The 57,102-nt window shown below is 38.2% G+C and carries 56 protein-coding genes; 44 read left to right on the top strand and 12 right to left on the bottom strand.

All coding sequences use genetic code 11. The features are described 5' to 3' along the window. From AC4BHP_RS13575 to fabZ, 21 genes are all read left to right on the top strand, one after another. Positions 1-831, top strand: an 831-nt coding sequence (locus AC4BHP_RS13575; protein WP_490552805.1) for an NADH-quinone oxidoreductase subunit C, incomplete at its 5' end; no start/stop codon positions are given. A gap of 6 nt (positions 832-837) precedes the next feature. Then, positions 838-1,938: an NADH-quinone oxidoreductase subunit D gene (locus tag AC4BHP_RS13570; protein ID WP_066103293.1), complete on the top strand. Its 1,101-nt coding sequence runs from the start codon at positions 838-840 to the stop codon at positions 1,936-1,938. Then, on the top strand, positions 1,938-2,939 hold the full coding sequence (gene nuoH / locus AC4BHP_RS13565; RefSeq protein ID WP_490552804.1) for an NADH-quinone oxidoreductase subunit NuoH: 1,002 nt from the start codon (positions 1,938-1,940) through the stop codon (positions 2,937-2,939). Before AC4BHP_RS13570 ends, nuoH begins: the two co-directional genes overlap by 1 nt. Positions 2,940-2,971: 32 nt before the next feature. After that, a complete protein-coding gene (gene nuoI, locus AC4BHP_RS13560; RefSeq protein WP_490552802.1) occupies positions 2,972-3,388 on the top strand; it encodes an NADH-quinone oxidoreductase subunit NuoI in 417 nt (138 codons plus the stop codon). Further along, complete coding sequence (locus AC4BHP_RS13555; RefSeq protein ID WP_139892085.1) at positions 3,388-3,942, top strand: NADH-quinone oxidoreductase subunit J; 555 nt, start codon at positions 3,388-3,390, stop codon at positions 3,940-3,942. The genes nuoI and AC4BHP_RS13555 overlap by 1 nt, the downstream gene beginning before the upstream one ends. After that, positions 3,939-4,253, top strand: a complete 315-nt coding sequence (gene nuoK, locus AC4BHP_RS13550; RefSeq protein ID WP_066103278.1) for an NADH-quinone oxidoreductase subunit NuoK — start codon at positions 3,939-3,941, stop codon at positions 4,251-4,253. Before AC4BHP_RS13555 ends, nuoK begins: the two co-directional genes overlap by 4 nt. 66 nt (positions 4,254-4,319) lie before the next feature. After that, on the top strand, positions 4,320-6,185 hold the full coding sequence (nuoL, locus tag AC4BHP_RS13545; RefSeq protein WP_490552800.1) for an NADH-quinone oxidoreductase subunit L: 1,866 nt from the start codon (positions 4,320-4,322) through the stop codon (positions 6,183-6,185). Further along, complete coding sequence (locus AC4BHP_RS13540) at positions 6,182-7,702, top strand: NADH-quinone oxidoreductase subunit M (protein WP_139892087.1); 1,521 nt, start codon at positions 6,182-6,184, stop codon at positions 7,700-7,702. The genes nuoL and AC4BHP_RS13540 overlap by 4 nt, the downstream gene beginning before the upstream one ends. Positions 7,703-7,705: 3 nt before the next feature. Further along, positions 7,706-9,226, top strand: coding sequence for an NADH-quinone oxidoreductase subunit NuoN (gene nuoN, locus AC4BHP_RS13535; RefSeq protein WP_139892088.1), 1,521 nt, complete (start codon positions 7,706-7,708; stop codon positions 9,224-9,226). A 307-nt stretch (positions 9,227-9,533) separates the two neighbouring features. Continuing rightward, positions 9,534-9,767, top strand: a complete 234-nt coding sequence (locus AC4BHP_RS13530; RefSeq protein ID WP_066103265.1) for a DUF1146 family protein — start codon at positions 9,534-9,536, stop codon at positions 9,765-9,767. An 87-nt stretch (positions 9,768-9,854) separates the two neighbouring features. Further along, positions 9,855-10,565, top strand: coding sequence for a YwmB family TATA-box binding protein (locus AC4BHP_RS13525; protein ID WP_066103262.1), 711 nt, complete (start codon positions 9,855-9,857; stop codon positions 10,563-10,565). A gap of 32 nt (positions 10,566-10,597) precedes the next feature. Continuing rightward, positions 10,598-11,899: a UDP-N-acetylglucosamine 1-carboxyvinyltransferase gene (gene murA, locus AC4BHP_RS13520; RefSeq protein ID WP_066103259.1), complete on the top strand. Its 1,302-nt coding sequence runs from the start codon at positions 10,598-10,600 to the stop codon at positions 11,897-11,899. 660 nt (positions 11,900-12,559) lie between these two features. After that, complete coding sequence (spoIID, locus tag AC4BHP_RS13515) at positions 12,560-13,579, top strand: stage II sporulation protein D (protein WP_066103256.1); 1,020 nt, start codon at positions 12,560-12,562, stop codon at positions 13,577-13,579. Positions 13,580-13,738: 159 nt separating this feature from the next. Next, positions 13,739-14,575, top strand: a complete 837-nt coding sequence (gene spoIIQ, locus AC4BHP_RS13510; protein ID WP_066103298.1) for a stage II sporulation protein SpoIIQ — start codon at positions 13,739-13,741, stop codon at positions 14,573-14,575. Between the two features lie 339 nt (positions 14,576-14,914). Beyond that, positions 14,915-15,181 (top strand): sporulation transcriptional regulator SpoIIID, encoded by a 267-nt coding sequence (gene spoIIID, locus AC4BHP_RS13505; protein WP_139892089.1) that lies wholly within the window; start codon positions 14,915-14,917, stop codon positions 15,179-15,181. Positions 15,182-15,370: 189 nt separating this feature from the next. Continuing rightward, positions 15,371-16,372 (top strand): rod shape-determining protein, encoded by a 1,002-nt coding sequence (locus AC4BHP_RS13500; RefSeq protein ID WP_066103249.1) that lies wholly within the window; start codon positions 15,371-15,373, stop codon positions 16,370-16,372. A gap of 768 nt (positions 16,373-17,140) precedes the next feature. Next, positions 17,141-17,974: a flagellar hook-basal body protein gene (locus AC4BHP_RS13495; protein WP_490552795.1), complete on the top strand. Its 834-nt coding sequence runs from the start codon at positions 17,141-17,143 to the stop codon at positions 17,972-17,974. Positions 17,975-18,011: 37 nt separating this feature from the next. Then, entirely contained in the window at positions 18,012-18,857 is an 846-nt protein-coding gene (locus tag AC4BHP_RS13490; protein WP_066105706.1) for a flagellar hook-basal body protein, read from the top strand. A 12-nt stretch (positions 18,858-18,869) separates the two neighbouring features. Next, complete coding sequence (locus AC4BHP_RS13485; RefSeq protein WP_066105709.1) at positions 18,870-19,157, top strand: DNA-directed RNA polymerase subunit beta; 288 nt, start codon at positions 18,870-18,872, stop codon at positions 19,155-19,157. A 53-nt stretch (positions 19,158-19,210) separates the two neighbouring features. Further along, complete coding sequence (locus tag AC4BHP_RS13480; protein ID WP_490552793.1) at positions 19,211-19,468, top strand: hypothetical protein; 258 nt, start codon at positions 19,211-19,213, stop codon at positions 19,466-19,468. Continuing rightward, positions 19,462-19,896, top strand: a complete 435-nt coding sequence (gene fabZ / locus AC4BHP_RS13475) for a 3-hydroxyacyl-ACP dehydratase FabZ (RefSeq protein ID WP_066105716.1) — start codon at positions 19,462-19,464, stop codon at positions 19,894-19,896. Before AC4BHP_RS13480 ends, fabZ begins: the two co-directional genes overlap by 7 nt. Positions 19,897-20,018: 122 nt before the next feature. Here the strand turns inward: fabZ and AC4BHP_RS13470 are convergent, their stop codons facing one another. Continuing rightward, positions 20,019-21,092 (bottom strand): SDR family oxidoreductase, encoded by a 1,074-nt coding sequence (locus tag AC4BHP_RS13470; protein WP_490552816.1) that lies wholly within the window; start codon positions 21,090-21,092, stop codon positions 20,019-20,021. A 335-nt stretch (positions 21,093-21,427) separates the two neighbouring features. On the opposite strand from AC4BHP_RS13470, the gene AC4BHP_RS13465 reads away from it, so the two are divergent. Next, positions 21,428-21,844 carry a hypothetical protein gene (locus AC4BHP_RS13465; RefSeq protein WP_148630395.1) on the top strand — a complete coding sequence of 139 codons (417 nt, stop codon included), beginning with the start codon at positions 21,428-21,430 and terminating at the stop codon, positions 21,842-21,844. Between the two features lie 34 nt (positions 21,845-21,878). On the opposite strand, the gene AC4BHP_RS13460 is transcribed toward AC4BHP_RS13465, so the two are convergent. Then, on the bottom strand, positions 21,879-22,292 hold the full coding sequence (locus AC4BHP_RS13460; protein WP_490552790.1) for a YwpF family protein: 414 nt from the start codon (positions 22,290-22,292) through the stop codon (positions 21,879-21,881). 259 nt (positions 22,293-22,551) lie between these two features. Here AC4BHP_RS13460 and AC4BHP_RS13455 point away from each other — a divergent pair, with 259 nt between their 5' ends. The 3 genes from AC4BHP_RS13455 (at position 22,552) to AC4BHP_RS13445 (ending at position 23,764) form a co-directional block, all read left to right on the top strand. Continuing rightward, positions 22,552-22,926: a single-stranded DNA-binding protein gene (locus AC4BHP_RS13455; protein ID WP_066105726.1), complete on the top strand. Its 375-nt coding sequence runs from the start codon at positions 22,552-22,554 to the stop codon at positions 22,924-22,926. Further along, entirely contained in the window at positions 22,923-23,111 is a 189-nt protein-coding gene (locus AC4BHP_RS13450; protein ID WP_066105730.1) for a hypothetical protein, read from the top strand. Before AC4BHP_RS13455 ends, AC4BHP_RS13450 begins: the two co-directional genes overlap by 4 nt. Positions 23,112-23,320: 209 nt before the next feature. Next, positions 23,321-23,764 (top strand): CBS domain-containing protein, encoded by a 444-nt coding sequence (locus tag AC4BHP_RS13445; RefSeq protein WP_490552788.1) that lies wholly within the window; start codon positions 23,321-23,323, stop codon positions 23,762-23,764. Positions 23,765-23,801: 37 nt separating this feature from the next. On the opposite strand, the gene AC4BHP_RS13440 is transcribed toward AC4BHP_RS13445, so the two are convergent. The 4 genes from AC4BHP_RS13440 to AC4BHP_RS13425 form a co-directional block, all read right to left on the bottom strand. Further along, on the bottom strand, positions 23,802-24,407 hold the full coding sequence (locus AC4BHP_RS13440; RefSeq protein ID WP_490552786.1) for a DUF3920 family protein: 606 nt from the start codon (positions 24,405-24,407) through the stop codon (positions 23,802-23,804). Between the two features lie 250 nt (positions 24,408-24,657). Further along, complete coding sequence (locus AC4BHP_RS13435) at positions 24,658-25,257, bottom strand: hypothetical protein (RefSeq protein WP_490552784.1); 600 nt, start codon at positions 25,255-25,257, stop codon at positions 24,658-24,660. Positions 25,258-25,384: 127 nt separating this feature from the next. Then, a complete protein-coding gene (locus tag AC4BHP_RS13430; protein ID WP_490552782.1) occupies positions 25,385-28,201 on the bottom strand; it encodes a DEAD/DEAH box helicase in 2,817 nt (938 codons plus the stop codon). Further along, positions 28,188-29,804: an SWIM zinc finger family protein gene (locus AC4BHP_RS13425; RefSeq protein ID WP_490552780.1), complete on the bottom strand. Its 1,617-nt coding sequence runs from the start codon at positions 29,802-29,804 to the stop codon at positions 28,188-28,190. Before AC4BHP_RS13425 ends, AC4BHP_RS13430 begins: the two co-directional genes overlap by 14 nt. A gap of 129 nt (positions 29,805-29,933) precedes the next feature. Here AC4BHP_RS13425 and AC4BHP_RS13420 point away from each other — a divergent pair, with 129 nt between their 5' ends. The 4 genes from AC4BHP_RS13420 to AC4BHP_RS13405 all read left to right on the top strand — a co-directional run bounded on the left by AC4BHP_RS13420 (position 29,934) and on the right by AC4BHP_RS13405 (position 32,468). Then, positions 29,934-30,842, top strand: a complete 909-nt coding sequence (locus AC4BHP_RS13420; protein WP_490552777.1) for an LCP family glycopolymer transferase — start codon at positions 29,934-29,936, stop codon at positions 30,840-30,842. A 187-nt stretch (positions 30,843-31,029) separates the two neighbouring features. After that, entirely contained in the window at positions 31,030-31,359 is a 330-nt protein-coding gene (locus tag AC4BHP_RS13415) for a hypothetical protein (RefSeq protein WP_066105755.1), read from the top strand. Positions 31,360-31,560: 201 nt separating this feature from the next. Continuing rightward, positions 31,561-31,851, top strand: coding sequence for a hypothetical protein (locus AC4BHP_RS13410; RefSeq protein WP_490552775.1), 291 nt, complete (start codon positions 31,561-31,563; stop codon positions 31,849-31,851). Positions 31,852-31,973: 122 nt separating this feature from the next. Next, a complete protein-coding gene (locus tag AC4BHP_RS13405; RefSeq protein ID WP_140461868.1) occupies positions 31,974-32,468 on the top strand; it encodes a VanZ family protein in 495 nt (164 codons plus the stop codon). Between the two features lie 211 nt (positions 32,469-32,679). Here AC4BHP_RS13405 and AC4BHP_RS13400 read toward each other — a convergent pair whose 3' ends face one another. Next, on the bottom strand, positions 32,680-33,597 hold the full coding sequence (locus tag AC4BHP_RS13400; protein ID WP_066105763.1) for a helix-turn-helix domain-containing protein: 918 nt from the start codon (positions 33,595-33,597) through the stop codon (positions 32,680-32,682). Between the two features lie 199 nt (positions 33,598-33,796). Between AC4BHP_RS13400 and AC4BHP_RS13395 the strand changes: the two genes are divergently transcribed. After that, complete coding sequence (locus AC4BHP_RS13395; protein ID WP_490552774.1) at positions 33,797-34,279, top strand: hypothetical protein; 483 nt, start codon at positions 33,797-33,799, stop codon at positions 34,277-34,279. 367 nt (positions 34,280-34,646) lie between these two features. Here AC4BHP_RS13395 and AC4BHP_RS13390 read toward each other — a convergent pair whose 3' ends face one another. The 5 genes from AC4BHP_RS13390 to AC4BHP_RS13370 form a co-directional block, all read right to left on the bottom strand. Next, positions 34,647-35,318 (bottom strand): TcaA second domain-containing protein, encoded by a 672-nt coding sequence (locus AC4BHP_RS13390; protein WP_066105770.1) that lies wholly within the window; start codon positions 35,316-35,318, stop codon positions 34,647-34,649. A 976-nt stretch (positions 35,319-36,294) separates the two neighbouring features. Continuing rightward, positions 36,295-36,867 carry a DUF6944 family repetitive protein gene (locus tag AC4BHP_RS13385; protein ID WP_490552772.1) on the bottom strand — a complete coding sequence of 191 codons (573 nt, stop codon included), beginning with the start codon at positions 36,865-36,867 and terminating at the stop codon, positions 36,295-36,297. A 116-nt stretch (positions 36,868-36,983) separates the two neighbouring features. Beyond that, positions 36,984-38,408, bottom strand: coding sequence for an N-acetylmuramoyl-L-alanine amidase family protein (locus tag AC4BHP_RS13380; RefSeq protein ID WP_490552770.1), 1,425 nt, complete (start codon positions 38,406-38,408; stop codon positions 36,984-36,986). A 308-nt stretch (positions 38,409-38,716) separates the two neighbouring features. Continuing rightward, the gene (locus AC4BHP_RS13375) at positions 38,717-40,576 is read right to left on the bottom strand and encodes an N-acetylmuramoyl-L-alanine amidase family protein (RefSeq protein ID WP_490552768.1); all 1,860 of its coding nucleotides are present in this window, start codon (positions 40,574-40,576) and stop codon (positions 38,717-38,719) included. A 318-nt stretch (positions 40,577-40,894) separates the two neighbouring features. Then, complete coding sequence (locus AC4BHP_RS13370) at positions 40,895-41,650, bottom strand: SGNH/GDSL hydrolase family protein (protein WP_490552766.1); 756 nt, start codon at positions 41,648-41,650, stop codon at positions 40,895-40,897. Between the two features lie 150 nt (positions 41,651-41,800). Between AC4BHP_RS13370 and AC4BHP_RS13365 the strand changes: the two genes are divergently transcribed. The 14 genes from AC4BHP_RS13365 (at position 41,801) to AC4BHP_RS13300 (ending at position 56,816) form a co-directional block, all read left to right on the top strand. Then, complete coding sequence (locus AC4BHP_RS13365; RefSeq protein ID WP_490552764.1) at positions 41,801-42,544, top strand: YveK family protein; 744 nt, start codon at positions 41,801-41,803, stop codon at positions 42,542-42,544. Next, positions 42,534-43,232 (top strand): CpsD/CapB family tyrosine-protein kinase, encoded by a 699-nt coding sequence (locus tag AC4BHP_RS13360; protein WP_490552762.1) that lies wholly within the window; start codon positions 42,534-42,536, stop codon positions 43,230-43,232. The genes AC4BHP_RS13365 and AC4BHP_RS13360 overlap by 11 nt, the downstream gene beginning before the upstream one ends. An 80-nt stretch (positions 43,233-43,312) precedes the next feature. Beyond that, positions 43,313-44,077: a tyrosine-protein phosphatase gene (locus tag AC4BHP_RS13355; RefSeq protein ID WP_490552760.1), complete on the top strand. Its 765-nt coding sequence runs from the start codon at positions 43,313-43,315 to the stop codon at positions 44,075-44,077. Positions 44,078-44,421: 344 nt separating this feature from the next. Then, complete coding sequence (gene galU / locus AC4BHP_RS13350) at positions 44,422-45,297, top strand: UTP--glucose-1-phosphate uridylyltransferase GalU (RefSeq protein WP_490552758.1); 876 nt, start codon at positions 44,422-44,424, stop codon at positions 45,295-45,297. Positions 45,298-45,353: 56 nt separating this feature from the next. After that, positions 45,354-47,180 (top strand): polysaccharide biosynthesis protein, encoded by a 1,827-nt coding sequence (locus AC4BHP_RS13345; protein WP_490552756.1) that lies wholly within the window; start codon positions 45,354-45,356, stop codon positions 47,178-47,180. A 318-nt stretch (positions 47,181-47,498) separates the two neighbouring features. Next, on the top strand, positions 47,499-48,134 hold the full coding sequence (locus tag AC4BHP_RS13340; RefSeq protein WP_490552814.1) for a sugar transferase: 636 nt from the start codon (positions 47,499-47,501) through the stop codon (positions 48,132-48,134). Continuing rightward, positions 48,131-48,991: an NAD-dependent epimerase/dehydratase family protein gene (locus AC4BHP_RS13335; protein WP_490552754.1), complete on the top strand. Its 861-nt coding sequence runs from the start codon at positions 48,131-48,133 to the stop codon at positions 48,989-48,991. The genes AC4BHP_RS13340 and AC4BHP_RS13335 overlap by 4 nt, the downstream gene beginning before the upstream one ends. A gap of 3 nt (positions 48,992-48,994) precedes the next feature. Next, entirely contained in the window at positions 48,995-50,131 is a 1,137-nt protein-coding gene (locus AC4BHP_RS13330; RefSeq protein ID WP_490552752.1) for a glycosyltransferase family 4 protein, read from the top strand. 258 nt (positions 50,132-50,389) lie between these two features. Then, complete coding sequence (locus AC4BHP_RS13325) at positions 50,390-51,556, top strand: CDP-glycerol glycerophosphotransferase family protein (RefSeq protein WP_490552750.1); 1,167 nt, start codon at positions 50,390-50,392, stop codon at positions 51,554-51,556. 11 nt (positions 51,557-51,567) lie between these two features. Beyond that, on the top strand, positions 51,568-51,966 hold the full coding sequence (tagD, locus tag AC4BHP_RS13320) for a glycerol-3-phosphate cytidylyltransferase (RefSeq protein ID WP_490552748.1): 399 nt from the start codon (positions 51,568-51,570) through the stop codon (positions 51,964-51,966). 4 nt (positions 51,967-51,970) lie between these two features. Beyond that, positions 51,971-53,083: a glycosyltransferase family 1 protein gene (locus AC4BHP_RS13315; protein WP_490552746.1), complete on the top strand. Its 1,113-nt coding sequence runs from the start codon at positions 51,971-51,973 to the stop codon at positions 53,081-53,083. A gap of 81 nt (positions 53,084-53,164) precedes the next feature. Then, positions 53,165-54,280 (top strand): glycosyltransferase, encoded by a 1,116-nt coding sequence (locus tag AC4BHP_RS13310; protein ID WP_490552744.1) that lies wholly within the window; start codon positions 53,165-53,167, stop codon positions 54,278-54,280. Positions 54,281-54,290: 10 nt separating this feature from the next. Further along, positions 54,291-55,499: a hypothetical protein gene (locus AC4BHP_RS13305; RefSeq protein WP_490552742.1), complete on the top strand. Its 1,209-nt coding sequence runs from the start codon at positions 54,291-54,293 to the stop codon at positions 55,497-55,499. Positions 55,500-55,592: 93 nt separating this feature from the next. Further along, a complete protein-coding gene (locus AC4BHP_RS13300; protein ID WP_490552739.1) occupies positions 55,593-56,816 on the top strand; it encodes a polysaccharide pyruvyl transferase family protein in 1,224 nt (407 codons plus the stop codon). Positions 56,817-57,102: the final 286 nt, after the last annotated feature.

The following is a 57,102-nucleotide window of genomic DNA, read 5'->3' as shown; positions in this document are numbered from 1 at the left end:
GCAAAAGCGGCAGCCGCAGCCAAGGCAAAGGCAGCTGCATTGGCGAAGCAAAAACGAACAGAGGGAGAAGCAAACTCTGAATCCACCACATCGCCAGAGGAAACAAAAAAAGAAAAAGAAATCGCTATCGCGAAAGCAAAAGCGGCAGCGGCGACCAAGGCAAAGGCAGCTGCATTAGCGAAGCAAAAACGGACAGAGGGAGACACCGAATCCACCAAACCACTAGAAGAAACAGAAAAAGCCAAAGCCAAAGCAATTGCAGTAGCAAAGGCAAAAGCCGCGGCAGCAGCCAAGACGAAATCAAAACTTGCCGAAAAAACATCCGCACCTGCATCAGAAGAAGCTCCATCTCCAAATCAATCCCTGCTTGATACCTATCGAACGATACTTGAAACCAATATTGGAACTGAAATTTTGGAAGATGCCTATATTAATAGGCTTTCTAAGGATGTACCAACGATTGTTTTAAAAAAGGAAGCATACTATCGAACTCTCGAATTTTTACGAAAAAATGAGCAACTGAAGTTTAATTATTTATCTGAGATTCACGGAACAGACTTTGTCACCCATTTCGAGGTATATTTATATTTGTATTCATTTCCATATCAGCGTGAAATTGTCATTAAGGTCAAGGTGGATCGAGAGCAGCCAGAGCTGGAATCTGTCGTTCCGTTATGGATAGGTGCAAATTGGGCAGAGTCAGAAATATATGATTTGCTGGGCATAACGTTTACAGGCCATCCGAACTTAGAGCGAATACTACTCGGGGAAGACTGGGTTGGTCATCCACTGCGCAAGGATTATGAGCAGTATGATGATGTGGAGGTGTAGGAGGGCATGATTCGGACGGAAGAAATGCTTTTGAATGTAGGACCGCAGCATCCAAGTACGCATGGGGTTTTGCGGATTGTCGTTAAAATTGATGGAGAAATCATTACCGAGGCAAAACCGGTTATTGGCTATTTACATAGAGGAACGGAAAAGCTGGCGGAGAACCTGCAATACACTCAAATTATTCCCTACACCGACCGGCTTGATTATTTATCTGCCATGACCAATAACTATGTGCTCTGCCATGCGGTCGAAACAATGATGAAGATTGAAGTGCCGGACCGGGCTGAGTATTTAAGGGTTATGGCCATGGAACTGGGGCGGATATCGAGCCATCTTGTGGCATGGGGGACATTCGTGCTGGATTTGGGAGCGACCAGTCCATTTATCTATGCATTCAGGGAAAGGGAAATGATTCTTAATTTCCTGAATGAGCTATCTGGTGCCCGACTGACATTTAATTATATGCGTGTTGGTGGTGTGAAATGGGATGCACCGGATGGATGGATTCAAAAGGTGGCTGAATTTATTCCATATATGCGTGAACAGCTGCAGGGCTACCGTCAACTGGTAAGCGGAAATGAGATCTTTTTGACACGGGTGAAGGGTATAGGAATTTACTCCGCTGAAGAAGCGATTGCCTATTCATTAAGCGGTCCAAATTTAAGATGCACAGGTGTGAAACAGGACTTACGAAAAACGGCTCCTTATTCGATTTATGACCGTTTTGATTTTAAAATAGTTACACGTGAAACAGGGGATGTGTTATCCAGATATGAAATTCGTCTGGATGAAATCGAAGAATCCTTAAAGATTCTTGAACAATGTATTGAACAATTTCCTTCTGATGGGCCTGTTATGGCTAAGGTTCCAAAAATAATAAAGCCGCCAAAAGGGGAAGGGTACGTCCGAATTGAATCACCAAGAGGAGAAATCGGTTGTTACATAGCGAGCGAGGGAAAAAAAGAGCCGTACCGTCTTAAATTCAGGCGCCCGTCTTTTTACAACCTGCAAATTTTGCCGAAGTTATTAAAGGGAGAAAATATCGCCAATCTGGTTGCAATATTGGGTGCAATTGATATTGTCCTTGGGGAGGTTGATGGGTAATGATTCAAAATTTACTTACCTCAACTCCGAGCTGGAGTTCATTTGCAGTCTTTGCTGGTTCGGCAATTGTACTCATGTTCGTCATACTGGGATTCGTGACATTTGCCATTTTAGCAGAGCGAAAGGTTATGGGGTATATGCAGCTGCGCCATGGACCCAATCAGCTTGGAGGGAAATGGGGCTTACTCCAGACAGTTGCAGATGTCCTCAAATTGCTACTTAAGGAAGATACGATTCCGGATCAGGCTGATAAACCATTGTTTAAATTGGCTCCCTTTATTGCGTTTGCACCTGCGATGGTTGTTGTAGCTACATTGCCATTCACAGAAGCTCTGCAATTTGCGGATTTGGGTGTAGGGTTGCTCTATTATATTGCAGTATCTGGGGTTAGTACAGTTGGGATATTGGCAGCAGGATGGGCTTCCAATAATAAATATTCCTTAATGGGCGGGATGCGTGCAGGTGCACAAATGATTTCCTATGAGGTTCCGCTCGTCATGTCTGTGATTGGGATTGTTCTCTTAACAGGCGGCTTAAATTTAAATGATATTGTAGAATCCCAGGCAGGTGTTTGGAATATTATCCGCCAGCCAATTGCGTTTGTTGTCTTTCTGATAGCGGCAGTAGCAGAATTAAATCGCGTTCCTTTTGATTTATCCGAGGCAGAATCGGAGCTGGTAGCAGGATTTCATGTTGAATATTCGGGTTTTAGATGGGCATTCTTTATGCTTTCAGAGTATGTGTACATGTTTGCGATGGCCACATTGACTGTAATCCTGTTTTTTGGAGGGTGGCAGCCTCTCCCGTTCCTTGATTGGATTCCAGGTGCCGTTTGGTTCAGCTTGAAATGGTTTGCGGTCACGTTTTTCCTAGTTTGGATTCGTGTGACGTTCCCACGTTTACGAGCAGATCATTTAATGGAGTTTGGCTGGAAGGTGTTATTGCCGGTTGCCTTACTAAATATCTTTGTAACAGCATTAGTCATAAAAATAATAGCCTAAGATAGAGAGAGTAATAGAGGGAGGGAGAAAAAATGTTCGGTTTAGCTAAGGGACTGAAGTACACACTGAAGAATTTATCTCGTGAAAAAGTGACCTACGATTATCCAAATGAGTCGATTATGGTACCCGACCGTTTCCGCGGCATTCAAAAATTTTATCCCGAAAAATGCATTGTATGTAATCAATGTATGAATATTTGTCCAACAGATTGTATTCATCTGACAGGTAAAAAACACCCTGACTCTACTAAAAAAGGTAAAATTATCGACACCTATGATATAAATTTTGAGATTTGTATACTATGTGATTTATGCACAGAGGTTTGTCCAACTGAAGCCATTGTGATGACGAATAATTTTGAACTGGCGGAGTATAGCCGGGATGAGTTATTTAAGAATCTGGAGTGGCTTGATGAAAATGACGGAAATATTCGAAAGGTGAATCAATAATGAGTGGAGAAATGACAGCATTCATTGTGCTGGGATTAATAGCAATCTGCGGCGCTGTGCTGATGATCCATCTAACCAAGGTCATGCATATGATGGTGTCACTTGTGTTTACCTTTATCAGCATTGCCGGAATCTATGTGTTACTGTCAGCAGAGTTTGTGGCGGTAGTCCAAATCATGATTTATTCTGGAGCAATCACAATCATTATGCTTTTTGGAATTATGCTGACCAATCACCGCGATCCAAGTGTAACAAAGGCAGGCATGTGGAGGAAAGCCTTTGTCCTAATAGGAGTTTTGGGCTTTGCAGGTGCAGTCTATGCAGGCATCTACAATTTAAACTTTGCAGAGACTGTCAATACAGCAGGTGGCGAGACAGATCTGGTCAGCCAATCGAGTACTCTGCATTTAAATAATACAGAGAAAATTGGGATTGCTATTTATACGAAATTTGTGATTCCATTTGAGCTTGTATCCGTATTGCTGCTGGTTGCCTTGGTAGGTGCCGTCGTATTGGCGAAAAAAGATGATCAGAAGGAGGGGGAGGAGAAATGACTTCAGTTCCGCTTCCTGCCTATTTAACACTAGCGTTGACACTATTCTGTATTGGGCTTTATGGTGCTCTGACAAAGCGAAATATAATTATTGTCCTCGTATCGATTGAATTAATGCTAAATGCCGTGAATATCAATCTAGTAGCTTTCAGTAAGCTTGGACCGGCCCCTGCCATAACCGGGCAGGTATTTGCTTTGTTTGCGATTGCAGTAGCAGCTGCCGAGGCTGCAGTAGGACTCGCGATTTTATTTTCACTTTATCGGAATCGAAAAACTGTCAATATAGATGAAATGGACACATTGAAAAATTAACGTCAATGGATAACACGAATTGAAGAGGGGAACTGCTGCTCTTCAATCATAAGGGGAAATGTTTATATGATGAAGCTTGTATGGGTCATTCCTCTTTTCCCGCTCCTGTCATTTGTGCTTCTGCTTGTGGTTGGAAAGAGGCTGAAGGCTTCGAGTGCATACATAGGGATTGGCTTCACGTTACTTACTTTCCTTTTCTCCCTCCTGGTTCTCATTGGCCGCCTTCAATCACCAGACTATCGCTCTGTAGTGGATTGGCTAAGAATTGGTGAGAACCAAGTGACAATGGGGGTAGAGGTAAACCAATTAAATGCGTTGATGCTGGTGATTGTTTCACTTGTAAGCTTACTGGTACATATTTATTCAATTGGGTATATGCAAGGCGATGGAAGGGTGCCTGTTTTCTTTGCTTATTTGGGGCTGTTTACATTCGCCATGCTGGGTTTGGTGGTTTCACCGAATCTCCTGCAGCTCTATATCTTTTGGGAATTGGTCGGATTGGGATCATTCCTGTTGATTGGCTTTTATTTTTACAAGGATGCTGCCAGGCGCGCAGCGAAAAAGGCATTTATTATGACCAGAATTGGAGATATCGGACTTTTAATCGGCATTATCCTCTTATTCTGGAAAACAGGCAGCTTTGAGTATGAAGCGATTTTCTCAGCTGTAGAAAATGGAGTCCTGACTTCAGGCTGGATTACAGCCACAGCGCTGTTGATTTTTATTGGTGCTATCGGGAAATCTGGCCAGTTTCCATTACATACATGGCTTCCTGACGCGATGGAAGGCCCGACTCCCGTATCGGCATTAATCCATGCCGCTACCATGGTGGCAGCCGGCGTCTATTTAGTCGCAACGATGTTTCCTCTGTTTGCAGCGAGTGAAACAGCCATGCTGACTGTAGCGATTGTTGGTGCGTTTACAGCCATCTTTGCCGCTGCAATTGCCACAGTCCAAAAGGATATTAAACGGATCTTGGCTTACTCCACGGTCAGCCAGCTCGGCTATATGATGCTCGCACTTGGGACAGCAGGCTATGTGGCCGGTGTATTCCATTTAACGACTCATGCATTTTTTAAAGCACTATTGTTCCTGGCAGCCGGCAGTGTCATCCATGCTGTTCATACTCAAAATATCGACGAGATGGGTGGCTTGTGGAAAAAATTACGGCGAACTGGTCCATTGTTTTTAATCGGGACATTGGCCTTAACCGGATTTCCACTCCTATCAGGATTCTTTAGTAAGGATGAGATTCTTATATCTGTTTGGGAGAGCGGCCATACCGTCCTATTTATAGTTGCATTACTAACATCCATTTTGACGGCTTTTTATATGTTCCGCCTGTTCTTTATCGTATTTTGGGGACCATCATGTAATGAAACAAAGGATGTGCAGGAATCACCTGGTTCCATGACAGCTCCGATGATGATACTTGCTGTACTTTCTATCTTTGCAGGCTATGTTAACACCCCGTGGTTTGGAACTTTTCTTGGGGATTGGCTGGCTGATGGGAACCGATATCTGGACCATGCACATATAGAGGGGCCAATTTGGATACCTATTGTGGCAACTCTTGCCTTTTTAATTGGAAGCGGCACCGCCTGGCTGATTTATGGTAAAAGGAAAAGTGTCGGTGTGGAGAAGGAAGTTCCGGGACCGCTTTATCAAATACTGGAGAACAAATTTTATATCGATGAATTTTACGAGTTTACAATTGTGCGGATGGTGAAGGGCTTCGGAATGATTCTCTCCTGGGTTGAAAAATATATCCTGCAGGGAATTGTGTCATCTGTTTCTTACTTGATCAATTTTGGCGCTACTAAAGGTGCCAATGCGCATAATGGCCAAATGCAGATATATGGGACGATTGCTCTGATTGGCCTGGCTGCCGTACTTGTGATCTTTGCATGGACAGGAGGGTATGTCAGATGAACCCATATATTCTTAGTTTGCTCGTTTTCTCCCCTTTGCTAGGGATAGCTGGATTAATGTTTGTTTCGAAAAACAATGAAAACGCACTGAAACGATTAGGTATATTGGGAACCATTCCACCATTGATTCTTACAATCTACCTATATAGTGAATATCTATCTGGAACGAAATTTACGGTGTTTTCGGTTTTTCATAAGTGGTTTCAATTAGGAGGCGGGGGAGTTAGGCAAAGTCAATTATATGCCATACCCTTTGAACTGAGCCTGAACGGAATCTCCCTTGTGATGGTAATTCTTACAGCGATTTTATCAACATTGGCAGCATTAGCCTCTGTTCTTCAAATAAAAAAAGAATGGAAGGGCTATTTTATTCTTCTTCTCTTATTAGAGGTAGGTATGCTGGGTGTCTTCCTATCTCAGAATCTGATTTTATTCTTCCTCTTCTTTGAGGTTACCTTGGTGGCCATGTTCTTCTTGATTGGGAAATGGGGTTATTTCGACAAAGAAAAAGCAGCATTTAGCTTCTTGATTTATAACGGCTTAGGCTCTTGTATCCTCTTGTTTGTCATCATGGTACTTTTTGCGAGAACCGGCACAGCCAATATTGAGATATTGGGGCAAATCTTATCAGTTGGCGGGCAGACGCTTCTAGCTCCAATCAGTACAGAATTGAAATATATCCTCTTTACGGGGATTGTCATCGCTTTTGGAATCAAGCTGCCGATTTTTCCGTTCCATTCCTGGATGCTGCGAGTCCATGTACAGGCGCCTCCAGCAATTGTTATGCTGCATGCCGGAGTATTACTGAAGATTGGTGCTTATGGGTTAATCAGATTTGGAATGGGATTGTTCCCAGGTGAGTTTAAAGAGATGGCCTTTTGGATTGCTTTGCTTGGCGTCATTAATTTCCTATATGGTGCTTGGCTTGCTTTGCAACAAACGGATTTCAAGCTCGTGCTGGCCTATTCCTCAATCTCTCATATGGGAATTGTCCTTATGGGACTGGGGGCATTAAATACAGCAGGAATTCAGGGTGCTTTATTTCAGGTTGTATCTCATGGCTTGATCGCCGCCTTGCTTTTTTTACTGGTTGGCTTTCTTTATGAAAGAGTCGGAACTACAAATCTGAAAGAACTTGGTGGATTGGCTAAATCTATTCCGGTTTTCTCGGGGATTTTACTGGCAGGAGGGATGGCTTCACTCGGTTTGCCGGGGATGTCCGGTTTTATCAGTGAATTCATGGCGTTCATGGGATTGTTTAAGACCGAACCAATCCTTGCTGCCATTGGTACGTTAGGAATTGTATTGACTGCTGTTTACGTGCTGCGTGCCGTTCTAAATATGACATTTGGAGCGCCCAAGAACGAGTTATCCATCGCCGACTTAAAACCGAACGAAGCGGTACTGGCATTTGTATTACTTGGTTTTATTATTTTGATCGGCGTCTGCCCTGCCATCCTGGAAGGACCGCTTCAGGCTGAAATTGCTGACATGATGACAGGGATAGGGGGTGACTAAGATATGGATATGGAAACATTACTGTCGATGAACTGGAATTTAATGATACCTGAATTTATAATCCTTGGTGCAGCGATCATCCTCTCTATATTGGATTTATGCATGCCTAAACAATTTGGAAGAAAGGTACTTGGCTGGTTTGCTTTTGGTAGTATCGGGCTTGCCATCATTTCTTTAATTGGCTTATTCCCATTGGAGGCTGGCTCGATTTTGTATGATACATTCCGATTGGACGCCTTTGCCAAAGCATTTAAGCTTATACTTTTGATTGGATTAGCCTTTGTCATGGTGCTGGCTGTGGTACATAAACCGAGAGCTGGGATGCAGCCGTATCAGGCAGAATTTTATTATTTACTTCTAACTGCTTTATTAGGTGCCATGATCATGACATCAAGCGGAGATTTGATTACATTGTTTGTGGGGCTAGAGCTTTTGTCCGTTTCATCCTATATTCTGGCTGGAATGCAGAAAAATAACCGAAAATCAGCTGAAGCTTCAATGAAATATGTGGTCAATGGGGGAATCTCGACAGCCATCATCCTGTTTGCACTGAGTTATATGTACGGCGTGAGCGGGACGACGAATATATTCGAAATTGGAACTATATTTGCCACCCAAGAAAACTCGCAGCTTCAATATATTGCTGGACTATCCTTCTTTATTTTCGTAATCGGGATATCCTTCAAGCTGGCAACCGTGCCTTTCCATATGTGGGCACCTGATGTATATGAAGGATCGCCGACGCCGGTGACTGCCTTCTTGAGTATTGTTTCAAAAGCAGCAGGCTTTGCGCTTTTACTTCGTATCGTTGTTACCGTGTTTTTAACAGCAACAATGGATGATATCGGATTCCTATCGATTTTTACGGCCAATCAAAACTATCTGGCTGTCCTGGCTAGTATAACGATGATTGCCGGAAATCTAATTGCATTAAGGCAAAAGAATCTGAAACGAATGCTTGCTTATTCAAGCATTGCCCATGCAGGATATTTGCTTGCTGCGGTTACAGCCTTTGGAGAATATACGATTGAATCGATTTGGTACTATTTTGCTGCATACATCCTAATGATGACCGGGGCCTTTGCCGTCATCCAATTCATAGCAGAAGATAGGAAGATTGGGGACGAGGATCAATATATGATGGCCGGCCTGTATAAAAAATCACCATTTTTGGCGGTTTCCATGTGTATTTTCATTCTCTCCATGGCAGGAATTCCTGGTACGGCAGGATTCATTGCAAAGCTGAATATTTTCATGAACCTTTTTGCGAAGGAACAAGGCCATTATATACTGGCAGCAATCATGCTGGTGACTACCGTAATTTCCTATCTCTATTACTTCAACATCATTGTCCATCTCTTTATGAGGACGGAAGAAGAAACAAAAGGTAAGATGAAAATATCAGTCATCCACTATGTAATCGGAATTTGTGCTGTGGGATCGATCCTGTTCGGATTATTCCCTCATTATTTGCTCGATTTCTTCCATCAGAACTTCACGGATATATATCAAATGTTAAAATAAATTTACATGACCAGGAGGGAAAATACCTCCTGGCTTTTTATTTGTTTTCTTTGTAAAGAAAACTTAATAATTACCATTAAATTGTGAAGAAGTGAATCTAGCTATTAACAGGTGTTATGTTGTAAAATAATATTATGCGTGCCTAAATATGTCTGTTTATTACATTATTTGATAGAATCCGTTTATTTCATACGATTTAGATTCTTTTTGTTAGAAAATGTCGATAATTTGTAGAAAAAGAGGAACGGTCCTTTTAAATATGGTACACTGAATTCGTATATCTTTAGTTTTGAAAGGAAAAAAGACCATGAATTCATTCGGAATGCAAGCTTTGCTCAGTATTGTGAGTCATTTGTTTTTTATAGCTGTTACATGGTGGGCATTACAAGCGCTGCACTTTGATAAGCTGCTGAGAGCAGGAAGAGTATTTCAGGCAAGAGTGCTGTATATATTGCTGACCATTACCATCGGTTCAGCAGTCAGCGGATTTTTTCTTGATTACTGGAGTTATGCTCAGCAATTAACGAATCTCTTTAATTAACCGAAGCTGTCAGAAAGTGACGAACGGATTTCTGTATGCATATGATTCCCTAAGGTAAAACTAAGGCAATAGGGGAGAGTGGCATACATGAAAAAAGTGATTCTTTCAATAATTGTTGGTTTGATGATTTTATATGTGGGGAATAAAACGACAGAAGCATTGGCTAAAAGCGACTTGCTAATGATTGCTGAGGGTATAAAGCGTGTCGATCCAGCAGCAGAAATAACGGATTGGATTGTTTTGGCCCGAGCAAGTGTTGATAATCAATTTTCTGAAGTGGCGGCTGACATACAGACTGAATATACCAATTATGTTTGGAGCGAAGATTCCAGCAGCAACGGAAAAACATTGGTTGGTACATATCTGAATGAAAAGTTGAATATTACCTCGAAGATTAAAATCATGTCCAGTGATTCACAAAAAACAGTTCTAATTACGAGTATAGAAGGGACTGAGTGGACACGTGGACAAGTTGATTTTATCCAAAACTGGCTAAAAAATGGGACAAAGGTCATGTTTAAGGACCCCCCTCACTATTTCTCTTGTATCAAAGGGATAACCGGTGCTAATATGGATAAGGTTCTACTAAAAAACTGGATGAATGAATATGAAGCTAAGTCAATGGAAAGTGCAATAGAAAGTAATTTTATTTCTGTTGCTGCAAAAAGCAATCAATTTAAGAATATGATGACCAATGGAATGAACCTCCAACTGGCCTTTCGAGATATCAGAGAGGATCAAAAGAACAGTGGGACACAGTTTACCATTGGCACACCGATAATAGCATTTGAATACTAATATAGAGATATTGAACGCGGAGGGGAATAACTTTGGAAAAAATCATTGTCCGCGGCGGAAACAGGTTAGAAGGTACAGTTCGTGTAGAGGGTGCAAAAAACGCCGTTTTACCTGTATTAGCTGCAACATTATTAGCAAGTGAAGGAAAAAGCGTTCTTAAAGACGTTCCGGAGCTATCCGATGTATATACAATTAATGAAGTAATCCGAAATTTAAATACAGAAGTCACTTTTAGCAATAATACTGTAACAGTGGATGCCTCAAAGCCATTAGCAGAAGAAGCGCCGTTCGAATACGTTCGTAAAATGCGTGCTTCAGTCCTTGTAATGGGATCTTTATTGGCTAGAAACGGAAAAGCTCGCGTCGCTTTACCTGGCGGCTGTGCAATTGGTTCACGTCCAATTGATCAGCATCTAAAAGGGTTTGAAGCAATGGGCGCTAAAGTGAGAGTCGGCAACGGTTTTATCGAAGCTGAGGTTGATGGTCGTCTTAAAGGTGCAAAAATCTATTTGGATTTCCCAAGTGTAGGAGCTACTGAAAACATCATGATGGCTGCTGCATTGGCAGATGGTGTCACTGTATTAGATAACTGTGCAAAAGAACCTGAAATTGTGGACCTGGCTAACTATTTGAATAAAATGGGTGCAAAGGTTAAGGGTGCAGGAACAGCTACAATCCGTATTGAGGGTGTAGAAAAGCTATATGGTACTGAACATTACATTATTCCTGACCGTATTGAAGCTGGAACTTTCATGGTTGCTGCTGCAATTACAGGCGGAAATGTATTGGTGCAAGGTGCAGTAATGGAGCACTTATCCTCTCTTGTGGCTAAAATGGAAGAGATGGGTATTACAATCAAAGAAGAGAAAGATGGCCTGCGTGTAATTGGGTCAGATAGCATGAAAGCAGTAGATATTAAAACAATGCCGCATCCAGGGTTCCCGACTGATATGCAATCTCAAATGATGGCATTGTTGTTACGTGCCAATGGAATAAGCATGATTACTGAAACGGTCTTCGAAAACCGCTTTATGCATGTAGAAGAATTCCGTCGCATGAACGCTGATATTAAAATTGATGGCCGTTCTGTTATAATTTCTGGAGAAGCAAACCTTCAGGGAGCTGAAGTAGCAGCTACAGATCTGCGCGCAGCAGCAGCCTTGATTTTATCCGGACTTGTTGCTGACGGTGTCACTCGGGTAACAGAGCTTAAGCACTTGGATCGTGGATATGTGAATTTCCATGGTAAACTTGCTGCGCTTGGTGCAGATATCGAGCGTATTAATGAATCCTCTGAGCAGGAAGAATCTACAGTTATTGCGGAAAACGCGTAAATTTTAGTGCGTTGAAAGCCAGACAGAAATGTCTGGCTTTTTCGTTTCCACGAAAAACGGTGGACAATTTATTGGTTACCTTTATATAAATATCAACGTATATAGAGTTACCCACAGGTGTATAAACAAATTAACAACAAGTTATTCACAATTGTAACAGGGTTATCAACAGCCTTATCCACATAAATGGGTGTGAAAATAGCTCTCCAACATTTCAAACCTTTATTTTTCAAGTTTTTTTAAAGATTTTATTAAAAATATTGGTCGTTCACTAGTTATCCACAACTTTATACACAATTCCATCACTTCTGGGGGTAACTCACTAAATAATCTGAAATTTTAATAGACTATAATTGATAAAATAAAGGAAAGGAGATTTTTAGTTTGAAAGACATAAGCGTATCGACCATAATAAAACTTATTTTAATTGTTTGCTTAGCGGTTTTAATCTTTAAGGTAGCTAAGATTTTATTTGATGTTTTATTGTTTGGAATCATTCTATATATTTTATTTAGTCTTTACAGAAACTATGAAAAGAAAAAGAAGAATCATTCCTAATAAATAGTTTGCCCCTCTTAACTATTTATAGACATATTCATATAAGAGAATTCATACATATGAAGTGTTGGACAGTTAACTGAATAGAGGGGAGACTACTATATGAAGCATTGGAAACCGATTATTTTTGCTATTAGTCTTGTTGCAGCCGTTACTATTATGATTCCCACACTCCTGGTCGCACCTTTTAATGATGATGAAGCAGAGGCTGAGCAGCACGTGTTAAGGGAACCGAAACAGCAGCCGGAGAAAAAGGCCGAGATACAAACAACCATCCAAGTGTACAGAAACACTCAAAAGACGGTGGAGGCTGTAGATTTGGAGGAATACGTAGCTGGTGTAGTTGCCGCTGAAATGCCTGCTAATTTCGAGTTAGAGGCATTAAAGGCACAAGCCCTGACAGCCAGAACGTTTATCGTAAAGGCACTTACAGCCACAACGAAGAAGGAAATTCCAAAGGGTGCCGATATAACGGATACTGTGAATGATCAGGTCTATTTAAATGATAAAGAGTTAAAAGCTGCCTGGGGAAATAAATATCAAACGAATATGCAAAAGATTAAAGAGGCCGTTTCCGCAACGAAAGGGCAGCTTTTAACCTATAAGGAAGAATTAATTACTCCATCTTTTTTCTCAACCAGCAATGGATACACCGAGAACTCAGAAGATTACTGGCCGAATGCACTTCCATACCTGCGCAGTGTGGCCAGTCCCTGGGATGAGAAATCCCCAAAATATTTAAGCGAAACAACGATATCGTTATCAGAGTTTGAACGTCTCCTAAATGTGAAGGTTGCGAGCAAAGAGGATGTTGGCAAGATAATTAGCCGAACAGAAGGAAATCGAATTGGAGAAATCGAGATAGGCGGTAAACGTCTCACTGGTAAAAAGGTAAGAGAGCAGCTTGGCCTTAAATCAAGTGATTTCTCCTGGTACAAAAAGGGCGACCAAGTTGTAATCACGACAAAGGGCTACGGTCATGGAGTAGGAATGAGTCAGTATGGAGCGAACGGAATGGCACAGTCAGGTAAATCCTATAAGGATATCATCTCCTACTATTATAAAGACGTAAAAATATCACAGGCAACAGCCTACCTGCCTACGTATACAGCGAAGAAGTGAACTGACCAGAGCCTTTGTATAGGCTCTTTTTTATTTTCTTCTTATAAATAAATTATTTCATGCATAATTTCAGCTTGTTTTACAAAAGATATAAATTTTTTCACCGCCCATGTATATATTTTCTGAAAAGTGTTCAGAATGATGACAGAGGTGATGAAAATGAGAGAGGAAGAAAATAAACGATCTTCTCAGTCAAAAGTAAAAAGTATAATGAAAAAGCGTTGGTTTTTGCCGGCAGTTTATATTTTTAGTGCAGCGGTCCTTTTGACAGGTATTTTAGTTTATCAAGCAAGCGATAATGAATTTACGCAAGATCCATCTGAGAACAAACAAAACATTACGTCTGAAAATAATGAGCCATCTATTGAAGTGAACAATTCGCTGGAAACCTTCACAATTCCAATGAGCGAGGCAGAGTCTGCTGTCATTAAAAAGGAATTTTATGATGTGGATGGAGATACAAAGCAACAGGAAGCATCCCTTGTTGTCTATAATAATACGTATCAGCCTAACACAGGAATCGACTATGCCATGAAGGATGGAAAAGGCTTTGATGTTACGGCTTCTATGAGCGGAAAAGTGAAAAGTGTGCAGGAAGATGCATTACTCGGTAACTTAGTTGTTGTTGAGCACGATAAAGGGATAGAAACTCATTATTCCTCCATTAAGGATATTAAAGTAAAAGAGGGAGACAACCTTAAACAAGGTGAAACCTTTGCCAAAGGCGGAACAAGTGCTATTAATGAAGAAGCTGGCACCCATGTCCATTTCGAAGTGAGAAAAGATAATGTTGCTGTCAACCCGTTAGAGTATCTTGATAAACCAATCAGTTCTTTGAAAGCTGAGAAAAAGGAAGCCGATACAAAGGCTAAAGATTCAGCTGATCAAGAAAAAGAAGAAACAACTGAAAATCAAGATGATGCAGGTAATGAAACATCTGAGGACTCAAATGAGAATCAAGAGTCCGATCCAAATCAAGAACCAGGTAACGAATAAAGAAAATGCCTTCAGGCTCTATTGTCTGGAGGCATTTTTTTCGACGTATTGCCTGTTATTTCTCGGGAAATAGTGCAGGAAAAAAAGTTGTCGAATAGGCTTAAATGGCACGAAAACCAAAGAAGTCTTGTCCTTATTGCATGTTTTGTGCATAAAAGTGGAACCAAGCTAATAAACTTTTACAAACCTGACACATAGAGAATGCAAGAGGTGAAGACTCGTTAAATCTATCAGGAATCCAAGACAATGAATTACTCATTCATAAAAATACATACTAAAGGCTGCAATACAGCGAATCAACATCTCGTACTTCTCAAAAAAATAGGGAGGGCGAGGGAATTGCACGATTACATCAAAGAAAGAACTATCAAGATTGGAAAGTATATCGTGGAAACGAGAAAAACAGTTCGCGTAATCGCGAAGGAGTTTGGTGTATCCAAAAGTACTGTCCATAAAGATCTAACTGAACGACTGCCAGATATAAATCCGGAATTGGCTAATGAGGTTAAGGAAATACTTGATTATCATAAATCAATCAGGCATTTAAGAGGCGGAGAAGCAACCAAGCAGAAGTATAAAAAAACAGAGGAAGAGCCGGTTCAGTAATTGAATAACAGGAGGAAGGGGCCGGAGGAAATCAACGGCCTTTTTAATTTGAGTCATATTCCCTACACTGTTCCTGAATATGGCAGATTTTTTGGTAATATAGTTCCTTTTGTTCTACAAAATATGATAAAATTTTTAATTAGTACAGTAGAAGGAATTGTAGAGTTCCTTGAGGAGGATAATTAGGTTATGTTTTCGAGAGATATTGGAATCGATTTAGGTACTGCAAATGTACTCATTTATGTAAAGGGTAAAGGAATTGTGCTGAATGAGCCATCTGTCGTAGCCTTGGATAAGAATACTAATCGTGTATTAGCTGTTGGAGAAGAAGCACGCCGTATGGTTGGCCGTACTCCAGGACATATTGTTGCCATTCGACCGCTTAAAGATGGAGTGATTGCTGACTTTGATGTAACGGAATCCATGTTAAAATACTTCATTAACAAATTGGACGTAAAAGGATTCTTATCAAAACCACGTATCTTGATTTGCTGTCCAACTAATATTACAAGCGTTGAACAAAAAGCGATTCGTGAAGCAGCAGAGAAAAGTGGCGGCAAAAAGATTTACCTTGAGGAAGAGCCAAAGGTAGCGGCAATCGGCGCAGGTATGGACATCTTCCAACCAAGCGGTAACATGGTCATCGATATCGGCGGAGGCACAACTGACATTGCCGTATTATCAATGGGGGATATCGTTACATCAGCATCCATAAAAATGGCTGGTGACAAATTTGATGCCGAGATTCTAAATTACATCAAACGTACATACAAGCTTTTAATCGGAGAGCGTACAGCTGAAGATATAAAAGTGAAAGTTGCGACCGTTTTTAAAGGTTCCCGTAATGAAACTATTGATATTCGCGGACGTGATATGGTGACAGGGCTACCAAAAACCATCACAGTTGGTTCAGAAGAAATCGAAGAGGCATTACGTGAGTCCATTCATGTCATTGTTCATGCAGCAAAATCTGTGTTGGAGCAAACACCTCCAGAACTATCCGCTGATATTATTGATCGCGGAGTAATTCTAACAGGCGGCGGAGCTCTGCTTCACGGCATGGACATGTTATTGGCTGAAGAACTAAAGGTACCTGTATTAATCGCAGAAAATCCAATGGATTGCGTAGCAATAGGAACAGGTATGATGCTTGATAATATTGATCGAATCACTCGCCGTAAATTAGTATAATCACCAGGCAATAAAAAAACCAGTTCAGTTGATGAACTGGTTTTTTTGTATGTATAAAGGGACGTCCTCTGTTGGAGGGCAATGCCGTGCATGGGAATGATTCATCTATGATGCGACCTGTGCCTGTGTAAAGGTGGGTGAAAGGCAGGTGAAAGGTAGGTGAGAGGTGTAGTGAAGCAGGTATGGTCCGCCTATGCCCTGGCTATGAGGCACATATACCCGGGTATAGGCCGGTCAAAGGTAGGTGAAAGGCAGAGGAAAGCAGGTATGGTCCGCCTATGCCCTGGCTATGAGGCACCTATACCCGGGTATAGGCTGGTCAAAGGTAGGTGAAAGGCAGAGGAAAGCAGGTATGGTCCACCTATGCCCTGGCTATGAGGCACCTATACCCGGGTATAGGTCGGTCAAAGGTAGGTGAAAGGTAGAGGAAAGCAGGTATGGTCCACCTATGCCCTGGCTATGAGGGACCTATACCCGGGTATAGGTCGGTCAAAGGTAGGTGAAGGGTACAGGAAAGCAGCTATGCTCCGCCTATGCCCCGGCTATGGAGCGCCTATACCCGACCTATGCAACACCTCTACAACATCTCTCCTCCCACACAAAAAGAAAAGTCGACAAAAAAAGACTCCAGTTAACACTACAAAGTCCACATATACTCCCCCTATGTCGAGAGAAATCGGTTTTTAGGAAAAAAGTCCGTATCTTATAAAATTATTCCCTATATAATGGTAATATGGGTGTTTGTTAGGCCTATTTGGGGGTGGAGAAATGTTTAAAGGATTCTATACAGCGGCATCCGGTATGCTAGCTCAGCAACGCAAAACGGAGCTGCTTGCAAATAATTTAGCGAATGCCAATACGGTCGGATATAAAGAGGATCAAGCGAGTGTACGCTCATTTCCAGAAATGCTGCTTAGCAGTTATGAAAAAGTGAATCTTCCCGTAGAGGAATCAGTATCCATCAATCATTCAAAATATGTGGGTGCATTGAACACGGGTGTTTATGTACAAGAGACTATCCCATCTTTTTCACAGGGTGATGTTAAAACAACCGACAATACTACGGACATGGCTATTGTAGATCAAGCTATGCCTATTGATCCTGAAACGAATCAATCGGGTACGGTCCTGTTTACAGTTGAGACTCCTGATGGCTTGAGATATACACGAAACGGGAATTTTACATTAGATGGCTCAGGCTATTTAACAACTGCTAACGGTTATTATGTCTTAGATGAAAATAGGGAACGTATCCTTTTAAACTCCGAAAATTTTGCGATTAGTTCTCAGGGTGAGATATCTGAGGGAACATTGAATAGAGGGCGAATTGGAATAAGCTTTAGCGCTACTCCAACGGCACAGCTCATCAAGGAAGGCGATGGATTATACCGGATCAATGAAGGAGAGCTGCCTTCTGCCTATACATTAAATAATGTTCAATTTGCTGTTCAACAAGGTTCAATTGAACAGTCTAATGTGGATTCATCTAAAACAATGACTGATATGATGGCTGCCTATCGTACATTTGAAGCCAATCAAAAGATTGTACAAGCCTATGATCAAAGCATGCAAAAAACCGTCAATGAAATAGGTAAGCTGTAAACGATAAAGAGCTGAATGAAGAGGAGGGTAAATAAGGATGAATCGAATGATGATAACCTCATCAAATACAATGGGGCAGCTGCAAAAGAAGCTGGAAACAGTTTCGAATAATATCTCAAATACTTCGACGACCGGTTTTAAAAGAAAAGAAACCTATTTCTCAGACATGCTCGCTCAGGAATTCAATAATCAGGAGCGAACTGAGAAGGAAAAAGGCCGATTGACGCCAAATGGTATTCGAGTGGGTGTTGGCGCAAAAATGAGTCAGTCTCAGCTTAATTTGGCACAGGGTAATCTGCAAAAAACGGAACGTGACTTGGATGTCGCCCTTACTAATGAGAATTTATTTTTTGCCATTCGCACGGCAGATGGCACTAGCAGTGAGCTTGGTTACACAAGGGATGGGGCTTTTTATCTTAGTCCAGCTTCTGATGGATCTAATCAAGTGCAATTGGTAACTTCAAATGGCAGTGCAGTATTGGATGAAAATAATCAGGAAATTAGGATAAATGGTAATCCCAGTGACATAACATTTACAGATAAAGGCCAGCTAAATGTCACTACTGAAAATGGGACTCAATCATTTAATCTGGGGATTATCTCCGTCAAGAAGCCGCAATTTATGGAAATGATAAATAATAATACTTTCACTCTTCCGAAAAATATGGCACAATTGGATGTATCAGAAAACGACATATATACCCAACTAACCGGTGCTTTTAGAGAAGGAATTTCTATGGTTCAAGGAAACTTGGAGCAATCTAATGTCGATATTAGTACTGAGATGACAGAAATGATGCAAACTCAGAGGTTATATCAATTTCAATCACGAACGGTTAGTATGGCCGATCAAATGATGGGGTTGGTCAACGGTATTCGTTAAAGGAGTAAAAGAATGCAAGCGTTGGTTAATAATAAAAGTGAGCAGACTGAGTCTGAACCAAACAGTCGAATAGATAGAAAAAAACTGGGTAATGATCAAAAAATCAAAATCCGGTTAGTGCCACTTTGGGCTCGTATTATAATTGTCCTTGTGTTGACGATGATGGCCCTTGTTGGTGGAGCCATGGTTGGCTATTCCGTTATGGGTGATGGAAAAGCAATGGATGTATTTAAGAAATCTACATGGACTCATATCGTTGATCTGGTCAATAAGGACACGACGGAGAATAAAGACAAATAATACGGGCAGGAAGGCATATCCCTTCCTGTTTTTTATTGGATGGGAGAAGTTTGATGAAAAGTGGTCTTACCACTTTTGCGTCTCCTTACACTTGCTGCTGGCCTGCAGGACGTGGCGCATTTAGTCTTCGTTCCTTGAATAAGGCCCTTCAGCTTTTTGATGTAATCCAGCTTCGACTCCTAGCTCCTCGAGACATAAGTGTAGCTGCTGCGGGAGAGAAAAGACGCTCTCCCTACGCACCTCATCTTATGCTTTTCGGAGCTGGGCAGTCGTCTCAGCTTTTTAATAATAAGGGGGAAATTATATGTTAGATGTTCAGCAAATTAAGGAGATTATTCCGCATCGGTATCCGTTTTTGTTGGTTGATCAGATTTTGGAGGTTGATGAGGGGAAGCGGGCAGTTGGTGTTAAGAATGTGACGGCGAATGAGGAGTTTTTTAATGGTCATTTTCCGGATTATCCGGTTATGCCGGGGGTGCTGATTGTGGAGGCGCTGGCTCAGGTGGGAGCGGTGGCTGTTTTGATTAAAGAGGAAAATAAGGGCAGGCTTGCTTTTTTTGCCGGTATCGATAAATGCCGCTTTAAGAGACAGGTGCGTCCTGGTGATCAACTGCGTTTGGAAGTAGAATTGACGAGAGTACGCGGTCCGATTGGAAAAGGAATTGGCAGGGCAACTGTGAATGGTGAGCTGGCTTGTGAAGCTGAAATAACATTTGCTTTAGGCGATCAGAAATCCTGAAATCCTTAATACTCACGTAAAAAATAAAAAAGCAGAAGGGCCAAAATGTACTGGCCTTAAAAGTTAGACAGCAAACAACTTTTAAGGGGCAGTTCACATAAATAGCCTTTCTGCTTTTTCGCCTACTTATTTTGCATGAAGGTAGCCAATAGGCAAGCGCCAATCCCGGCTACCAGTACTGAAGTTAGGACTGGGTGTTTGGATGCTTTTACATAATAGCTTGTTTCGCGGATCCAGCCTTTATTGGTGCCGCGTTCATGCAATCCATATCCAGCTTTATACAAGGCGCTTTCCTCCGGTGGGTTGGAGGGACGGCTATCATGCTGGGTATGATATATAGTCTTTTCCATAAATTTATCAGTAAGCCTTGGGGCAAACCTGCCAAGCATAGCCAGGAGTTTAGCCTGAGATCCAACATACATATCGCGTTTTGGATGCTCTGCGGCAAAAAGGATGGCCTCGGCTACTGTTTCAGGTGCATAAATCATCCCTATATGGGTCGGCTGCTTTTCCAGATAACTACGAGCGTGCTCATTGTAAGGTGTGTCAATTCTTCCGGGATGAATGAGTGTCACAGAAATCGGCGCATTTTCCTTCTCGAGCTCCATCCGCAGGTTCTCCGTCCAGCCGTGTAAAGCAAATTTTGCGGAAGAATAGGTTGACTGAACAACAGTTCCCCTATCGCCGAAGAAGCTGCCGATATTAATAATGGCACCTGGACCACCACGTTTTTTATAATGCTCGACCGCGATTCTGGATCCGTATACGACACCCCAAAAAACAGTATCAAACATGCGGCGTATATCTTTTATGCTGACTTCGGTTGTTTTTCCATAAATCGAAACACCCGCATTGTTCACCCATGTATCAAAGCCGCCAAAATTCAAGATGGCTGTTTCAGCAATTTTAAGGACATCCTCTTCAACACCAACATCTGCATCAACCCAGACTGCTTCATGCCCCTTGCTTTTCAATTCGTAGACTAATTCCTGGAGGGCATCTTTATTCCGGGCTGCCACAACAACCTTGGCTCCTTTTTCAGCTGCCATACGTGCCGTAACAAGCCCAATCCCACTAGAAGCACCAGTAATAACAATTACCTGGTCTTTCAGCTCCTTTAAATGGAGTCTCTCCATAGATTGATCTTTCATCTGTTCGACTTTTTTTATATCCATAAAGTATTCCTCACTTATGATGTATGCCTTTTACCTTGAGGCCTTTATGCAAAATGCTTTCAGGAACTCCGGCTGTATTAGTATGAACCATCCATACAATAAAAATTAGGGTAAGCATCAGCTGAAATAAGGAGCGAACACATTTACGGTGAAGGGAATTTTCACAAATACGTTTAGAATTTACCTGTTTGTGTTATTAAAGGAATATAGGCTAGTGTAAAAGCACTGGCACGTGGATAACCATATCACTTCTCCCTATTTGAAGGCCCAAATGTTTGGGCCTGCTTTTTTTTGCTCCATCATAATCTGCCCTCTTCTGGGTAATCTAAAAACAGACCTGATCAGGTCATAAAAGTTTGAAAGGAGCATGCCGAATGCAGAAGTTTTATAAAGCGATTATGGGGGTTGCGTTGGCATCTGTGTTAATGGTGGGGTGTAATAATAACGATGACAATAACCCGCCTCCAGAAGGTAACAACAACCATGAGCAAAATAACGGTACGAACGATAATAATGGGATAGATACGAACGAAAGTACAAAAGATAATAATGGTACAAATGGTAACAACGGAACGAATGGTAACAATGGTATCAATCGTAACAATGATAATAATGGTATGAATGATATCAATGATAATGGTTCCGATTTAGATAGTGGCAATTTAGATACAGATGTAAGAGAAGATGGGGATAGAATCAGGAACGATGCAGATCGAGGCGCAGACGATATCCTTGATAACAACAATAACAATGGTAAAGATAAAAATAAGTAACAAGTTTAAGCTGGCGAGGTAATCTCGCCAGCTGTTATTTATTACTACCCAGGCCTTCTTTAAAGGCGTTTTTTAAATCCTCACCATTATATCCTTCATCTACTAGTGTATCCAATAGGAATTCAACGGCTTCTCTTCTGCGATTGCGAATCTTTGCCCGAAACAGGATGCTGGCGAATTGATCCATCTTGCGGACATCAGCGATGGTTGCATCAAAATAGGCAGGGATATTGTCCTTCTTTGTGATAATACAGCTAACGGTAAGCTTCTCACTATCAGCAGTGATTTCCTTGAAAAGATTGAAATGTTCATAATCAACGACTGCCTCAATAAGCCAAGTGTTAGCCTCATTTTCTTTATTAATAATTAATCCGTCTAGGATATGTAATTCGGTTGGATGCTGATTGTCTGGAAGTAACTGCAAGGAAACTAACTTAAAGGTTTTCATCAACTTACCTCCAATTTTAAATTATTATATGTTCATTATAGCATGGTAAAAAAAAGAAAAAATATTTATATTGTTTGTCGAAGAGTTTGTTAAATAATTCACAGATTATAAATATTGATTACAAACACCATATTTATATATTCAAAAAGGAAATTTGAGTGAAAATCTCCCTCTAAAGTCCCGAATCGCCTCTTTTACTTTTAACCATAACTCTTTTATGATACCTCTGTAAGCTATATAAAAGAGAGGTGAAGGTAGTATGTTAAATCAGGTTGCGCTTGTTGGAAGGTTGACGAAGGATCCTGATCTGCGTTATACACCGGAGGGAAAAGCTGTATCAAACATTACTTTGGCCGTTACGAGAAATTTTAAGAATGCTGATGGCGAGTATGGGACGGACTTTGTAAACTGTACACTTTGGAATCGGGCAGCTGAAAATACCGCATCCTATTGTCAAAAAGGTTCTGTAGTCAGTATCGTTGGAAGAATTCATACACGTAATTATGAAAATCCAGAAGGAAAGCGTACGTATGTAACAGAAGTTATAGTGGAAAGTGTTAACTTTTTAGATCGAAAACGGGTGAATAACCTTCATGAAGGCAGTCTGGAAACGAACGCAGTGCCTATTTTATGAACGAGCGGGAAGTAGTCGCTGATTTAATCCGAATCGTTGGCAGTGTAAATAGCCGTGTATCCAAAAGTGAGTCAGATTTGAGAAAAATCGAACAGACTCTGCAAATCCTCATAAAAGAATTGTCTAACATGAAGGAGCTTCAATATCAATTATGTGAACAAACGTATCAACTCCACGAACATTAATCCCTCACAAACATAATCTGCACACAAAATGCCTCCAATACACTTATAAAAGTTATACCCCCTCTTGATAGCCGCCAATGCGCGGCTTTTTTTCAGTTTTGGGATAATTATTTTGCTAAAAGGTAAATTTCTATTAGAAATAGAATTGAAATTATTGGTAAGATAACGGTAGATACATATTTTCTTATTACAGCCAGGAGGGATTTAAGGTGGAAGCAAAGGATTTCATGATTAAGGATGTAATCAGTTTAAATGAAGATGCAAGTATTAAAACATTGCTGGAAGTATTGATGAAACATAAAATCGGAGGACTTCCTCTGGTCGATCCAAACAATAAACTGTTAGGGATTGTAACAGATGGGGATGTCCTTAGATATATGAACCCAAAAGCCTTCATTTCCTCTTATGTCACTTATATAGAAGAGTTGGATGAAACCTTAAAATCAAAAAGTGAATCTCCGGTTAAAGCAATTATGAAGAAAAAAGTAGTCTTTGTTCGAGAAGAGGATGAGCTTGAAGATGTACTCAAGCTGCTGGCAGCACACCATTTCAAAAAGATACCTGTAGTCAATGAAAATCGTCAGGTTGTAGGTGTAATTAGCCGTGGGGATATGATTCGTAAATTAGGCGAGTTACTACTTGAAAAATTGTAAGAGAAAGGAGGCTCATTTCTGAGTCTCCTTTTTATTTCTATTGGCGTACTATTGTTACGTAAAAACGTCCCCAGCAGCTTTTCCATAAGAAATCGATATTTAAAATGGTGTTGATAGAGTTGCGATGCTTCTCAATCATCCTTTGGGCAAACATGTTAGCATCCCGTTCGACCCATTGTGATTGATAGCCATTTCTGCCTGTGTTGATATAAGGCGTATTATACTGCCTCTTCATATGGACACGCTGGTAGGCATGGCGAATTTCATGAAAGAGATCCTGTAGTAAAAATAGCTGCATAAGCCCGCGCTCGTATTTTTTGTTTTTTACCTTATGGTTAAAGGGAAATAATGCAATCTTACCAAGCTTATGATACCCGCCCAATGTGCCATTTAAAGAATCCTCATAACACCAATCATCAATAAATTCCTTTCCAAAATCGGTTCGGTCTGCGATGACTTGATCTGGATGATCGTATATGGAAATGGTCATTCCTAAGTATTTATAATCGTCATAAAGTAAATTGAGTATTTGTTTAAGCTGGAAATCGGATAGGATATTTGAATGATTACGTAAAACTGTTTTCGCTAATCTGGAGGGGCGATTTAAGGTACTTTCAAGAGAGATGTTTTCTTCTACGATCATTAATGTAAGCAACTCCTGTTAATTAATCTGGCTGTTTTAATTGGGCATATAACATGATATGCCAGGACCGTGACTATACATTCGCAACAAATTACTACATAAATCGATATAGAAAATGTGGAAAAAGAAGGAATAATGTAGAAAAGTATACAACGAAGAACAAATTTCGTCAAATAAGTGGTTTGGCTTTATTTAAAAGAGGGTAAGTAAATAAATTGCTTAAAAAAGAAAGAGGAGAGACCCTCTTTCCTTACTTATACAAATTGCTATCTTGATTGATATATAGAGTCGTTTCATAGTACATATCATCTCTATATTGATTGGATAATTCATCTTCAATAGTTTTATAGGTGAGATATGGAGCGGTTTCTGCCTGTACGTGTTTAATCTTTACCTGAGTGGAAATCTCCTGCTTGCCGCCATTCTTCCCGACAGTTAAAAATTTCACGTGTACGGTAGGTGATCCCTTTTTTAGGTGCATTGAAGGAATTGCTTTGTCACCATCTGTATTCGTCGCCTCCACCTGTTCAATGGCCAGCCTATCCTCAGGCTGTGAATCTAAATAAGCAAGTAAATATTCTTGTTTCCATTTTTCCTCATCAAGTGAATAATCATATTCAGAGATAGTCGTATATAAGTGAAACGCAATGAAGCCAACCGCGGCTAAGGAAATTACTCTTATACCAACTGCAACACTGGATAAAGATCTCCGATCACGTATGACATGATAGAAAATAGCTATTCCAATGATTGTCCAACAGATCACCGCAATATACGTGAGCGGTGCATCAGCTAACTCTTGTGTCTTCTCAAAAGTTTGTACAACCTCTTTAAAACTCAGTTTCCTCACCTCTGTTTCCATTTCCTTTTACTAATAACTGTAAATTATTTTATTTGTTTAATCAATTTTTATTATTCCGACTCTAATAGATACAAAAAAGCCATCCCCTATTTTTTAAGAAGGGGATGGCCAAAAGTTATCTTTCAAGCACCAGCAAATCCTTTAATTCATCTGAGGATAGCTCGGTGATCCAATTGTCACTTTGGACGATTTCATCGTTAAGCGATTGTTTTTTCTCCAGCATAACGTCAATTTTCTCCTCAAGTGTACCGGAGGAAACCATCTTATGGACATGTACAAAGCGCGTTTGCCCAATACGGTAGGCACGGTCGGTCGCCTGATTTTCAACAGCTGGATTCCACCAGCGGTCATAGTGAATGACATGGTTGGCAGCCGTCAGGTTAAGCCCTGTACCGCCCGCTTTCAGGGAAAGTAGAAGAATCGGATACTTGCCATCCTGAAAATCGGCCACCATGGTATCCCGTTGTTTTTTATTGGCGCTGCCGTTCAGGAATGGAACGACATGACCATAGCGGCGCTCAGCGATTTGCTTAATCATATTACCCATTTCAATGTATTGTGTAAAAATAAGCACACTTTCATCCTGTTCATAAATGATATCGAGCAATTCAATTAGCTTTTCCATTTTCCCGGATCGATGAAGAATATGCTTTGGTGCCTCTTCCTTTAGATAAAGGGCAGGATGATTACAGATTTGCTTCAGCTTGGTTAGCATCTGCAAAATAAGCCCTTTCCGTTCGAAACCGCTTAGTTTTTCAACTTGATCAAGCGTATCTTTAACAAGCTGTTCGTATAAAGCGGCTTGCTCGGTTGTTAGGCTGATAAACTCCTTTTGCTCCAATTTATCCGGCAGATTGAGAGCAACCTCTTCATCCTTTTTCGTCCTTCTTAAAAGGAAAGGCTGAATTAGCCTTTGCAGGGTGGCAATTTTATTCTTATCACCATTGCGTTCAATCGGTCCGGCAAAGTTTTTATCAAATTGCGTTAGTGAGCCAAGATAGCCCTTATTAATAAAATCAAAAATGGACCAAAGCTCACTCAGTCTATTTTCCATTGGAGTACCGGTTAAGGCGATATGATGAATGCCTTCAAGCTTACGGGCAGAACGGGATTGCTTCGTATGGGAATTCTTGATATTCTGCGCTTCGTCGAGCACAACAGCATTCCATTGCATGGATAAAAAGTCTTCCTCATCCTGATGAAGCAACCCAAAGGTTGTCAGAATCACATCGGCATTGCCAAACCCATCCCTAAACTGTTCACCCTTCATACGACTTGGACCATAGTGAAGATGGACGTTCATGGATGGAGCGAACTTTTCAAACTCCTTCTGCCAGTTTCCGAGCACAGAAGTCGGACAGACAATCAAGGATGGAGATTTTGCTGGACCATTCTTCGCCTCCACCGCTAACAGATAGCTGATGAGCTGAATCGTTTTCCCTAGACCCATATCATCGGCCAGACAGGCACCGAATCCATATTCACGTAAGAACATCAGCCAGCTCATTCCCTGTTGCTGATACGGCCGCAATTCGCCCTGGAAGGCATCGGGTACCTGGACAGTTGGGATATCCTGAAGTGAGTTGATGCGAGTCATAAAGCGTCTCAGGTCACTATTCAGCTCAAATTGAATTCGTGCGTAATCCCCTTCATTCTCATCCTCAAGCTCCTCATCCTGTGCCAACTCCTGCTGAAGTAAATCATTGATACGCAATCCTCGCTCATCTGCTTCCTTCTTCAATTCCTGCATGCGCCTCATTAAGGCAGGATCCAGTTTCACCCAGCGTCCTCTAATATAGACAAGCTTCCGTTTTTCCTCAACAAGCTTGTTAAATTCCTCCTCGGAAACCTCAGCGCCATTGACGGAGAAACGCCAATTATAATCGAGCAAGGCATTCATACCCACAAATGATTTTCGGCGGCTTGGCGAATTTTTCACTTTAGCCTTCATGGCGATTTTCGCATCCTTAATTGCCTGCCACCATGATGGCAATAGAATTTCTACGCCAAGCATATGTAGGACCTCGGAAGCATCCGTTAAGAAATCCCAGGCTTGGTCCTCAGTGACAATATCATCAATCCAAGGGAAAATATCCTTCCAGCGGGCGATTTCCTTTTCAGCCATCTCTAAATGCCTTTTCCAGGCAAAAGGAATCCTATGGCGATCAGCCCATATGAAAAATTGCTCCTCATTTCGCTTGCCGCGCATAAACGGTTCTAGCTTCCATTGGTCAACCTCATCACCCGCTGCAAAATCAGGCTCGCTCAGGCGCATTCCCATAGAAAAAGGCAATTCATCTTCTTTGGCACCGGTCCAAATTTCCCAACGGTCTCCGTCAAAGAAGCGGCTGAGTACCTTGGTGGAGATATTTTTTTCAGCAAACAAATCAAGCAAATCACCTACGCGATGATTGCCGGGACGGTCTTTAATCGCTTCATTTAACCATTCCTCCGCAAAACGCCGAACCGTAATGGTTTGGATTCCGTCATGCTCGTGTCTGGCCATTTCCTGTTCCCAAAAGGAGTCCTGAAAGTCTTCGAGTATTTCCTGTGGGAGCGGGAAGGTAATGCCGTCTTGATTCCTATCGTTAAAATCAGGCATAACCGTTCCGTTTTCAACGGTTTCATATAAGGATTGGGCCAAAGCTAAACTAATGGATGCCCAATTGGACCAGGACCAATTAATAAAGCTGTTGAAAGGCTCTTCTGCCAGCACCTTCATCCATTTATGGGCGCTCATGAGGACACCGCTTTTACCATCAAGTGTTTGGATATCCACTTTCGTCCCAAAGTAACTATCCGCGTCCCAAAGAAAGAAGCTTGTTGCCCACAATTCGGCAGGAACGGGCTCACCCTCATCTGTTCCATAAATAAAGACGCGTCCGCCTTCAAGTAATTCAATTTGAATATGAAGAGTTTCAATCAGCTGCATCAATTAACTTTCCTTTCTTAAGTTCTTCCTGAAAAGCGCGTAATCGCTTATTATCATCGCTGATATATTCAATATAAGATTCCCAAACGTTTACGCGCTTAAGTTTTTTATAAATAGTTCTCAGCTTTTTTAAATAACGGACCGCTTCCCGGTAGGATGAACGATTTTTAGCCGCAATCAAATTAACTACCTGCAGATGCAGAATAGGAAGGAGGACTTCAGGCTGTTCCTTTTGAATTTCCTTCGTTTGATTGGACCATTCATAAAGGACATCAACACGCTCAGCAACCTGGAGCTCGACCCATTTTTTATACTCCTTCTTCTCATACAAATAGTGTGAATATGGAATAAGGGAGTAAGGAATGGTTTCCCTTAGAATACGTTCGAGCAAGTCGAATCGTTTGGCGGCTGAGCAAAAAGGACGAATAATTTGCAGGGCATTATATAAAAATCGAGTTCTCTTATACTCCTGAGTCTGATAATCATGCAAATAAGCTTTAATATTTTTTGAGAAGAATTCAACAAAGGGAACCATTCGTGCATGTTCCTTTGCATTATGCAGTTCCTCTAACACAAAGGTAAGGAAGAAGCAGGATATCGGACCAAGCTTATTTAAACATTCTAACGCCTGCTCATCCTTGCCATCGACCATATATATGTGAATCATCATCCAAAAGACCAACTCAATTTGCAAGGAGTCGGCGAGAGCCGGGAGCTGGTTTGACAAACGATCTATTTCAGCCCCGCGTTCTTCTTTTGTTGTAATGATATTTGTCCAAATCGTTCGATAGATATCCCAGCGATAATAGCCGCTTCCCATTTCACCGGTTGGCAAATTCTTTGTTTCATCAATCCAGGAATGGATAAACTCCTCTGAATCAAATGGACGGATAGAGGATTCAAACCGATGAACTTCATCCTTAAAGGCAAGGAACAGTTCGTGAATCATAGATTCCAGCAGTTCCTCCTGAAAGTGATCCTTCGTACTACTCTGCAGATCAAATAAATGTACCAAGCCCATATAATAGGCAATGCTGCGGTATAAAGGCACCCATTGCTGATTGGAGGGCTCGCTGCGCTGGATTGCACGCTGAAAATTAGAAGCAGAGCGGTTTATCCCGGCCATAAAGTAAGGAGGGATGGCTAACTCTTCCCGTGCGGAACGGATGAAAAATTCCTTCCAGGCACTGTATGTATGCTCCGGTTTAGAAGGCTTGCTTTTTTCTTTATATACGGGGCCATTTTTTAGTGATTCCTTTAAACGGAACATGGGGTCCTCTTTATTCTTCCAATGATTCACCCATTCCGTAACGCTGGCTTCCTTACTGTAGGCAGCAAAGAATACAGCCAGCTGATGCCGGCATAAATCAATCGCTGGACAGGAACAAGAGCTATTGCTTGGAAAACTTAAATCCAAAGTGACGTTCACCTTTGTCACGTCCTGTACGACACCTTGAATAAGATCAGATTCGATCGATAGCTTTACCACTGTCCCTTGACGATAAAGAACAAGACCCTTCGAAACTAAATTGACATCATTAGTTGATTTAGGAGAGAGAATATCCGAAATTCGCTCCCCGTAGAATTTAAGTGCATCGTGCATATATCATTCTCCTTACGAGACAGTTTAACCAAGTTTAATCTTAATTGTAACAAAACTGATCAAAAAAACGTATGAAAAGGGGGAGGAAAGTAGAAGACTAAAGATAAAAACTAAAAAGAAGAGAATGCGATGAATGTAAATCGAGGTGCAGATAAACGAAAGAAATATAGATGGTTATGGATTTCCGGGTTTGTAATTGTGATTGTCCTGGTTGTCGGATATCCTATTTATCAGGCCTTTCAAGCAATAAAGGATCCACTGCGGGAACGCCAATCACCCTATAGAGAAGAACAGCTTGATTTAACTAAAAAAGAGCCATTTTCATTATTGTTGCTAGGTATTGATACAAACGGAAGACCGGATACTACTATGGTCATAACGGTCAATCCGGAACACAATAACATTAAAATGCTCGGTATTCCACAGGATACAAGAGTAAAAATTGCTAGAAGCGAGAAATGGGATAAAATCAGTGACGCCTATCAAGAGGGAGGAGCGGAACTGTCGATGGAGACAGTTGAACAGTTTTTGGGAATCCCGATTGATTATTATGTGAGCATCAATACGGATGGAGTGGAGGAGCTGGTGGATGCCATCGGAGGTATCACGGTTGAAAACCAGTTAGACTTCTCTTATGATGGGCAACATTTTGCTAAAGGTAAAATCCAGCTAAATGGTGAAGAGGCTTTGGCCTATATGCGCATGCGCCAGCTGGAGCCAAATGGCGAAGAAGGGCGGCAGCAGCGGCGGTATGAGGTAATTGGTGAGGTAATTCGAACAGGTGCCAATATCCGAAGCTTAACTAACTATGATCAAATCGCCACTACCTTAATGAATAATGTGAAAACAAATATCACAATTTCAGAGATGATAAAAATAAAAAACAACTATCAGGAGGCAGTTCAGCATATTGATCATATCAGTATGGAAGGCACAGCTGAAAAAATAAATGGAATCTATTATGAGGTAATTCGCGCGGAAGAGGTCAAAAGAATTAAAGGAATTTTACAAAAACATATGGAATATTTTAGGGATTAAAGGTAGAATAAAGAATATAAAATATTCGTCTAGGAATATTCCTGGAGTTATAAAAATATGCGCCAGAGCGAGCATTTTTGAATAAACATGTAAGAATATTGGTGTTTTACTCATATGTGGTCAGGCCACCTTCATAGGCACTCCTGTTATACTAGGAACAAATAACCAATGAAGGAGGCTGGGCATAGTGGAGTTAAACGTAAAAGTACAACCAAAGTTTATTGACGGTGAGTGTTCAATTGAATTTTCGTTCTCTTTTGATTGGGAAAACATGAAAATTGGTGAAGCGGTTATTCTGACATGTGAAGAGGAAATGGACGCTCAACTTATTGAAGAAAAGCCGATGCTAAACCCTAAGAAACGTGAAACAAAATACCCGAAAATTGCCTTTGTCACGGACCTAGCAGTCATAGACGGACATAAAACAGCCGCTATTAATGAAATTAAAAAATTTCTAAATGTCATTGGAATCCAAAATATTCGTTACCAAGATAATCGACTAGCCAGTATGGCATAATTAATATAAAAGAAGACCAAATTTCGCTCTTAGGAGGCGGGATTTGGTCTTTTTACTATGTAGATAATGCAATGGATTCCCTTATGAATATTCCGGAATAGGTAATTATCCTTATACACGAGTAGGAATGAACCGTTTTTTTTGTAGGAAAATTATCCTCTAGCGTGGAATTAAAGTCATGCAGAGGAGGTGGGATGTCATTTGAAGAGTATGAAAGAAATAAAAGCGAGAAAAAGATTTGTTAGAGACATGACTTTTTTAACTATTTTAACGGTCATGTTGTTTATATCGAGTATTGGGACCTATTCTTCCTTCGTGCCCCTGAACTATGTCTATATAGCAGGTTGGATCAAGTTAGTTACGGTAAGTCTTTTGACAGTTTATTTTATTTATTTAAACGAAGTAGCGTTTAAAAGATCGAACCCTATAGGTTGGTTTATGGTTATCCTCGGAATGGTATATGCAGCAATGGGAGTAGTAGCCATGTTTTAATACCTTTCATACTGATAGGCAAACATACAAAGCGAATTAATCAATCGATTGATTAAGAGAAAATCTCCATTCTGCAAGTCTTTGGCATTTACCTTGCGGATGAATTCCGCTAGGATAGGAATATGAATAATGACAGGAAAAAGATCATATACCGTTTAATACTTTTATTGTTGGTTGTGGGAGTAGTATTTTATTCCTCCTCACAGCCTTATACCGAACAAAACATTCAACCGTTGCTGAGTGAGAACTTAAAGCTTCCTGATTCGGTAGTGGCTTTGCTTTCAAAAATAAGCTTCACCTATGCTGGTGTAGAGATTAGTGTGGAAGCGTTAGGGTTGCCGGGTTTTGTTGAGTTTTTTATCCGTAAGGGTGCCCATTTTAGCGTTTACTTTGTAATGGCGTTTATATTGGCCAGTATCGTCAGAGTATGGGTACAGCGAGCGGTGAAGGTAACGGCAATCACGATGGGAATTGTCTTTCTATATGCCTGCTCAGATGAATGGCATCAGTCATTCACAGGTGACCGCACGCCACTCTTTCATGATGTGATGATTGATACAGTGGGTGGATTGACAGGGATTGTCTTATATTTTGTATGGAGAAAATTTCGAAAGTAATAATTGTAGAGAAGCTGGAACATAATAGCTTCAAATAAGAGAAAAGGCGAATTGAATACACACAACTTCGCCTTTCTTAAAATCTAGTTGAGCTTAGGCGCCGGTAAAAAGATGTATATATATCATTCAGAAAAGCTCTTTGGAAAAGTAAATATCTATGTAGATGCTTTAACGGGTGATAATATTGTTATGGTATAATAGAAAAAGCTGATCATGTTTTAGAATGATCAGCTTTTGTTATGTCTCCGTAGTGTAATTCCAAGGAACTCTTTTTTTCTTTTAAAAGGTTCATATATTTTTTATCTTCGATTAATTCGAATATCGAAATAGCCTTATTTAAATAATATATGGAATCTGAATACTTCCCAAGCTTTTCGAGATTGTAGCTAACTTGATAATGTAATTCAGCCAATGGGAATAGATTGTCTTTTTCTAAGCAGTATTTTATACCGTTTTTACAGTATGTAATAGATTCATCATATTGTTTCAATCGAGTATACACTCTGGCAATATTATAATACAGCCGCGGTAAAATCGAATGATCACTAATGAAAACTAAATGTGATAAATGCTCTTTAGCTTCCAAAAATATTTTTAGAGAAATCTCATTCTGATTGTCTGTAACATAGACTGCTCCCATAGACATGAGTACTTCTATTTCTCTTTCATTCCAAACTTTATCCAAAACATGTGTTAAGTCAATTGCTGACTTAAGCAATTCTATAGATTTTTCCACATTATTATTTACAGCATGCTCATAGACACCCTTGTGCCATAAGATCAGCTGTCTGTTACGCCCATTTTGCGTAAAGAGCGGATTGTCCTCTTCTAATTTTACAATTCTATTCATCTCTTCGTAGAGGAGATGGCGCCGCGTTAGCCGTAACTGTCTGCTTACCTCATTAACATAGTCTACTCTTGGAGTGGAACCGATTTCAAAGAAGTAGTTAACATCCACTCCTAATTTTTGTGAAATGAGATATAAGGTATTAGCATAAGGATATACATCACCTTTTTCAATTTTACTTATCTGTGCTTGTGTACATATTCCTTGGGCTAGCTCGTCTTGAGATAGTTTAAGTGATTTCCTCAAATCTCTTATTCGCTGACCAATTGCGGAGAAATCCATTCATGGTACCCCCTTTCCGATAGTATTCCTATAGTTATATTTATATGTAAAAAAGTATGTATGTGCTAGTTTATATTGAATAAATTGAATCTAAAGTCCCTGTATCGAATAAACCTTTAAAAGTAAATATATGGTTAAATATAAGTATAATCATAAACCAATTATACTTATAAACTTATGAATGAAAAGGGGAATATGTATGAAAAAGAAAATTATGTTAATCGGTGCTAGTGTGTTAGGTATCAGTGCTTTGACAGCGACAATTACTATTTCTAAAACGGATCTTGCAGAGCTTCCGACTATGTACGATGTAAAACCAACGCAAGTAGCGGAGCTTCCGACTATGTATAATGTAAAACCAACACAAGTAGCAGAGCTTCCGACTATGTACAATGTAAAACCAACGCAAGTAGCAGAGCTTCCGACTATGTACAATGTAAAACCAACGCAAGTAGCGGAGCTTCCGACTATGTATAATGTAAAACCAACACAAGTAGCGGAACTTCCGACTATGTACAATGTAAAACCAACACAAGTAGTGGAGCTTCCGACTATGTACAATGTAAAACCAACACAAGTAGCAGAGCTTCCGACTATGTATAATGTGAAGCCGACAAAAGTAGCTGAACTACCAACCATGTATAATGTAAAACTGAGTAACGGAGTGAATACAATTGGCTAACCATATTGATGAATTTTTATATGTGAGACAGAAGGAAAAAGATGATAAGACGTCGGATGAGTTGCCAACAGTATATTAAGAAACTGTTTACATCAGAATAATTTTTCTGTACTGAGGAAATGATTTTCTCAGTACTTTTATATGGAAAAACGAATCATAAAAATGGGCTTTCTTCTACAATATTATCGAATGTTCGTTTTCTGTGCTTGATTCAAACTTCCTATTTGTAAAAGTATACTGAGAAGTTTTAACAATATAATAAGAGAATAGACCTAAGTTTCTTTTTTGTTGCTTATGATATTTCAGTATATATTTGTAAAGAATGAAATAAAAAAAAGACAAAGACCGATCTTTGTCTTTCTTATCATTATTCATTTGTATCCAAGCCGACTTCCTCATCATTTAAATTCATGTTGATTTTCTCATCACTATTCCACAAAACAACCTGCTTCTTTTCATTGATATCCGTATCATTTGTTTTCAATTTTGCCTCGACTTTGTATTCTCCCGGTAGAAGGGGACCGACTTTCTTTTCATAAATGACTTCGTTGGCCTTAACGACTTGTTCACCATTCACCATTAAGGTGGCATGCTTAGAATTTGTGGTAATCGTCAGATAAACTGGATCGATTTCAATTGAATAGTTGTCGGGCAGCCAGGAATTTGTATTCTTTTTCAGTGTTAAAAATCCTTCAATCCTGGGCTGTTCCTTACCTGTTTTGGATGAATCATCATCATAATATCGGGATTGTTCATGGAGAACTGTCAGAAGGCTTTGGGTGTAATCAGGATTTTTTTGAAGGTAATCCATCAAGATTTTTGTATTTTCTTCGTCAATAACTAGGTCTTCATTTGATGAGGTTAGGATCCGGGAGAGCTGACGTACATTTTGATCGGCGAGAGCGGTCTCAACTTTTTTGACAAGAGTATCCTTATCGAGAAACGGTCCCTTTATAAAATAAAAGCTAACGAATAAAAGGACAGTGAGTATAATCATTAGGGATATTTTTAATAGTGGGGATATTTTTAGATTCGCCATTTTCCTCACACCACCTTTAGGATTGGGTCATAAGTAACGGTTACTTACTTCTACTATATCGGCATATTGAAAATAATTTCAAATAATACATATTGAATTTTTTATGACAAAAGACAGTAACCATCTATATGTATAGTATACTTTCAACCCGGAGGAGTTAGAAGATTAAATTAATCAATCGATTAATGAATAGGCCCAAATAAAATAATCACCCGTCACGATACGGATGATTGGTTACTTGAAAGCAACAATTGAGGAAAAGTGAGAAAGTAAATAAAGCGGTGGCTAGTATATTTATCTTTTTAGAAGTGAACAGAGGAAAAGACCTTTAACCTACGTTCCTGCCCTACAAATATACTTGAGGTAAGGAACCATCCGATTGGCGATGATTAAAATGTCCGACGCTGACTGACTGCATTCAGGATAAAGATCTTTTCTTGTTTAGAAAGCATTCTCCAACTGCCTGCTCGGATTCTCATAGTTTCGCGCCTCCTTTTTTATACATAATTTGGAATGGTTGTACCCTATTTATACCGTAAAAAACACGAAGTGAAACAAAACAAATACCAACAAATAGTCATTTTAAATGAACTGGTTAGCCAGAAACTGTGGAAAAGTGATAGGGAAACCTGTATAACGGTTATCTGAATAGCAGAAGGTGTCGGTAAAAAGTTTAAGAAATTTATAAAAAAGAACGTTTATTAGGGGATTAGACTTATTGTCATCATGGGAATCTTCTCAAGTGATACGATAGCAGCTATTTCTTTCCGACATATTCTATAAACCAACTCCCACTATCCATCAAACTTCAGGAAATCTTGTTGTCCAGAATATACTGTCGCTAATCAGCTCGTCATCTAGTGGAGGGCACAGAAAGTTGGTCCCGATAAATACCTCTATTGGATTCCCCGCTTTTCTCCCTACTATTAAAAGCTATTCCTGTATGTAAAAATGTCCTCCTCCAGAGGAGGGCATCTTATTCGTTAATACCTGGTTTATTTTCATGAGCTTCCTCGAGTTGTTGACCGATGGCGGATAGAACAGCGCCAACGGCTTGAATCCAGCTTCCCAATGCAACATAGAATTGTCCCTCCTGCTGGTCATTAACTTGAATTTTAACGCTGAATGCTTGGATGACACTGCCAATGGTTTGGAGAATATTACCTATTAAGATTTCTGTTTCTCCTAAAGTGGTTTGATCGCCTAATTCATCAGCTGCACTGACTCCGCTGCCTAATGCCTGTAACAAATTACCCTGAATCGCAATATTCGTATTGGTAGGTTCAGGGAAATCAACAGCAATTCCTGTAATGACTTCCAAGGCTCCGATACTAGATATAACATTCCCTGCATATTCAAGTGAGGATTTATTATCTTGCCCGTCTGCGGCTAAGCCGGCACCAACTGCTTCCAGTGCATTCCCGACTAAATTAAGTTCTCTTTGTATTTTGTTTGATAATCCAGTGTTTGGAGTAGAGCCGATGGCTACAACAATGGCTCCGGTAGCCGTCAGCCAGGCTCCAACTATTTCTTTCAATTGATTTGACACCCTATCACATCCGTTTATGGATAATCGTTATAGTGTATTCCGAAGATTAAGTGATGGATTGGATTTTAGTTAAAATTAAAAGCCTCCGAAGTATTTCAGAGGCCATAGATTAAACGTTATTTATTTTTGAAATATACATTTAAGCCATTTAATATACCCTGTGCTGCTTTCTTGTGATAGCTGGTTTGGGAAATGGTTTTTTCCTCGGCTACATTTGAAAGGAATCCGAGTTCGAGCAGAGCGGCAGGCTGTTTATTATCCCGTATGACTCGATAATTACCATATTTAACTTTACGGTTTTTCAAGCCAGTAGCTTTAATTAATTCACCATGTATGGCATTTGCCAAGGTGCTATTACGATGATAAAAAGTTTCTATTCCCGATGCTGATGGTACATTTGGTGCATTATTGTAATGAATGCTTACAAACGCATCTGCTTTTTTAGAGTTACTGAGTGCAGCTCTGTCTTCTAATGAAATAACGGTATCATTACTGCGTGTCATAATGACGGTTGCACCAGCATTCTTAAGTAGGGCAGCCAGTTGGTTAGCCGTACTTAGATTAATATCCTTTTCCATTGTTTTTAATTTTACACCAATAGCTCCCGTTTCTGAGCCGCCATGACCAGGATCAATAACGATGATTTTTTCCTTCACACTCTTGTATACCAGTGTTTGGCTTGGAATCCATCCAATCTGACCGGATGTCAGCTTGACCTGTGTAAAGTTGCCTTTTGTAGTAAGTTTTATCACACTAGTGTTTTTACCAACTGAGGCTAAAATAGTAGATTTAGAGTCAGCCTCCTTGTACAGGGAGGTGTTGGCGGTAGTGTAAAGGTATTCTGTTGCAGCCAATTCGGCCTTTTTAGTTGATATATATTGCATAGCAACCCAACCAACTTTACCGTTGGAGGTTTTGATTTTCCCCCAGGATCCACTTTTCTGCTGAAGAGTAACAGCAGCATTTTTCTTCACCGTGGTGATAACCTTGGAAGAAGTGCTCGCACTGGCGCGAACATTTAGACTAGTAGCTATGACATAATATGTACCCAGATTTGCTGTGGCAGTCGTTGGCTTTGTCTTAGTCAGGCTTGGAGCAGGTACCCATCCAGTGACCTTTTTGCTTGAATAATAGACTTTAAGCCAGTTGCCATTTTGCCCTTTTACTGAAACGGCTGTGCCTTTCTTTATAGTCGCCAGAGATTTGGCAGAGGAAGAGGCTGTTTTTTTTATGGACAGATTGTCTGTCTGTGCATAGCCATTCCAGCTTACATAGGTAAGATAGGAACTCGAAACCCAACCCGTTTTTTTATCATATGTAATCTTGCTCCAGTTATTTTGTTCTGCTTGAACAGTTACCACTTTGCCCTTTTTAATTTTTCCTACAATAGAGGATTTGGTCGACGGCTTAGAGCGGACATTTAATGTGCTGGCGTTGACTTTAGATGAGTAGCTAGCAGCATCTGCTTTCTCCGGTAACATAGTAATGAAAAATGATAGCATAATCAGCACACTGACAGCTTTAATAGAGAGTTTCCTCAAAATATCACCTCTTACATAAACTATTCTATTTTTTAATCGGACAAATCTATCAAATCTAATGTGTTTCTTAAAGAATGTGAAATAGATTTTTCCTTATGGAGCGTAAAGGCCCATTTATTAAAATATAATAGAAGGCTAGAAGGGGTAAATAAGAAAAAGGTGTTAATTATGTAAGGAATTTATAAGTCAAAAAGCACCCAAAATCAAACTGCATCTAAATATGTTAGAAGTGTCTAACAACTGGGGCGCAGTTCAAAATAGGGTGCTTTTTATCTCCTTTGAATAGGAAATTGTAAATTGAAATGCTATTATTTTTGTTTGAAATATACATTCAACCCATTATAAATTGCCTGGGCTGCTTTTTTATGATAGCTGGTTTGGGAAATGGTTTTTTCTTCAGCTGCATTTGTAAGAAAACCAAGTTCTAGCAAGGTAGCTGGTTGTTTATTACTCTTGATGACTTCAAAACTACCTTGTTTAACTTTCCTATCTTTCAACCCTGTTGCTTTTATCAATTCATCGTGTATAGCACTTGCCAGACTGCTATTTTGATAGTAATAAGTCTCTATTCCAGAAGCGGATGGAGAATCTGGAGCTGCATTGTAATGAATGCTCACAAACGCATCCGCTTTTTTTGAGTTACTGAGTGCTGCTCTGTTGGCTAATGAAATAAAGGTATCATTACTACGAGTCATGATGACAGTGGCACCGGCGTTTTTCAGTAAGGCTGCCAATTGATTGGCTGTACTAAGATTAATATTCTTTTCCTTCGTTTTTAGCTTTACCCCAATAGCTCCCGAATCTGATCCGCCATGCCCTGGATCAATAACGATGACTTTTCCCCTTACATTTTTGGAAACGATCAGTGTTTTGCTGGTAATCCATCCAATCTTGCCAGATGCCAGTTTAACCTGTGTAAAGCTACCTTTCGTATTCAATTTAATCACACTAGAATTTTTTGTAACTGTAGCCAATACGGTAGATTTTGAGTCAGCATTCATGTACAGAGAAGTGTTGGCGATGGTAACCAGGTACTCCGTTTTATTTGATACCGGTTGTGGTGTTTTTGTATTGACCGGTTTTTTAGTTGAAATATATTTCATAGCAACCCAGCCGATTTTGCCGTTAGAGGTTTTCACCTTTCCCCAAGTACCACTTTTTTGTTGTAGAGTAAGGGCCGCATTTTTCTTCACAGTCGTGATGACTTTGGATGATGTATCAGCCTTTTGAAGAACACTCAAACTGCTAGCCGTAACATAATAGGTTCCAAGATCCACAGCCGGCTTTTTAGTAGAAAGATAAGAGAGACTTACCCAGCCGACTTTACCGTTTGAAGTCTTCACTTTCCCCCAAGTACCGCTTTTCTGCTGAAGAGTAACCGCAGCGTTTTTCTTTACAGTTATGATGACTCTAGCTTTAGTATTGGCTTTCTCGCGTACATTCAAGCTAGTAGCTGTCACATAATAGGTACCAAGATTCGCAACCGGTTTTTTAGTAGAAATATAAGTTAGGGACACCCACCCAACTTTACCATTGGAGGTTTTCACTTTCCCCCAAGATCCACTTTTTTGCTGAAGCGTAAGAGAGGCGTTTTTCTGCACTGTTGTGATGACCTTTGCTTTTGTGCTCGCTGTTGCACGTACATTCAAGCTGGTAGCTGTGACATAATAGGTTCCCAGGTTTACTGTACCAGTCGCAGGCTTTGACTTTGTTAGACTTGAAATAGATACCCAACCAGTCACCTTTTTACTGGAATAATAAACTTTAACCCAGCTTCCCGTTTGCCCTTTTACTGAAAGGGCTGTCCCTACTTTAATAGTCGCAAGAGATTTGGCAGAGGAAGAGGCCGTTTTCTTAATGGATAGGTTATTTGCTTTTGCATAGCCCGTCCAATTGGAATATGTAAGATATTTGCTCATTACCCAGCCGATTTTCTTATCGTATGTAATCTTGCTCCAGTTATTTTGCTCAAATTGAACCGTGACCACTTTACCTTTCTTAACTTTTCCGATGACAGAGGATTTAGTAGATGCCTTAGAGCGGACATTTAGGACATCAGCGTTGACTTTAGATGTAAAGCTAGCGGCATCTGCTTTCTCCGGTAAAAGAGTAATGATAAATGATAGCAAAATCAGCAAACTGGCAGCTTTAATAAAATATTTTCCCAAAAGTTCTTTCACCTCTTTTTTATTTATTCTTTTCTTTTCATCGGATGAATGAAATAAATTTAAAGAGGTTTGTTAAATAATGTAAAAAATAGGATGAAAATAGTGTTTTTTATCTTTTAAACGTGCAGTATCTCCTGAATTGTGAGGAGAAAGGATGAATGAACTGTAGATTTTGTTGATAACATAATCGGTTAGACTCAAAACAAAAAACACCCAAAAATGGGTGCTTAGGAGATTCTCGTCTTCAATTATTGGCAACTCTATAAGTTTAATTAATATAAAATCGAAGGTACCATATCTATTCTTCAGAGCTTCTTATTATATCCCAAATAATTTCAAGACCTCTTTACTCCAAATCTCAATCCCTTTTTCGTTTGGAGCACTTTTATCTGATTTCAGGTAATCCATTAATTCAGCTTCATCTGGCCAAGCCTGCCAATGGTCAATATATGTATAGTCCTCCTCCGCTGCGAATTCCTTTAGGGCGTCTACTTGTGTTGAATAGATGGGACCATTTGGGATAGGATGAGTAGGCATAAGAATCACGGAAAGATCCTCATTGATCGATTGTAATTCTTCAATGATAGTAGAAATATTATCGTGGTTTTCCTCCACTTCAACATTGCCATTATCAGCTAGAGTCAGAGCTTCTAGAATAAGAACATCAGGCTTGGCATCCTGATAATTACTGATTAAGCCTTCTTCTATTAATTGAGTTGATGTGCCGTTGAAATCTATGAATGATACAGTAATATCCGACTCAAATGACCTTTGCAACTCCTGACTGATTGTTAACCCTAATCCGCTTTTTTGATCTCCCAATGCTTTCGATCCGGCTATCAAAATATTAGCTTTTTCATGCTTGCTGATCGCTTTTTCGAGAGCGCTCTTCAGGTCATCCTCTTTAACATTCTCAAAAGGTGAAGAGGTCTTTTCCTCTTTTTTTGGTTCAGCTTGTTCTTTTTCGTTTTCCATGGCAACTGTTTTTGCGATTTGGCTGCTCCAGTAGTTTTGACCGAAAACTAGAACAAGGACGGTGAATATTGTAAGTAAAAGCATGGTAATAGATTTCATTTTTCTCCCCCCCCGAGTCGACAAATAATTTCACTTTATATGTATATATTACATTTTATTAGAAAGAATTAAATAAAATTTCCAAAAAAACAGATGAAATTTTCCGAATTTGTTGTATAATACTTAATATTATGTTAAACGGAGGATGAAATGGAAGAAACTATTAGCCTGAAAGATTTGTTTGAAACCTTAAAAAAACGTGCATGGTTCATTATCATGATCACCGTTTTGGCAGTTTTAATAAGCGGAGTAACAAGCTTTTTTATTTTGACTCCAATCTATCAATCTTCTACACAGCTGCTTGTTAATCAGGCAAAAAGTGAAGAAGCAATATATAACAGCAACCAAGTTCAAACAAATCTGCAACTCATCGAAACGTACAATGTCATTATGAAGAGCCCGGCCATATTGGATAAGGTGATTGAAGAATTGGATTTGAAACTATCACTAAGCCAGCTCACCAATAAAATAACGGTAGCAAGTGAACAGGAATCGCAGGTAGTGAATGTATCTGTTACAGACGAGGATCCGCATATGGCTGTAAAAATAGCCAACACAACAGCAGAGATTTTTAAAGAAGAAATCGTGGAAATTATGAAGGTCGATAATGTCAGCATCCTTGCAAAAGCAACGGTTTCAGAGAATGCTTCACCGATTAAACCGCAGCCACTTCTCAATATCGCGATTGCCATGGTTGTTGGATTAATGATTGGTGTGGGAATTTCCTTCTTAATGGAGTATTTAGATAATACGATTAAAACAGAACAGGATATCGAACGAATTCTGGATTTACCGGTGATTGGTGTCATTGGTGTAATTGAAGAAAGCAATGTGCAAATGGAAGGAAATGCAAGAACGAAACGAGCAGGAAGAGGTGAGCAACATGGCGCGTAAGAAGGGCAGACAGTTTGGAAACAGCAATCAGCGAAAGCTCGTTACCTATTTGGAACCAAAATCACCGATTTCGGAGCAGTTCCGTACATTAAGGACTAATATCCAATATTCCTTTATAGATGAAGAGATGCAAACGATTATGATTACATCTTCTGGCCCCACTGAAGGAAAATCAACAACTGCTGCTAATATCGCCGTAGTGTTCGCTCAACAGGGGAAAAGGACATTATTCATAGATGCCGACCTGCGTAAACCTTCTTCGCATTATACGTTCTCGTTTACGAACAACGTGGGATTAACAAGTGTATTGACGAGACAAATAGAGTTAGGTAAAGCAATCCAGATTGTAGAGCCTTTGGGTCTACATGTGTTAACAAGCGGACCGCTTCCGCCAAATCCTGCTGAGTTATTATCATCAAAATCGATGAATGAATTGATTAATCAGGCGAAGGAAGACTTTGACATCATCATCGTTGATACCCCGCCGATCACAGCCGTTACAGATGCACAAATCATTGCTAATATTTGCCAGGGAGTCGTACTCGTAGTGAGCAGCGGACGGACGCAGGTGGAAGATGCTGTCAAGACGAAAGAACTTTTATTAAATACCGGTACTAAAATTCTGGGTGCTGTTCTTAATAACAGAAAAATGAAGGATAATACGTACTATTATTATGGTAAAAAATAGGTATGTTGCTAGACTTTTACAACAAATGTTAGTAAGATAGATTCATTGATTATAAATAAACAAGAAGGGGTTGCTTTATAATGATTGACATACATAGTCATATCTTGCCAAGTGTAGATGACGGTGCACAGAGTTTAAAAGATTCAATGGACATGGCAAAGCTTGCTATCAGCGAGGGAATCAACACAATCATCGCAACCCCACATCATAAAAATGGTGCATACGAGAATACAAGAACAAACTTATTACCCGAGATTGATCAATTAAATGAACATTTGGAGAAAAGCCAAATTTCATTAAAGGTTTTACCCGGCCAGGAGGTCAGGGTGTACGGCGAATTGCTCGAGGATCTGGAGCAGGGCTTTATCCAAACAGTAAACAATTCCTCTTATCTCTTGATTGAATTTCCTTCAAATCATATACCAAGGTACGCAAAAACATTATTTTTTGAACTGCAGCAAAAAGGGATCAATCCAATATTAGTCCATCCGGAACGGAATATGGCTATTGTTGAAAATCCAAATCTCCTCTATGAATTTGTCCAAAAAGGTGTCAGTACACAGCTTACATCCGGCAGTATCGCCGGTAAGTTTGGCAAGAAAATCAAGAAAGTATCGATGGATTTACTGTCCTCAAACCTGATTCATTTCGTTGCATCAGATGCACATAATGTCTCAACCAGACAGTTCTGGATGAATGAAGCATTGGATGAAATAGAAAAACAGTTCGGATTGGATCAAATCTATTATTTTGAAGAAAATGCAGAGTTACTCATTAGCGGGCAGATAATAATGAGAGAAATGCCACAGCCAGTCAGACAGCGTAAGTTTTTAGGGCTATTTTAATGATGAACCCAATTAGGTGATGCCTCCTAACCTTTATCAAGGGAGACACTCGGCCATGCTGTGGGAGGTTTAATAAGCTTCCTTAGATGCAAGTCATCAGTAGGATGGTGTGAGGGTGGGTTAGATGCCCATGTTCTTTAAAATTCATGTGAATTGATTATAAGTGTGTATAAAAATCGTGCGATTAATTACCCCTAATATTGATTATGAAACATAGTAATTGTAATTGTCTAATATTTTTTAATTATTTTTTGATAATTGAGAATTTATACCTAATTATTTTCCTTGAAAATGTAAAATTTATGATTCGTTATATATGGTAGTTGTGAAAAGGAGGCTATACCTTGCAAAAAGTTAGAAAAGCAATTATTCCCGCTGCTGGACTCGGAACGCGATTCCTGCCGGCTACAAAAGCAATGCCGAAGGAAATGCTACCAATTGTAGATAAGCCGACGATTCAATATATCGTTGAAGAAGCAATCGAGTCTGGGATAGAAGATATCATTATCGTAACCGGTAAAGGGAAGAGATCCATCGAGGACCATTTCGATCATGCGTATGATTTAGAGAATAACTTGATGGAAAAGGGCAAGTTTGATCTTCTCGAAAAAGTACAGGCTCCTTCCAAGGTTGATATTCATTATATCCGTCAAAAAGAACCCAAAGGACTGGGCCATGCAATCTGGTGTGCTCGTAATTTTATTGGAGATGAACCATTTGCAGTTTTACTTGGTGATGATATTGTCCAGGCAGACAAACCATGTCTACGTCAATTGATGGATGAATATGAAAAAACATTTTCTTCTATTATAGGTGTTCAGCATGTACCAATGGAAGAAACCCATCGGTATGGAATCATTGATCCGATTGAACAAAACGGACGGCGCTATCAGGTGAAGAGCTTTGTGGAAAAGCCTGAAAAAGGAACAGCGCCATCTGATTTAGCCATCATGGGAAGATATATATTGCGTCCGGAAATCTTTACATTCCTTGGTGAGCAAAACATAGGGGCAGGCGGAGAGATTCAGCTGACAGATGCGATTCAAAAGCTGAATGAAATCCAACGAGTATTTGCCTATGATTTTGAAGGGAAACGATATGATGTGGGGGAAAAATTAGGCTTCATTGAAACCTCAATTGAATTTGCACTTCAGGATGAATCCTTGCGTAAAGATTTATTACGCTTTATGGAAGAAAAATTAAAAGTGATAAAAAAATAAACTAATTGGAGATAGACCGGACACTTACCGGTCTTTTTTAGAGGAGAGGTTTGAACGTGACATACCGTAAAAGGTTGACCACATTGATACTAGTAGACTCCATTATCGTGTTAACGGCTATTTATTGCAGTTACCTTGTCCTCCATCCGTATTTGGATATCTTCAAAATGGGAACCTTATTAATAACCTCTTTAGCATTGTTAATCAGTCATCATGTGTATGCATTTATTTATAAACTTTATAACAAGGCATGGGAATATGCGAGTATTCGAGAATTAATGGCGATTGCAAAAGCTGTAACATTAACGATTTTAACAACTGCTATCATTCAAATGATTATTTTCCAGGATATATATATACGGGCATTAGGGATAACCTGGATGCTCCATATCCTGTTGATTGGCGGTTCACGTTTTTCTTGGAGAGTATTCAGGGGCCGTTATATAGGCACGAATGATCTTGCAAAGAAACATACGTTAATTATCGGAGCTGGTGCAGCAGGAACGATGGTAGCCAGACAGCTGCTTCAAAAGGTAGATACTGATTTAGTACCTGTAGCCTTTATCGACGACGATCCATATAAACAAAGACTCCAAATCCATGGTTTACCGGTAGTAGGAGCGACATCTGATATCTCAATGGCTGTTGCCTTACATGAGATTGAGGTCATCATTATTGCAATTCCTTCCCTGTCTAAGGGGGAGATAAAGCGTATTTATGAAGAATGCTCGAAAACAATGGCGAAGGTTCAGATTATGCCAATGATTGAAGAAATTATGTCAGGCAATGTCTCAGTCACGCAGTTTAGAGATGTAGAGGTTGAGGATCTATTGGGGCGCGAACCTATTCAGCTAGATATTGACAGTATTTCTGAATATGTAGAAGGAAAAACAATTCTAGTTACCGGTGCGGGAGGATCTATTGGATCTGAAATCTGCCGTCAAATATGCAAATTTACCCCAAACAAACTTCTCTTGTTAGGTCATGGTGAAAATAGCATTTATTTAATTGATATGGAATTAAAGAAGCACTATGGAGAATCTATCGAGATTATTCCGATTATTGCAGATATACAGGATCGAAATCGAATTTTTGATGTGATGGATGAATATAAACCAGACGTTATTTATCATGCGGCAGCACACAAGCATGTTCCGTTGATGGAGTATAACCCAAGAGAAGCCGTTAAAAATAACATTTTTGGCACGCGGAATTTAGCAGAAGCAGCAGATACGTTTGGGGTTGGTACTTTTGTAATGATTTCAACAGACAAGGCTGTGAATCCCCCTAATGTAATGGGAGCGACGAAACGTTTTGCTGAGATGATTATTCAGAATTTGGCAAAGGAAAGTAAGACCAAATTTGTTGCAGTACGGTTTGGGAATGTGCTGGGTAGTCGAGGCAGTGTTATTCCACTATTTAAGAAACAGATTCAGGCGGGTGGTCCTATAACGGTTACACATCCTGATATTACAAGATATTTCATGACAATTCCTGAAGCTTCACGTTTAGTAATACAGGCCGGATCATTAGCACGTGGAGGAGAAATTTTCGTTCTGGATATGGGGGAACCAGTAAAAATCGTTGATCTAGCTAAAAACCTGATTACTCTTTCGGGTTATTCCATAGATGAGATTGGTATACAGTTTTCTGGTTTAAGGCCTGGAGAGAAGATGTATGAAGAGCTTCTTAATGAGAATGAGGTTCAGAAAGATCATGTATTTCCTAAGATCTTTATTGGAAAGGCACAGCCAATGGATAGAACAGAGCTTTATGAGGTGATTGAGACGCTTCTTGATAAGGATTCAGTTGAGATGAAGGATACTTTGGTGGGTATTGCTAATACGAAGTTTGGAGAAAAGAAGTCTTTGATTATTGGTTAGTGATTTTCATGAATTGCTAACCAACCTTTTCAACCTTAATTTGGTTTTAGGTGTTAATTGATATCGTGTATTTAAGAGGATGCAATGTTATCAATTGGAGATAAGTTTATAGTTATTATATGTGCTGGTTAATGGCATGTTAGATTGCAAAAACAATATATTAAGTCTATTAATTTTGTAATGAATGTTATTGAATTGTGAGATTTTTTATTAGGTGAATGTGATTTTAGTGGTTTAGTAGTTAATTGGAATAGATAATTAGTATTTCAATTAAGTCCTATTCTATTAAAAGACAATTTTAAGGAGTGTTATGACATGATATATATGAAGGTGAAAAGGTGGATAGATCTCTTACTTTCTCTAATTGGATTAGTTATTTTATCACCATTTATTTTGATATTAATTATCGCTATCAAATTTGATTCAAAAGGTCCTATTCTGTTTAAACAAAAGCGTGTTGGAATCAATAAGACACATTTCAAAATTTTGAAGTTTCGTACAATGAGAATAGATTCACCAAAGGATACCCCAACTCATCTACTAGAAAACCCTGAACAGTATATAACTAAAGTGGGTAAGTTTTTAAGAAAGACTTCACTAGATGAGCTACCGCAAATTTGGAATATTCTTATTGGACAGATGAGTATTATTGGGCCTAGACCAGCCCTGTGGAATCAATATGACTTGATTGCTGAACGGGATAAATATGGTGCTAATGATATTCAACCTGGGCTTACAGGGTGGGCGCAAATTAATGGTAGGGATGAACTTCCTATTGAGAAAAAAGCGAAATTGGATGGGGAGTACGTTCAAAAAATAAGTTTTACCATGGATGTTAAGTGTTTCATAGGAACCATCATAAGTGTTGTGAAGAGCGATGGAGTTATTGAAGGTGGGACAGGAACACTATCTCAGCAAGATTTATCTAGTAGTAAGGAGAGGCTATCTGAGTGATAAATATTTTGATTACCGGAGTAAATAGTTATGTTGGTAAAAGTTTTGAAAAATGGGTAAAGAATCACCTTGACAAATATAAAATCTTTACAATTAGCTTACGAAATGAAAATTGGAGAGAAAAGGATTTATCTGGATACGACGTTATCTTGCACGTAGCTGGTATTGCTCATGTCTCCACTGACCCCAAAATGGAAGATTCTTATTATAAGGTTAATCGTGATTTAACCATTGAGATAGCCAAGAAGGCAAAGGCTGCAGGTGTCCATCAGTTTATTTTCATGAGCAGTATCATTGTATACGGTGATAGTAGTAGTGAAAAAAAAGTGATTGATAGAAATACTGTACCAACACCAAGTAACTTTTATGGAAATAGTAAGTTGCAGGCTGAAGAAGGAATCAAACCTTTAGAAGATAAAAGATTCAAAGTTGCTATTATAAGACCTCCTATGATATATGGGAAAGGGTCTAAAGGGAACTATCCGAAGTTAGCTAAAGCTGCTAAGATACTACCTTTTTTTCCAGATATAAATAACTCAAGAAGTATGATTCACATTGATAATCTCTGTGAATTTATAAAACTACTAATTGATAATGGAGAAAGTGGATTGTTTTTCCCTCAAAATAAGGAATATGTAAAAACAAGTGAGATGGTTAAATTAATATCAGAGGTGCATGGTAAAAAAATAATACTAACCAAGTTATTTAATCCTATATTAAGTCATTTGGGGAATAAATTAATCTTTATTAATAAGTTATTTGGAAATTTAGTTTATGAAAAAAGTTTATCTTCTTATAGTAAACAATCTTATCATGTAGTTGATTTACGAAGTTCTATTGAAAAGACGGAGGTTTAGATGATGAAAAGAGCGTTAATGTATGCTTCTGTTGCTTCAATGATCGATCAGTTTAATATGGATAATATATCCACACTCCGAGAATTAGGATACAAGGTTGATGTTGCTTGTAACTTTGAGTTTGGAAGTACTACATCTCAAGAAAGAGTAAATGAACTAAAAAGGGAATTGGGTAAAATTGAAGTAAACACTTATCACATTCCTGTACCAAGAAAGATATCTTTGATAAAGGACATGATCAAGGCTTATAGACTAACAAAAATATTAATAGAAAATAACAAGTATGATATTGTTCACTGCCATTCGCCTATAGGTGGAGTAATTGCAAGATTGGCTAGCAAAAATAGTCGGAAAAAAGGAACGAAGATTATATACACTGCACATGGATTTCATTTTTATAAAGGTGCACCTAAACTTAATTGGATGATATTTTATCCTATCGAAAAATATTGTGCTATGTTAACAGATACGCTGATTACTATTAATAGTGAAGATTTCAAACAAGGAAAACGGTTTAAAGCTAATAAAACGTGTTATGTCCCTGGAATAGGGATTCATGTAGATGAAATTAATAATATTGATGTAAATATTGAAAAAAAGCGAAAAAACCTCGGTGTATCGAATGATGACTGTATGCTCTTGTCAGTTGGTGAACTTAATGATAATAAGAATCATGAAGTTGTGATAAAAGCACTAGCAAAAATTAATGCCCCTTATAAATATGTGATTTGTGGCATGGGTGATAAAAGGGACCATTTAGAAAGACTAGCTCAAGAATTAAATATTAAAGATAAAGTGATTTTTGCTGGATATCGAGTTGACATAAGAGAGGTGTTGAGAGTAGCTGATATATTCTGCTTGCCATCAAAGCGAGAGGGTCTATCTGTTGCTTTGATGGAGGCTTTGGCTGCCGGGCTACCTTGCATTGGGAGTAGGATTCGTGGGAATGTAGATCTAATCCAAAACGATAAAGGTGGATATTTAGTTGACAGTGAAGATGTATATGGATTTGAAGATAGTATCAAGAAGCTATTAAATAATAAAAATGATAGAAAAATATTTGGAGAGTTTAATCGAAATTATATAAAAAAATTCAGTGCGGAGCATGTAAAAGAGCATATGCTTAAGATTTATAAGTAGAGTGGTTAACATATCTCAATTATTTCTATATATTGGAGAAGGTTTATTTTTACCGCTGTATATGAATAAACTATCAGAGAATATAAAGAAGCAATTAGAATATTGCATGCAAACAGTTCAACGTAATGTGATGGAACAGAAACAATTTAAAGCGTTTATAAAGATAAATGGCTCTAAGGTTCGTTTTGTCGATTTAAATAATGTTATTAATGGTATAGAGAAAATATATTTAGAGGTGTAATGTTGAAGAGATATTTAATGAAGAACATAAAATATTTTAAGCCATTATATATAATTTATTATTGGACTGGGTCGTTTATATTAAATCTTATAAAGTTTTCGGTTAAGCCAGACGACAGGCTAATTCTATTTATTAGTTTTGGTGGGAAGAAATTTGATGATAGTCCAAGGGCAATATATGATGAAATGATTAAAGATAATCGTTTTAATAACTATAAATTAGTTTGGGCCTTTCACAATCCGGATGATTTCACAATTCCAAGAGGAAAAAAAGTAAAAACTGATTCATTTAAGTATTTTATTACAGCTTTAAAAGCACAATGTTGGATTACTAATTCTAGGGTAGAACGAGGGTTAAGTTTTATAGGGAAGAATACCTTTTATTTTAATACCTGGCATGGAACGCCAATCAAAAAAATGGGTATGGATATTTCTAATGGGAATAAGTCATTTGGGACAAAGGGGAAATGGAATGTTGATATAATGACATCACAAAGTAAGTATGAAGCTGATATTTTTTCAAGAGTCTTTAATATAGATAGGGAGAAATTTTTGGTTTGCGGATTGCCAAGAAACGATAGTTTGGCAAAAGCTACTACGGATGCTAAGAAGGAAATGATGAAAAAAATAGGGTTACCTTTAGATAAAAAAGTAATTCTATATGCACCCACTTTTCGGGAATATGAGAGAGACAACGAGCTTAATTGCGTGATTGCTCCCCCAATTAATTTTGATAAATGGAAAAAGGAAATTAGTGATGAATATATAGTTTTACTTCGTGCACATTATGAAGTTGCAGAGGTATTAAATGTTAAAGCTGATAATGGATTTGTGTATGAGGTCTCTAACTACCCAGTGTTGAATGACCTAATGATAGCATCCGACTTATTAATATCGGATTATTCTAGTATTTTCTTTGATTATTCGATATTAGATAGACCTATGCTTTGCTATGCATATGACTATGACAATTATGTCGATAGGCGTGGTTTGTATTTTGATATTAGAAGAACATTGCCTGGTGGAACAATTAATGAGAGTGAACTTTTAGAGTTAATTAAGGATTTACCGTATGAAAATGTAATGAAGTTAGTGAGAGACTTTCGCGGATTATACGTTCAGAGTTATGGAAATGCAACGAAAGTTTCTTTAGATACTATTTATAAAAATATTATTAATGAATGAGGAGATTGAAGATGAAAAGAGTAATAACATACGGTACTTTTGATTTGCTGCACTATGGCCATATAAATTTGTTGAGTAGAGCTAAAGCTTTGGGCGATTATCTAATTGTTGCGTTATCTACAGATGGATTTAACAGTGAACAAAAGAGCAAAAATACTTATTTTAGCTATGAGGAGAGAAAAAAACTGTTGGAATCTATTAGATATGTAGATTTGGTTATACCAGAAAGTAATTGGGAACAAAAAATAATTGACGTTCAAGAATACAAAGTTGATACCTTTGTTATGGGTAGTGATTGGAAAGATAAGTTTAATTTTCTTCAAGACTTTTGTGAAGTAGTTTATTTGGAAAGGACGCCTGAAATATCTACGACAAAAATAAAGAAAGACTTATTGATAAAAAAGGGGTAGTATGATGACTCAACCATTTAGAGTGCTTCAAGTAATTGGACAAATGGATCGAGGCGGTGCAGAAACAATGATTATGAATCTTTACCGCGAAATAGATCGGGCAAAAATTCAATTTGATTTTGTTGTACACACAGATCAAAAATGTGCCTATGATGATGAAATTATGGCTTTAGGTGGAAAGATTTATAGTCTCCCTCGTTTCAATGGGATAAACATACTGAAGTATCGAAAAGCATGGAAAAATTTCCTTAGCAAACATAGCGAATATAAAGTTATCCATGGTCACCTTGGTAGTACAGCAGCAATATATCTAAATGTTGCTAAAAAGTTTGATCTTTTCACTATAGCGCATAGCCATAATACCAACAATGATGTGACATTAAAAGGAAGGCTGTATTCTATCCTCGCATATCCAACAAGGAACATTGCACATTACTTTTTCGGTTGTTCTATGGCTGCAGGAATAGACCGTTTCGGTAGCCGGGTAGTTAATTCAAGTAATTTTAAAATATTTAATAATGCAATTAAATCTGAGGATTTTACCTATTCCAACCATACTCGTAAAATGAAGCGAATAGAATTTAATTTGAATAATAGGTTTGTTATAGGACATATAGGTAGGTTTAATATTCAAAAAAATCATGCCTTTTTAATTGATATTTTCAAAGAAATACACCACGAAAATAAAAATGCTATTCTAATGCTAATTGGGGATGGAGATTTGCGTGAAGATATTGAGCGAAAAGTTAATAAATTAGGCCTAGAAGATAACGTTATTTTTACTGGTGTTCGATCAGATATACCTGAATTGATGCAGGCCATGGATGTATTTGTTTTCCCGTCTTTGTTTGAAGGTTTAGGGATTGTTACAGTAGAAGCGCAGGCAGCTGGATTACGTTGTATTATAGGAGATTCAATTCCTGAAGAAGCGTATGTTACTGATTTGGTTGAAGCATTGTCTATAAATAGCCAAGTGGAAACGTGGGCTGAAAAAATTCTAAACTATTCTGGTGGATATGAGCGGAAAAACACTTATCAAGAAATCAAGGATAATGGTTATGATATCACTGATACATCTAAATGGTTAGAAAATTTTTATATAAATAAACATGAGTAACTAGGAGTTTCGAGTATTAAAAGGATGTAAATTGTATTTTAACTTGCAACTAATTATATCATCTATCTTGGAGGAAGATAATTGAAAACACCTATTAAAGTACTACATGTATTATTTGACTTGGGAAGTGGTGGAGTTGAAAATATGCTTTATAATTATTATTCCAATATAGATAAAGCTAAAGTACATTTTGATTTTCTAATTCATTCTGATTCTAAGGAAACAGGGTCTATAGAAAGAAAAATGATTGAAATGGGTTCCACTGTGTATAAAGTCACACCTGTAACAAAAAATTTTATTAAATCATCAATAGAAATTATTAAAATAATAATGCAAACTGATTATGATATTATTCATGCTCATACAAAGTTTTTTAGTTGTATTCCTTTAATTGCTGCAACTATTAAGAGGACAAAAGCTAAAATAAGTCATTCACATAGCCTAGGTTCAAAAAGGGGGGCGATATATAATGTTTTCTCATATCCTTTTAGAAAATTAACAGCAACTTTTTCAGATTATAGGTTTGCCTGTTCAAAGGATGCAGGGAACAATCTTTTTGGAGAAAAATATAAATTTAGTATTTTTTATAATGCAATCTATATTGATAAATTTAAATATAACGACAAAACCCGAGAACAAGAGCGTAGTAAATTAGGGGTAGATGGAAAATATGTGATTGGACTTGTTGGTCGTCATGATCCTGTGAAAAATCATCTTTTTGCTTTAGAAGTATTTAAATTAATAAATGATGAAATTGACAAAACCCATCTTGTATTTATTGGAAGTAAAATGAAAAATACTACAAGTTATATTTATAATAAGGTTCATGAATTACATCTAGAAGATAGTGTTTCGATACTAGAACCTCGTGATGATATTTTTAACTTTTACCAAGGTCTTGATTTGTTAATTTTACCATCAAAGACTGAGGGACTTGGAATGGTTGTTATTGAGGCACAGGTATCTGGGTTGAGATGTTTATGTTCAAGTATGGTTCCCAATGAGGTGAAGATTACTTCATTAGTAGATTTTTTAGGGCTAGAACAAGGTGAAAAATCATGGGCAAATAAAATAATTAATTATATAGATGGCGATAATTTGCTTAGAAAAAGTTATGATATTGAAGTGGTGAACCATGGGTATGAAATAAAAAGTGCAGCAAAAAAACTAGAAAACTTTTATATAGGATGTGTGTGAACTATTCCAAATGAAAACTCAAAAAAATCATTTTGATTATAATAGAATTGATACAATGGTATTTATAATTACAATTATTGCTTTGTTTTTTATTCCTACGTCAATAAATGGCCAAATAATGCATGAAGCTTATTTAGTCAAAAATAGCTTTTGTATAGGACTTATTTTAATTTATTCTTTAATAAGAGGTGAATTTAATAAATATGCCATTCTCCTGATGTTATTGACTCACATAATAATTGGAGTTTTTACAATTAGTTTTGGCTTTCTTTCTAATGAAACTTTGAAGCTTTCTCTTGCTGCATATTCTGTAATAGTTTTTTTATCTTTATTATGGGTTGTAGATTTTAAAAACAATATTAAGGTATATAACATAGAATTAATTTTTAATTTACTAAATATTATTTTATTAATTTGGGCATTTGGTATAGTATCTCATGTACCTTTTTTTGAAGATTTTACATTGAATTATTTTTCTCAGTTTGGCGATGAGACAGTATGGTGGATGATGTATCAAAATAAACCAGTTCTTAGTTTCGGTACTCATTCAATAGCATCTTTCCACTTTTTTATTTTGTTTTTATTGAATTTTTATACAATTAATTTTCTTAAAAAGGGTGTACTAATCAATCACCTCTTTTTATGGCTGTATTTGGTTGTAAACTTATTGATGTTTTCAAATACCTCTTTTGTATTTTCAATAATTATGTTAATTATACTTTTGGTTCTTTATAAAAATAGTAAATTGAATATTATTATGATTTCTATTTTGATGTTGATGATGATTTATCTGATATTTTCAGGGATATTAGATATTTATATAAAAAGACTGATATATGCTGATAATAATGGATTCTTGGGAAGATACGCAAGTGATATTTTTGCTGAAAATTATAATTATATATTGAAATACGGCGGTATAGGTTTATTCAAAGATAACGGAACAGGGATTAGATTAAATGACTCTGGATACATTGTTTTATTAACGATGGGTAATATTCCGCTTGTGTTGACTATATTCTCGAGCCTTTTTTATTTTCTAAAAATTAATTTTAAGAAAGTCTTTTTCGGAAAAAGGTATATCCTTTATGCGTTTTTTCTTTTTGCAGTCTTTGAAGTTGCAGCTACGTGGTTAATTCTTGATGTAAGAGCCGGCTTATCTTTGTTATTTATTATTATATATATCAGAGCTTTAAATAATACAAGAGATATAAATTAACTGTCAAAACGTACAATAAAAGCGTATTGGGTAGTCGCGCCTAGCGATTTTGAATTATTTATTTTAGTAAAGTAATAAGTCTGGAGGAAAGTAATGAAAAAGGCATTAGTAGTAAGTTTTTTTAAAAGTAATAATCTTGGAGATTTAGCATTAAGCAGTTCTATTGAAAATTTAATTACCAATAGAGGTTACGAATTAACCAAGTATGATTTTTTAACGGTTACTCCTATAAAAGATAATATAACTTTTATAGTTAAAAATAATAAAAACTTAGTTATAAAAGGATCAGTGTATCGAGTTCTTCTTAGGAAGATTAAAAAAATATTGATCTTTCTTTTGGGTAGAGTCAATTTTGGATTAATACAGTACCGATTTAGAAATATATTTCTTACTAAGAACTGGTCGGGCTTGGAGGAGAAAATAAAAGATGCAGATATATTGGTAATAGGTGGGGGTAATATGCTGATGGATCTTAACTCATCATGGCCTGATATATTTGCAAGATATATTTTATTAGCAAAAAAACACAAAAAGGAAATATATATACTTTATGTGGGTGCTGGACCAATAAAAAATAAGAGAAGTGAAAGGATTTATAGTAATGTATTGAAATATGCAAGAAAAATTTCAGTAAGAGATACATTATCAAAACAAATATGTGAAAACCTTAATTTAAACAATAAAATAACAAACTCTATTGACCCGGTTTTTTCTTTACCTTTGGATTTTTTAGATTATCGAATTAATATGATTAATGAATTGCCGAACAAGAAGGATATAAAAATAGCTATATCAGTTCTTGGGGTGATGTGTTTTAATTCAGAAAAAGAACATGATGATTATTTAGAAAGTTTGTATAAGTTGGTTACAAATATCTCCATATCCTTAGAAGATAACATTGAATTTATTTTATTCTCTACAGAAGTTGCTGATTATAAAGCAATCTATAAGTTTAGCGAAATGTTAAAACTTGAAAATTTTGATGGAAATTCAAGTATAGCACATATAAACAACGTAGATGAGCTTATTAATTTTTATAAGGATATCAGCTTTTTAATAGGCGGACGTATGCATGGTATGATTTTCGCTCATAAATGTTTATTACCTTATATAGGTGTTATTTGGCAAGAAAAGATAAAAGGTTTTGCAAATGTAACCAATTCGACTAGTAGAATTTTTGAAGTAAATTATCTTACTAATAATACTAGCAATATAGTGAACCAAATTGAGACTAGCATGCGAGATATTAACTTAATAAAACAGATGCACCAAACTAATCAACATTTAATAGGTGAAGTTCAAAACGGTAATGTTTAGTTGTTGATAGATTAATATAGTTATTTGTTTAAAATATTTGAATAATATTATAGCTGAAGTTTCAAAACAATAATGTAGAAAAAAGAATCAGTAACAAAAGATTACAGAATAGTTGAAATGGAAAATATTCAAATCTATTATCTAGGTGCAATTGTATATGAGAAAAACTCAAGACTATAGATTTCATTAAATACAGTAAGGAGTGCTATTTGAGATATTATTTAAAACAATTACATCTCTGACAGTTGTTGCTTATCTGTGTAAAGGTACAAATCTATAGCTATTA

It is taken from the genome of Pradoshia sp. Z4_20 (assembly GCF_058216035.1).
This window is presented reverse-complemented; position numbering and strand designations above follow the sequence as displayed.

Bases quoted from the DNA above. Each gene is read 5' to 3' on its own strand.
- AC4BHP_RS13570 (WP_066103293.1), top strand. From the start codon at position 838: ATGATTCGGACGGAAGAAATGCTTTTGAATGTAGGACCGCAGCATCCA.
- nuoH (WP_490552804.1), top strand. From the start codon at position 1,938: ATGATTCAAAATTTACTTACCTCAACTCCGAGCTGGAGTTCATTTGCA.
- nuoI (WP_490552802.1), top strand. From the start codon at position 2,972: ATGTTCGGTTTAGCTAAGGGACTGAAGTACACACTGAAGAATTTATCT.
- AC4BHP_RS13555 (WP_139892085.1), top strand. From the start codon at position 3,388: ATGAGTGGAGAAATGACAGCATTCATTGTGCTGGGATTAATAGCAATC.
- nuoK (WP_066103278.1), top strand. From the start codon at position 3,939: ATGACTTCAGTTCCGCTTCCTGCCTATTTAACACTAGCGTTGACACTA.
- nuoL (WP_490552800.1), top strand. From the start codon at position 4,320: ATGATGAAGCTTGTATGGGTCATTCCTCTTTTCCCGCTCCTGTCATTT.
- AC4BHP_RS13540 (WP_139892087.1), top strand. From the start codon at position 6,182: ATGAACCCATATATTCTTAGTTTGCTCGTTTTCTCCCCTTTGCTAGGG.
- nuoN (WP_139892088.1), top strand. From the start codon at position 7,706: ATGGATATGGAAACATTACTGTCGATGAACTGGAATTTAATGATACCT.
- AC4BHP_RS13530 (WP_066103265.1), top strand. From the start codon at position 9,534: ATGAATTCATTCGGAATGCAAGCTTTGCTCAGTATTGTGAGTCATTTG.
- AC4BHP_RS13525 (WP_066103262.1), top strand. From the start codon at position 9,855: ATGAAAAAAGTGATTCTTTCAATAATTGTTGGTTTGATGATTTTATAT.
- spoIID (WP_066103256.1), top strand. From the start codon at position 12,560: ATGAAGCATTGGAAACCGATTATTTTTGCTATTAGTCTTGTTGCAGCC.
- spoIIQ (WP_066103298.1), top strand. From the start codon at position 13,739: ATGAGAGAGGAAGAAAATAAACGATCTTCTCAGTCAAAAGTAAAAAGT.
- AC4BHP_RS13500 (WP_066103249.1), top strand. From the start codon at position 15,371: ATGTTTTCGAGAGATATTGGAATCGATTTAGGTACTGCAAATGTACTC.
- AC4BHP_RS13495 (WP_490552795.1), top strand. From the start codon at position 17,141: ATGTTTAAAGGATTCTATACAGCGGCATCCGGTATGCTAGCTCAGCAA.
- AC4BHP_RS13490 (WP_066105706.1), top strand. From the start codon at position 18,012: ATGAATCGAATGATGATAACCTCATCAAATACAATGGGGCAGCTGCAA.
- AC4BHP_RS13485 (WP_066105709.1), top strand. From the start codon at position 18,870: ATGCAAGCGTTGGTTAATAATAAAAGTGAGCAGACTGAGTCTGAACCA.
- AC4BHP_RS13480 (WP_490552793.1), top strand. From the start codon at position 19,211: ATGAAAAGTGGTCTTACCACTTTTGCGTCTCCTTACACTTGCTGCTGG.
- fabZ (WP_066105716.1), top strand. From the start codon at position 19,462: ATGTTAGATGTTCAGCAAATTAAGGAGATTATTCCGCATCGGTATCCG.
- AC4BHP_RS13460 (WP_490552790.1), bottom strand. From the start codon at position 22,292: ATGAAAACCTTTAAGTTAGTTTCCTTGCAGTTACTTCCAGACAATCAG.
- AC4BHP_RS13455 (WP_066105726.1), top strand. From the start codon at position 22,552: ATGTTAAATCAGGTTGCGCTTGTTGGAAGGTTGACGAAGGATCCTGAT.
- AC4BHP_RS13450 (WP_066105730.1), top strand. From the start codon at position 22,923: ATGAACGAGCGGGAAGTAGTCGCTGATTTAATCCGAATCGTTGGCAGT.
- AC4BHP_RS13440 (WP_490552786.1), bottom strand. From the start codon at position 24,407: ATGATCGTAGAAGAAAACATCTCTCTTGAAAGTACCTTAAATCGCCCC.
- AC4BHP_RS13430 (WP_490552782.1), bottom strand. From the start codon at position 28,201: ATGCAGCTGATTGAAACTCTTCATATTCAAATTGAATTACTTGAAGGC.
- AC4BHP_RS13425 (WP_490552780.1), bottom strand. From the start codon at position 29,804: ATGCACGATGCACTTAAATTCTACGGGGAGCGAATTTCGGATATTCTC.
- AC4BHP_RS13420 (WP_490552777.1), top strand. From the start codon at position 29,934: ATGAATGTAAATCGAGGTGCAGATAAACGAAAGAAATATAGATGGTTA.
- AC4BHP_RS13405 (WP_140461868.1), top strand. From the start codon at position 31,974: ATGAATAATGACAGGAAAAAGATCATATACCGTTTAATACTTTTATTG.
- AC4BHP_RS13400 (WP_066105763.1), bottom strand. From the start codon at position 33,597: ATGGATTTCTCCGCAATTGGTCAGCGAATAAGAGATTTGAGGAAATCA.
- AC4BHP_RS13395 (WP_490552774.1), top strand. From the start codon at position 33,797: ATGAAAAAGAAAATTATGTTAATCGGTGCTAGTGTGTTAGGTATCAGT.
- AC4BHP_RS13390 (WP_066105770.1), bottom strand. From the start codon at position 35,318: ATGGCGAATCTAAAAATATCCCCACTATTAAAAATATCCCTAATGATT.
- AC4BHP_RS13370 (WP_490552766.1), bottom strand. From the start codon at position 41,650: ATGAAATCTATTACCATGCTTTTACTTACAATATTCACCGTCCTTGTT.
- AC4BHP_RS13365 (WP_490552764.1), top strand. From the start codon at position 41,801: ATGGAAGAAACTATTAGCCTGAAAGATTTGTTTGAAACCTTAAAAAAA.
- AC4BHP_RS13360 (WP_490552762.1), top strand. From the start codon at position 42,534: ATGGCGCGTAAGAAGGGCAGACAGTTTGGAAACAGCAATCAGCGAAAG.
- AC4BHP_RS13355 (WP_490552760.1), top strand. From the start codon at position 43,313: ATGATTGACATACATAGTCATATCTTGCCAAGTGTAGATGACGGTGCA.
- AC4BHP_RS13330 (WP_490552752.1), top strand. From the start codon at position 48,995: ATGAAAAGAGCGTTAATGTATGCTTCTGTTGCTTCAATGATCGATCAG.
- AC4BHP_RS13325 (WP_490552750.1), top strand. From the start codon at position 50,390: ATGAAGAACATAAAATATTTTAAGCCATTATATATAATTTATTATTGG.
- tagD (WP_490552748.1), top strand. From the start codon at position 51,568: ATGAAAAGAGTAATAACATACGGTACTTTTGATTTGCTGCACTATGGC.
- AC4BHP_RS13315 (WP_490552746.1), top strand. From the start codon at position 51,971: ATGACTCAACCATTTAGAGTGCTTCAAGTAATTGGACAAATGGATCGA.
- AC4BHP_RS13305 (WP_490552742.1), top strand. From the start codon at position 54,291: ATGAAAACTCAAAAAAATCATTTTGATTATAATAGAATTGATACAATG.
- AC4BHP_RS13300 (WP_490552739.1), top strand. From the start codon at position 55,593: ATGAAAAAGGCATTAGTAGTAAGTTTTTTTAAAAGTAATAATCTTGGA.